Source organism: Paenibacillus whitsoniae (assembly GCF_003955665.1).
Classification (GTDB): Bacteria; Bacillota; Bacilli; order Paenibacillales; family NBRC-103111; genus Paenibacillus_E; species Paenibacillus_E whitsoniae.
In genome coordinates this window covers 1-57,671 of record NZ_RXHU01000088.1, presented here as the reverse complement: position 1 = coordinate 57,671, position 57,671 = coordinate 1, and the positions used below count along the sequence as shown (strand labels likewise).

Genomic DNA, 57,671 nt, shown 5'->3' with positions numbered 1-57,671 from the left:
CGAAGCCGATGTAATGAATATTGGGACTGACACCATCCCAGGAGGTGAAGCTTAGATTCACACTGTTTAAAGCCGGGTAAATCACAAACATCGTATATAAAATAAAGGAAGGCAGGATAAATAAAACGGAAAAGGAGAACCATGTTTTCTTCTTCTTCCCAACCTTTGCACCGGTGCTCACAGCTTGCAGCGATTCTACCTTATCCACATTCTCTCACTCCTTAACCAGCTTGAATTAAGGGAAACCCCTGCGATGAGCAGAGGTTTCCGCATCTCTCTGAGGTAACTGATTATTTCTTCGCCGCTGCGTTCGCCTTGATGTTAGCGTCCCACTCTACGTCGGCTTTCTTCAAGTAATCTGCGCTGAAATCACCTTTTACGAGCCAATCCTGTGCCAGCTTGTAGAACCAGTTGCGCCATTGCGGCGGCATTTGGTCATCGCCCCAGAAGGAGTTGATTTGCAGCGATTTGATCGTCTTCGGATCGTTCATCACTTCAATAACGCGCTGCATTTGCGGAGCGGCATCATACGTGATTTTCTCTTTCGTCGTCGGAATGCCGTTTACTTGCTTCATGAACTTCGTATATTGATCTTTCGCGAAGAAGAACTTGATAAATTCGGAAATGGCTGCTTTCTTGTCCGCATCCTGATTCGCCTTTGTCGAAATCGACCAGCCTTGCAGCGTATTCAGACCGTTAACCACAATTCTGCCTTTGCGGTCCGGCACCGGATACCAGCCGAATTCAAACTTCGGATCGGCTTGCGAGATTTGCGAGAACATCCAAGGGCCGGAGAACAGCTCCGCCGCTTTGCCTGTTACGAGCATGGAAGCGGTTTGGTTGTCCGCGGTGCTCAGGTAGCCTTTATCCACATAACCTTTGGTGAACAGTTCGGTAAAATCTTTCATTGCCTGTGTCGGCCCTGCGTCCGCGAAGCTTACTTGCCCTTTGGTCCGCTTGGAGTTCCAGTTCGGATCGTCCGCAAACACATCGTCCATCAGGAATTTGTTAATCCAGAAGCCCCAGTGGAAAATATCTTTGCCGCCGAACGTCAGCGGTGTAATGCCTTTTGCTTTCAGCTTCTCTTGGGCTGCAAGGAACTCATCATACGTCTTAGGCTCGGATGTGATGCCGGCGTCAGCGTATGCTTTTTTGCTGTAAATGATGCCTTGCGGAGCCGTACCCACAATCGGCGCCGTCCAGTTCTTGCCGTTCAGTTTCGGTGCATCCGCGAAAAGGGAGAGCCATTCTTGCGGCAGCTCGGCGATTTTGCCCGCTTCGGAGAACAGCTGCGTATCGCGCATCTCGACGAGATCCGGGAATTCGCCGACGGCATCCTTCGTTTTCAGCCAGTCGAGGTAGGCCTGAGAACCGCCCTCGGATAGGTCGGTAATTTTGATATTCGGGTTCGCTTTGCTGAACGCCGCTACCGCATCCGCCATCGCCTGCTTCGTCGCCGGGTCGCCGGTCGCGTAGCCGATCGTAAAGCTGACGTTCTTCTTAGGTGCTGTGCTTGCCGCAGCTCCCGCGGATGGCGATGCCGCAGGTGTCGAGCTGGAAGAATCGCTATTGCCGCATGCGCTTAAAAGGATCGATAATGCCATAACACTGGAAACGGTTACTGCGAAATGTTTTTTCATTGCTATGAACCTCCCTTGATGGTTTGAGCTTAAGTAGGGGGAACTGGTGTTTTTATTTTTTTGCACCGTTCCTGCTGTGGTTTAAGACTACCATAAGCCCAAAACGTTGAGTATGCGGTTTTTTAAGCGCGAAATGCAGGAATTTAAGCAGTTATGCTTAGAATACACATTTTGCCCTTTTACAAGCCAATTCCAGGGAAATGAACACAGCCTACGTGTTTCGCCTATACAAAAAAACGCCCGCTGCCTCCTAATCAGGAAGCAGCGGGCGTTTTTCTTAGCGCAAAGCTCTCTCGTACCAATATCCCGGCACCCCGCGGACAAGCCGCATCAGTGCCTCCATGTAAAAGTAATCGCCCCAGATGACGAAGTCATCCGGCGACATGCCGCCCCGCACATGGTACGAACCATGACGGAGCAAGCCCTCCGCATCGAGATCGTCAGTCGTCAAATAGTTCTCCGTGAGCGACTTCATGCAGCGGAATACCGCGTGCTCGAACCGCTCCCGATCCGGGTCGCTCTCCGGCAGGCACCCGACAAGCTCCAGCATGCCGCAGCAGGCGATCGCCGTTGCCGAACTGTCCCGCGGCGTCCCCTCGCCAATTGGCACGTCAAAATCCCAATACGTCACCTGATCCTCCGGCAGATGCGCAATAAAGTACGCGGCCATCCGGCGCGAGGCCTCCAGATACACCCGATTCTTCGTGTACTTATACGAGAGCATGAAGCCGTAAATGCCCCACGCCTGTCCGCGCGTCCACGTGGACCCATCATGGTAGCCCTGGTGAGTACCACCACCGACAGGCTCGCCGTTCTCCTGGTTAAAATAAAACGTGTGGTACGATGAATCATCCCCTCGCACGAGATAACGACGGCTCTTCTCCGCATGAGCCAGTGCCACTTCCAGGTACGACGGATCACCGGTCTGCTCATACGCCCAGTACAACAGCGGGAGGTTCAGCAAGCAGTCGATAATGATGCGGCCCCCGTTCTTCGGGTCGCCCGCCGGCCCCCACGCCTGAATGTAGCCGCCGGCGGGGCGCCATCTTTTCAGCAGCGTATCCGCCGCCGCCAGGCCCAGCTCCCTTGCCTCCTCCTCGCCTTCCAGCATCCACCAAGCGACAGCCGAAGGCAGATAGAGGAACCCGATGTCATGGTGATCAAGCACCTTGAACGTCTCTAACCGGCGCCGAAAACTGTGCACCGTGCGGACAGCCGCCTCCCGGAACACAGGATCGCCTGAAGCCTCATAGCTCAGCCATAGCAGGCCGGACCAGAAGCCCTCCGTCCAATCCTGATGGTCACTCCTTTTATAATCGCCGCCGTCAAGGCCGGTCCACGGGAAGAAGTCCCCGAATTTATTAATATTGCGCCGCGTTTTCTCCACGGCATGTTCCAACGCTTCTACCCACATCGGCAAATGCCCCTTTTCATTTGTTCACACACTTTCAAGCCACTACCCTTTCACAGCTCCGACCATCACACCTTTGATGAAAAAACGCTGAAGGAATGGGTACACGCACAGAATCGGCAGCGTCGCCACAACGATCGTGGCATACTTGATCGTTTCCCCGATCTGGAACATATCGCCGCCTGTCCCGGAGGACATGCTGTCGGTAGAATTCGAAATGAGAATTTCCCGCAAAATAATTTGCAGCGGAAACAGATCCCGGTCCTTCAGGAAAATCGAAGCATAGAACCAGCCGTTCCACTTATCGACCGCGTAGTACAAGGCGATAACGGCAAGCGTTGGCAGCGACAGCGGGATAATGATGCGGAACAGCAGCACAAAATGATTCGCCCCATCGATTTTCGCGGACTCCTCGAGCGCATCGGGAATGGATGCGAAGGCCGTCCGCATGATGATGAGATTGAACGTGCTCACCGCAAAAGGGATGATGACAGACCACAGCGAATCCAGCAGTCCGACGCCTTTGACAATCAGATACATCGGGATCAGTCCGCCGCTGAAAAACATCGTGAACAGAATGAAGAACATGATCCATTTGCTCCAGAACACGTTTTTGCGGGAAAGCACGAAAGCGCCAAGGGCTGTCAATAGCAGGTTAAAGGCAACGCCCACCACCACGATAAACAACGTATTGCCATAGCCGACGAGAATCGCCGAGTTCGAAAAAACAAGCTTATACGCTTCAATATTAAAGCCGAGCGGCCGCCACAAGACACCTTCGTGGGACACAATTCGGTTCGCGTCACTGAACGAAGCGAACAGCACATGAAGCAGCGGATAGATCGTTGCCGCCATTAGCAAGGTCAGCAGCGTGTAGATCACCGTATTAAAAATCCGCTCTTCCCATTTGGCATGGATAGACATTCGGGTACTCCCTTTCCTTTTAAAATCAACCTACCACAAGCTGTTATCTGTCATCTTCTTACTAAACCGGTTCGCCGCAATCAGCAAAATGAGATTCAGCACGGAGTTGAACAGACCAACCGCTGAACTGTAGCTCCAATTAAATTCCAGCAACCCTTTTCGGTAGACAAAGGAGGAAATGACGTCCGCCGTCTCGTAGACGACCGGATTGTAGAGCAGAATAATCTTCTCAAAGCCGACGTTGAGCAGGTTCCCCGATCGCAATATAAACATAATCACGATGACCGGCAGGATACCCGGCAGGGTGATGTTCCAAATTTGCTGCAGTCTGGAGGCGCCATCGATGCGCGCCGCTTCGTACTGCTCCTGATCAATGCTCGTGAGGGCAGCTATGTAGATGATGGACTCCCAGCCGATGCGCTGCCAAATGTCGGATATGACATACAGCGAGCGGAACAGTTCCGGTTTTTGCAGCATCGCCTGACCATCCGTCCCCATCACCGAGACGAAAAATGTATTAATAAAGCCGCCGCTGTTCGTGAAATCCTTAATCATCCCGCAGATCACGATCATCGAGATAAAATAAGGCATGTAGGTAATGGACTGCGCTGTCTTTTTGAAGGTTTTATTCTTCACTTCGTTCAGAAGCAGGGCAAGCAGAATCGGCATCGGAAATTCAAACAAGAGTGAATATAGGCTGATGAGAATCGTGTTTTTAAAAATACGCCAAAAATAATAGCTGCTGAAAAAGCTCTCAAAATGTGCCAAACCGACCCAGGGGCTTCCCATAATGCCCTTCATGGGGGAGTAATTTTTAAAGGCGATCAACGCGCCGTACATCGGTGCATAGTGAAACAAGACGTAGTACGCGAGCACAGGCAAAATCATGAGATACAAATATTTATTCGTGATAAAATCTTTCGCCACGGTTCTCCGTAACGAACCGGTACGGGTCGGAGCAGCAGGTGCAGCGGTTGTCTGCAAGTTCCGGTTCATGCTCAGCACTCCTCTATTTATAAGTGAGGAGAGGCTGCCGCCTCTCCTGGTCTAACTGATTAACGCTTGTTGTAACGATCGAGCGCAGCCTTCTCAATAGCTATCGCGCGGTCAATTTTGAGCGATTTGATTTTATCCACATACTTGTCGAACGAATCAATCGGCTCGGAGCCCAAAATAATTTTGAGCGACATTTCACCCACCAATGTATTCACGTCGTTCATGATGTTCGCAAACTCCGTGCTCTCATCCGGTGTAGGCGTGATCGGCGGCAGCAGGTATTTCTCTGCGTCCGTATTCGACCAGACGGTAATCCCGTCCTTTTGCTCCTGCATTGTCAAATACTGCTCGATATACCGTTTATCCTGAACGAACGGACCGTTGTAGCCGGAACGGGCATACATCGCGAGCGCCTGCGCAGGTGCGAGTTTGTCCGGGTTCTTCATGACGTAATCCGTATACTTCGGATAGCCGTTGTCCATCTTGTAGCTCACGCCTTCAACCCCGAAGTTGAAGAAGTTGTGGCCTTCTTCGCCATAGCCGTAGTCCAGCAGGCGCACCGCGGTCTCCACATTTTTCGAATTCGCGGTGATCGCCACGCCGCCTGTCGGGACAAATGCGAAGTCCTTTTGACCGAACTTCGGCTTGTCGCCGCTTTTCAGCACAGGATAAGGAGCTGGCGCAAATTTCGCCTTCGGCTCTTTCTCCTGCACAATCGGTTGCCATTTGCCGATACCCGCGCCGGAGTTCCAGACCGTTGCCGCGCTTTTGCCCGACGTCATATTGGAATCCATTGTCTTCGTATCGACGGTTGCGATGTTCTTGTCAATTAAACCTTCGGCATACCACTTCTGCATCGTCGCCAGGAATTGCTTATAACCCGGCTCCATCGGGCCGTACTTGATCGTGCCGCCTTCTTGGTAGAAGTTCTTGATCACCCCGAACGCCCCGATGAATGCGCCGCCATCCAGACCGAACAGTGCCGTCGGCATGCCCAGGAACGTCAGCGGGGCCGCTACACCTTTCTTTTCCTTAAACGCTTTCAGCACGTTGTACCATTCGTCGATCGTCTGCGGCATCGGCAAGCCTAGCTCATCCAGCCAGTCTTTGCGGATGATCGGACCTTGATATGTCTTCAAAAGATCATCGCCGCGAATGAACGGGAACGCGTAATAACTGCCGCTGTCGGTTTTGATTTGCTTATCCACTTCCGGGTGCTCTTTCAAATACTTCTTCAAATTAGGCGCATATTTATCAATTGCATCGTTCAATTTCAAAATGTAACCGTCGTTGATCGCCTTTTCCGGGCCTCCCGGGAAAGAGGAACTCCACGAGTACTCGATCATGTCAGGCAGCTCGCCGGACGCCAGCAGCACGTTAAGCGCTTCTTTCGCCTGGTTCGCAGGCGGCTGAATGAATTTCAGATTGACGCCTGTCCGCTTCTGCCACTCTTGAAAAAACGGTACTTCTTGGAACGTCGGTTTGACACTGCCAATGTTCCCGTTGAGCTCAGCCCAATAGGAGAGTGTCTTATCCGTTTTCATTGGATAGCTGAATGTGCCCGTTGCCGCTGCTGGGGACGTGCTTGCTCCCGCTCCGTCTTTCGGCGAGTCGGTTGGCGCTTCCTTCGAGCAGGCTGCGAGCATGGAGCCCGACAGCGCCAGCAAAGTAGCCATAGTTACGATTTTTTTCGTTGCTTTCATAAACCGCTTACCTCCCTTTTTCGTATGACCGCGTCTAGGCAACGCTTCGGTCTGTACAGCCTTCATATTGACGCTGACGAGCGACAAAAGATATAACGAAAAGCTCCAATTTCGTTGTTAAAATACGCCTCAGCATGCATAAAACCGCCAATTGCGTTGCATCCATTACGACAAACGGGCAGCCCCCCAGTGGCCGCCCCTCTATCCCTGCATCTCGCGAAACTTGCCGGGCGTGATGCCTTCGAACTTTTTAAACACCCGGATAAATGTCGCCGCTTCATTAAAACCAACCATCTTGCCGATGTCGACAATCGGCTGATCCGTAAAACCGAGCAGCGCTTTGGCCTGCTCAATCCGCACGCGGTTAATATAATCCAGCAGCCCTTCACCCGTTTGCTCTTTGTACAGCTTGGACAAATAGCTTGCTTTCATTTGAAACTGCTCGCCCAGCAGCCCCACATTCAAATCCATATCCTGATAATGGGTTTCCACATAAACATTCACCTTGTGAATCAGCTCACGCAGTGATTCCGCCCGGCTTTTGGAAATGTTCACGTCCAGCTTAGCCGCCGTGTAGGCACATACATCTTCCAGAAGCAGATTGAGCTGATCCACCATTTCCTTGACCGTATCACTGCTCGCCATCGTCTCCATCCAGTTCGGATGCTTCGCGAGAAAACTCTCCTCAACTTCGCCCAATTCATGAATCGTCTTCATCATCGTTGAAATCAAATTAAACATCAGACAGCGAACCAGCGTCACGGATGTCATCGACTTCCCGTAATTACGGTCGATCACCTCATCCAACACTTCTCTGGCACGCGCCAAATCGCCGATTTTGATAAAATTCATCAGACGCTGTTCAATCTGCAATGGGTAATAGTACCCGGTCATCGGCTCCTTATGCAGCTGCTCGTAGGCAATGATCTGCTGCTTGCCGAACACCAGCTTGTACTCCATCGCATCCAAGGCTTCCTGATACGCTTGCTCAATGCCGGCAATCGTCGAATGCGCTCGCGAAATCGACAGCGTGAGCTTCATCCGATACCGCTCCAGCAGGAACTGCTGCGCTTCTTCCGAGATCGAAACAAGCTGCTGCATGCGCTCATCAGCGTCACCTGAGGAGAAATTCACGATGCAAGCGAGCATATCGTCAATTTCGGCGACATAACCGCGATGTCCATGCATCCCTGCCAGTTCCTCCACCACATTGGTCAAAATAAACTGAGCCAAGCGGCTTTTCTCATGCACGCTAATCGACGAAATGCTGATACTGACCTCCTCCGGTGCCTCCATAAAGAAGAGAATGACAGCAAAATCGTCGGACAGCAGCTCAATCTGATGCGAACTCAGCGACTCCCTCAGCGGAATCGGTCCGTCCAGCCGCCCCTTCAGCAGACGCGCCAGCATGTTGGAGCGCAGCATATTGTGCTGCTGCTGGAGCTGCACCCGAATCGCTTCCTTCTCGCCAAGCGTATCGGAGACGGCACGGTGAATGAAGCTGAGCTCATTCCCTTCCTGACTGCCACGGTCGCGCGCGCCTTCCGCCCTGGCCAGCACTTGAACAAGCCGCTGAATCGGCGAGTAGTTTCTCCGCATAAAAAAGAGGGTCAAAATCGCCGCCCCGATCAGGGAGATCGCCACGCTAACATACATCACATTGCGGACGTACACCGCTTTTTGCCAGTACACTTTGCTTGGGATGACCGAGATGTACGTAAGCTTCGACACCTCGGAATTTAAATAGTAAATTTCCGACTGTTCATCGCTCGTTTTCGTATATATGACGCCGCTCTCCGCCCTGCCCAACTGATCCAGAATCGACGCCGGAAGCCCCTTGCTCGTATTCGACAGCAGCACTTTATGCGCCTCATCCAGCACATACACGTTACCGCCGCTAAAAGACTGCACCTTGGCAATCGCCTTATTAAAACGTTCCACATCCGCCATCACAACCACGGAGCCTGTCGGTTTGCTCCCCGATCCTGCCGGAAGCCGGGTTATGAGCGCAAGCGATTGCTTGGAATACGCGGAATCCTTGCGAGGCATGATCGTGAACGTCGTGCTCCTGTTCATCTTCACCAGCTTCAACCAATCGGCATAACTGATCATGCCCGTATCATGCATCGTTTCAAAACCAGCTTGATAATCCCGCGTACTGCCGGGCAGCAGGACGGTATTCTCCGCCTCCCACGTCACATAAAATTGATCGACATTGGCATAGGAGGTCTGATACATAAGAAACTCCTTCGCGATCAAATAGGCTGTATATTGCTCATCGCTGCTGGACATGCGGGTATAAATCAGGCTTTGAATTCTTGTATTCCAGGTCAACTCCATACTCAGACGCTGCATCATTTCGATCTGCGTATCGATCGTTTCTCGCACCTGCTGGAGCATTGTATCGTTGGCTCTATGAATTTCGCTTCGCAGCGTATTGCTGGATTCCCTGTATAGGATCAGACTCATCAGAATCGGAATAATAAATACGGCGCTGTAGGAAATCAGCCATGTAAAAATGACGCTTTTGCGCTTCTTCCACAAATTCATTTTGATCGGCATACACGCTCTCCTTTGGGGTGTCGTCTTGTTCGTACACTTGCCGTTCGTCCGCCCCATACCTCGTATTCTCACACATTGGCAAAAAGCCGTAAAGCGTAGATTCCTGGCAGTACGGCTTCCTCCATTATGACGACTTCCCCTTGCAATAGATATGCATAAATTGTCCAATCGCGTTGTTAAAAAAATGGCCGCAGCACGAAAAAGAGGGAGCATAACGCCCCCTCTCCAGCATTTAGTTCATAAATGCGATATAGGTCAAAAGCCGTTTCAACACGACCGCAGCTTCCGCTCTGGTTGAAGGGGCGGCAGGCGCGATGAGGCTCGCGGATCGTCCGTTCAGGATGCCAGCTTGGAGTGCCGCCGCTAGCGGCGCTTGCGCCCAGTCGCTTATTTGCGGCTGATCTTGGAATGGCTGCAGCCAGTCTTGGTTCGCACCGGGTGCCGGCTTGCCCGCAAGCTTCATCGCAGATGCAATCATGGCCGCCATCTGCTCGCGCGTGATCGGCAAGTTCGGACTGAACGTATCCGGTCCGGTGCCCTCGATCAGCTTCGCCTGCACGGCCGCTTCAACTGCTGCATAGTACCAATCTGTTGGCGCGACATCCTTAAAACTAGGTCGTTGAACCGGCTTCGCTTGATAACCGAGCGCACGCACGAGCATCGCTGCGAACTCCGCTCTTGTGACCTCCGCTTCCGGTGCGAAGCGGCCGTCCGCCTGACCTTGGACGATCAGCTTCGACGCCAGCAGTTCGACATCGGCTTTGCTCCAGTGTCCGGCAACATCTTCGAACGATTTGCTGCCCTGAATCACTGTGTAGATGCTTGCTCCATTTCGTTTCATGCGTACTTCCGTTAGTCCGTCAGGCCGGGTGACAAACACCGCCGGTACATAAGTCAGCTCGCCAGTCTCCGGATCGTACCGGACGGCTGCCACCTTGCTCGCATCGAAGCCTGCTGGAAGGAGCATCGTGCGAACCACATAGGTGCTGCCGAATTGCGTCACCGTGGCAACTTGATCGCCCTGCTCCAGGGTTACTTTGTAGTCCATGATCGGTCCTGCAACTGCAACGTGATAGTTGTTGGAGGCTGCCTTTACGCGTTCCTCCAAGTTCGAATCCGCTTGTTGCATCGTGACGGTTACGGTCGTGCTTGCCCCGGATGTCGCCGCACTTTCCGCAGCTCCGCCAGGAGCGAACAGAGACAACGGCAGCGTCATTTCGCCAAACGGGGACTGGAGAACAACGGTGCCCGTTGGCAACGTTGCAGCCGCATCCTTTAAAGCGGCTGCCGGAAGCTTCACGACCAAGGTGCTGCCATTACCCGGCGGCGCAATGACGACGGTCGAGGTATCCGCAGACCAAGCTTGCTTCAAATCCTGGGCAGCCACGACCACCGTCGTTACTTCTCTGCCTTGGCTGTCCTTGCTCGTTGTGACCGCGTCCTCCGGCAGCTTCAGCTGAAGAACGCTGTCTTTTGGAGCTGTCGCTGGCGGCGTCGACGGTGTTCCGGCACCAGTACCGGCACTTGAACCACTGCCAGAACCCGAGCCGCTGCCCGAATCGCCACCTGGCGACGACTCCACAGTGACGAAGCGCAGCGTCGTCACCTTCCCTGCCGGCGCGCCGCTCATCTCGTCCGCAGCAGCACGGATCTTAAGCTCATGCGGGCCGTTCAGGTTAACGCGCCCAAACGCTTCAGCTTCATACCGCACATAATCGCCGCCGTCCAAGCTGTATTCCAGCCCCGCGGCCATACCCGATACGGTATTCGCCGCATCGTCCGCCGTCACTTGCGGCGCTTTCGGCACCACATACACGGTTACCGCAGCTTGCAGCTCGGCATGAGCCGTCGTTGCCGTAATGACCGCCTTGCCCGGCTGCAACGCTTGCACCAAGCCGGTGCTGTCGACAGAAGCCGTCTGCTCATTGGAGGATAGCCATCCGATTGTCGTGTCATACACGTCCGAAGGCGTCATTTGAGCACCCAGCGATGCCGACGTCTGCTCGGCATCCTCCGCCGGTTCATCCAGATACAGCGCCTGTTCCGCCGTATTTAAGGCCAGCCCTTCGGGCTGCTTAGGCGCTTGATAAGTATACACCTTCACATTGTCGATCCATAATGGCGCGTCCACGGCGCCATAGGACGTATAGATCCGAATGTTGTCGATGGTGGACGACGCCTCATAGAAATTCAGGTTCGCCTTTTGCAGCACGCCGTTCAAATAAACATTGACCTTCTGATTCGCAATGTCGACCTCCAGACGGATGTGATGCCAGACGCCTGTCGGTACCGAACCGAGCGTATCGACCGTGCCGTCCTTGTACAGGTACCGCAGCGTTCCACTCGTTAATAGCCGAACGACGGTTTTCTCGCCCTGCCGCAGCTCATAGAACGGCGTTTTGCCGCTGTTCTTTTCCTTCAAATCCCACTCCGCGACTAATGATCCGCTTTGTACCGCAAAAGGCTGCAGCATTGAAGCGCTAAACTTATTGTCGTTGTCACCTAGCAGAACGCTTCGATTTGCCGCATTTGGATCGTCCACAATCTGGACAGGAGCCGTCGCGCTCTGCGCAACTTGCCATGCGCCGAAGGAACCGGCGTTAAACGTGCCGTATACTAGCGTCTGTTCGCCGAAACGATACACCGCGATGTCGTCTGCATACAGAATCGCGTCTTTTGCCTGGGCATCCGTTTTCATGCGAAATCCATCCAGCGCCGTAACTGGGTTAGCGAAGCTCGCCCCAGCCGCCGCCAGTTTGCCATCCACATAGACATCGTATTTGTTGTGCGTAAGGTCGATCGTCACCCGCAGCTTCGTCCACGTTGCCGCAGACACCCCTTGCACATAGTGCTCGGCGCCCTGAGCATCAAGCCAATAGAGGGCTCCCGCCCGCGTCACAAGACGAATGGCGGCTGCATCGCCGCTAAGCAGCGTAAATTCCTCGCCTTTCGGCCCGTATGGCTCGGCAAACGTCCATTCAGCCTCGGCCAAGCCGGAGACAGCAGGAAAGGTTCGCGAGGCAAACGCTGAGTCCTGAGCGCTCATATCCAACAATCGAAGGATATTGCTGGATTCCTCCGGCAGCCGTTCCAGCGTCACAAGTGTCTGTTGCGCATTGCTTACGCTCCAGCCGCTAGGGCCGCCGCCGACCGCTTCCAGCCCGTTGCCTTCGTTATCGAAGGCGGCGTACAGCGCAGCATTGCGGTCAAGCTCTTCCGCGCCGCTTCTAGGATTCACAATCGCCGGTATCGGCGGGCGATCCGAAGGTCTCGGCTTCGCAGGGTCCGTATCAAACGTCACATGGAACGTGCGTCCGACCGAACCTTTCACACTGACCACCAAGCGGATGGTCGGGTATAGCTGCGTCACCATGATCTGCGGATCCGCCTGCAGCACACCTGCAGCGGAACGATCCAGCTCAAGCTCGATAGCGCCTGTATTCTCTAGCGTAGGGTCGGAAACCGCGAGCTCCAATTGGTTGTTCACTTCCTTGATCATCACCGCCGCCTGCCTGGAGCTCGTCACCAGATCTGCCTTCACCTTCTGATCTTTCCAGAAGTTCACGGCAGTAAGACCCAATCCATTATGGCGAACCGCCTGCGCCCCTTCATTGTTGACCAGCACCTCGTAAGGCGGATGCTCGGCATACTGCTTTACCTGTTCCGCCGTTTTGTTCGGCAAAATCGCATAGCTGTACGTCTGGCCTTGAGGACTTTTTCCGTGGTCGAACCACAAGCTGAGGTAGTTCCGCGTCACGGGAGCAGACTGGGCAATACTTTGGTTCACATCGCTCCAACGGCCAGTGCGCTGCTCACGAAGCCCATTAATCGCCGGGAGATCCGGGAAATAATATCCGATATCCGACTGCGCGCCGTTGCCGCCGAAGTGCATCCACTGCACGCCTGTCATGCGTTCATTCCAGCCGAGTGCCGTGGACTTCGCCTGCCCGTTCACGGTCAGCGCATTGTCGCCGGCCGCATTCAGCTTCCGCTGCTCGACGATCGTCTCGATCGTCCGGTTGTCGCTGCTCGAGATGCCCGAGCCGAGCGCCACGATCTCGTCGCCGAACATAAACCACGATTTATTCGCCTGCAGCGTCGTGCCGATTTGCTTCAGCTGCATACCGGAGCTGCCGTACGGCCCCATTTCAACGCCGCCAGCCCACGCGTTTGTCGGCTTGCCTTCCCCGTCCCCGTTCTGGAAATCAGTGAAGGTGCGCGGTCTTGTATCCACCGTCGTACCTGGCAGGCGGTACCGGTTCGCTGTCGCCCAATAATCCTCCATATACTGCGCTTGATCACCATTATACAGGTACGTCATGCCGTCGCCTGTGTACCAGCCTTCTCCGTTTTCACCGTTGGTCAGCTCATAGGTTTGGATACGTTTTGAGCTTTTGCTAATCCCAAACGTATAGTCGTCGCGAACCTGCAAGCTTCTGGCCATCCCCGCAAACTCGTAGTAGCCCGAAGCCTCCCGATCCGGCACAATCGCTGCGTCGCTCATCCATCCCTTCACAGAACCGATCAGATTCATAGAAGACAAACTATTGTAATAGTTAAAATGCGTCTGATCCTCCGTCATCCATGCCTTCAGCATGCTTTTCAGCTTCTGCGCATCCGATGCCGGGGCGTCCAGCGCCAATCTGGCGAGTGCCGACATGATGCCCGCTGCGGTTACCTGGGAATTATTTGACCCGCGGGCAATCGAGCGACCGTTGACGAAATCCATCGTCATCCCTTTATAAATAACCGGAGCAACCCCATCATAAATCCACTTGTAAAAGAGATTCACGTTAGGATCGGTGACCGGCCAAGGGCTGCCGTTGAGCAAATACAGCAGTTGGCTGACGCCTTCCAGCATGACCGAACCGTAGCTGCCCGTGTAGGGAACGGACGCATGCATCACGAACGAGCCATCCTCGTAAAAACCGTCGCCTGCCGTCACATAAGCAAACAGCGGGGACATTTCCGTCGCCACGGCGCGGATGCGCGCATCCGATTGCAGCAGCAACCCGTCCACAAGCTTATACAGCAAAATATCGGAACGATTCGCCCCCGTATAGTAAGAGCTAGTATCGAACACATTGGACTGGATATCCGGCGTGTAATGGTCAATCGCGCCGATGTAGCGAGCAATCTGCTCTGGCGTCAGCGCATCGTACATCATCACCATCGTATCTGTCATTTTCCCGGGGATACCAATTTCAAAATTCCACCAGTTGCCGAACGCGGTACCCGTCTCGTTGTACTGCTTGGTATACACCCAATCCAGTGCCGAGACGATATCGTCGCGTAGCTGCAAATTGTGGTAAAGCGCCCCGCCTTTCGTCGAGTAGGCGTAAGCCATCTCGCGGATTCGCGAAATATTGTTATGAATCGCATCGGAATTCCCGCTGCTGACGACGCTGTCCGACCACAGCACTTGGCGGTCCGCTGCTTTTTGAAGCGTGGACCAGCGGGTTTGTCCGTTCGCCGTAAGCGTGGCCACCTTGGCCTGTACGTCCGCGTCTGACGTATCCAAATTGTCGCCGCCGTCGAGCCCTGCTTTGCGCTTCAAACGTAAACGCTCGAACTCGCCGGAGACCGCTGCTTGATCAATGACCTTAATCATGGTGCTCGCTGTTTTTCCTCCATCCACACTTGTTGCCGTCAACTGCGTCTCGCCTAGCTTCAGACCGGCAACCACGCCCGCCGCATCGACCGATGCAATCGTGGCATCGCCAATCGTCCACGTCACAAGCTGATTGCCTGCTTGTGCCGGTTGAAAAGTCGGCACCAACGTAACCGTATCCCCTTTGATCACCGTAACGGTGCTCGGCAAAGAAATGGACGCCACACTTGGCGGCTGCACATTCACTGTCGTCATCGCCGTATGGCTGCCGTCTTCACTCAACGCCGTAATCACTGCCTGACCAGTCGCCTGTGCGGTGACAAGCCCTTGCGCGTCCACCGTAGCAGCAGCGGGATTGCCGCTTGTCCATGTCACCTTCTTATTCGTCGCGTTTGCAGGTGTAAACACAGGCGTTAACTGCACCGTTCCCCCTGCCGCCACCGTTTGCTCAGCAGGCAACGTGATGCCGTCCAATGGCACGTTGGTCGTGACCGTAATCGTCGATGACGCTGTCTTGGCACCTTCCAACGTCGTCGCCGTAATGTGCGCCGTGCCGACGGCCATGCCGGTCGCAACGCCGTACGTATCGACCGTGACCGTTGCCGGCGCGTCCGAGCTCCACATCACGCGCTGATCGGCGGCATCTGCCGGGGCAACCTGCGCCGTGAGCGCCACTTGCTTGCCGACGCCGATCGTCGACGCACCCGGCGTCACGGAAACGCTTTCAACTGGTTCGTACGAATAGACACGAACATCGTCCAAATAAGCACTGCCCGGTACCGACGTGCCGGTCTGCGTAAATTTGATTGTGTTGATCGTATCCCAAGTTGCACCTAAAGCCCCTGCGGTCACCACTTGTACATCATTGAGCAGCACGTCCGCCTTTTGCCCGGTCTGATCAATGATTGCTTTCACCTTGTACCACGTATTGGGCGTATACGCCCCCAACGATTTGCCCAGAATCGACATTTGGCCTGTTTCCGTCAAGGTCAGAAAATTTTTCCACACACCGCTGTTGCTCTTCATATCCAGCAGCCGGATATGGCCGGCGTCTTCAGCGCGAACCGCTGCCTCTAATACGACTTTGCCGGCAATATTGAGAGAGAATTTCCCCGCGTACAGCTGTGTGCCGGACGTACCCGACATCAGCTTCAAGCTGAGATCGCTTCTGCCGGGAGCCGCTTCCCCAATTGTATAATCCGTACCAGCTTTTGCATTGTACAACCCCCAGTTGCCGCCAACCTCCGCAGCCGGCCCCGACGTCGAGGGCGAGGTGGGGTAACTGTTGAAACTGGCCGCCACATACGTGGTCGCTGCAGCCTGTGCCGTGATCGGCCCCGCCTTACCGTACGGCAGCAGCAAGTTGCCTGTCAGGGCGGCGATGAGAGCGAGCACATACCTCTTTTTACTCATGGACATCTCCCCTTCATGATTGGATGACTACACGCTCATTATAAGAGGAGAAGCAGCGCGGCCATATTTCCATTTCGTCCAATAGACTTAACAAATTGTTTTCCCCATGTACAAAATGTCCACGATCATTAACAATAACCATTAAAAAACCAAAACGCCCTATCCTTAAGCTGCAAATCCCTCCAAACCACAAGCGCCTCTCCCGCATAACCCACCGCCTCGTTTAACCCTCGATGACTTTGTTAATGATAGAAGGGAATACTTTCCGACTTCTTGAGGTGCGAAATGCCGAACTATGTGCCCTATCTGCTATTAGCATGCATAGCTATCCTAATCACTATCGTCACGGCAATTCGTAAGCAGGAGCCGTTCACCCTTTTTCTCCATCTATCCTTTGCAGGCATGATTTACGTCTTTGAAGTGTTTGTGCTTGTCGTATTCGAGGCCTACACGTACTACCCTAAATTTTTGAAAAACTCTTTCCTGGACAGCATGGTCGGGGCCACGTTTTCCGACTTTTTCATCGTCCCTTCCATTGGCGTGCTTCTGGCCTTCTATCAGCTGCGTTGGCCCTGGATCGGCTTCTTCGCCGCAGCAATGAGCGGATTGGATGTACTGTTCGTTCATTTGGGCCTATACAGCCATGAAGGATGGTCGTCGTGGTACACCTTTTTTGCCTTACTCTTCTTCTTCCCGATGTGCCGGATATGGATTCGGAAAATACAGGAAGGAAACCGCTCCTTCTGTTATTTGACGTATTTGATGTTTGCGTTCAGTACGACAGATTCGACCATGTTCATTCTGCTATTAAGCGGCTTGCGGCGTATGAAGATGGGGCTCTATCCCAATCCTTACCGGGATGATGTGATTTTGACCGTCTGCTCTGCCTTCGCCATTACGCTTTTGCTTGGCAGCGTAATCTACGCGACGAACAAGCGTCGCTATTGGGCAGCCGCCTGGGTCATCATCATTGCCGGACAATATATCCTTTACCGGACCGGTCACTTGATCCTTTTTGTCCAACCCTGGATCTATGCCATCGCTTTTCTTGCTTTCTTGGGAGCCGCCACCTGGATGGATATGATCGGGCTAAAGTGGCTGCGGGCTTATGTGGAAAAGAAAAAAAACTACATTTCTACATAGTTATGCCTCATTTCTCCATATACTTCTCTCACCTAGCATTCTATGATACGCCTATAGTTTCTTAGATCATGAGAAAGTTTGAGGTGCCTTTTCTCCATGTCCATTTATTTTGATGCCGAACAGCGCGTTTTTCATCTGCAGGCAGGTCATACAAGCTATGTGCTGCACATTTTTGAGGCAGGCTATCTCGCGCATGCCTACTGGGGAAAAACGGTGCGCAGCATCCAGCCGGAAAGACTCATCCGCACGGAGGAACGCGCCTTTTCACCGAATCCCGATCCGGCCAACCGCCGCTTTTCACTCGATACGCTGCCGCAGGAATATCCGGCTTACGGGAATACGGACTATCGCCAGCCGGCTTACCAGGTTCAACTGGACAATGGCTCTACGATCACGGATCTCCGCTATGTTTCTCATACGATTACGCCAGGCAAACCCGCGCTGACAGGCCTTCCTGCCACATATGCCGAATCGGAGCAAGAAGCGACGACGCTGGAAATCACGTTGGAAGACAAGCTCATCGGCCTTCAAGCCATCCTGAGCTACACCGCTTTCGAGCGGCAAGATGCGATTGCGCGCAGCGTACGGTTTATCAACACCGGAACCGCACCGCTCAAGCTGCTCCGCGCACTTAGCGTGAACGTCGATTTCAACCACGACCAGTTCGAGCTCCTGCACTTATCCGGCGCTTGGGCGCGAGAACGCTATGTGGAAAAAAGGAAGCTTGCGCCTGGCACGCAATCCATCGAAAGCCGCCGCGGAGCAAGCAGCCACCAGCAGAATCCGTTCGTCGCCCTGCTGGAGCGCGGTGCTACGGAAGACTACGGCAACGTGTACGGCTTCAGCCTCGTCTACAGCGGCAACTTCCTCGCCTCCGTCGAAGTCGACCAAATGCACACGTCGCGCCTTTCCATGGGCATCAATCCGTTCGATTTCTCTTGGCTCCTGGGGCCAGGGGAACAATTCCAAACGCCTGAAGCCGTTATGGTGTTCTCCAGCCAAGGGCTGACGGGCATGTCCCAGACGTATCATGAGCTGTACCGGACGAGACTGTGCCGCGGCGAGTTCCGTGATAAACCGCGCCCAGTGCTGATTAACAACTGGGAAGCGACGTACTTCAATTTTACTGCAGACAAAATTGAACAAATCGCCCAAGCAGGCCGCGAGCTTGGCATCGAGCTGTTCGTGCTCGACGACGGCTGGTTCGGCAAACGCAACGACGACACCACATCGCTCGGCGACTGGTTCGTTGACAAGAACAAACTCCCGGCAGGCCTCGAAGATCTCGCTCAACGTGTAACCAAGCTCGGGATGCAGTTCGGCCTCTGGTTCGAGCCGGAGATGATTTCCCGCGACAGCGAGCTGTACCGTGCACATCCGGACTGGTGCCTGCACGTGCCGGAACGCAACCGCTCTGAGGGCCGCGGCCAACTGACCCTCGACTTGTCGCGTCCCGAAGTGTGCGACTACATTGTCGACGCGGTCTCGAAGGTGCTCGCCAGCGCGCCGATTTCCTACGTCAAATGGGACATGAACCGCCATATGACCGAAATCGGCTCTGCCGCGCTGCCACCGGAGCGCCAGCGTGAGACCGCCCACCGCTACATGCTGGGCCTGTACAGCGTGATGGAGCGCATCACGACAGCGTTCCCGCACGTGCTGTTCGAAAGCTGCTCGGGCGGCGGCGGCCGCTTCGATCCCGGCATTCTGCACTATATGCCGCAGACGTGGACAAGCGACAACACCGATGCCGTCGCCCGCTTGAAAATCCAGTACGGCACGAGCCTCGTCTATCCGATCAGCGCGATGGGCGCGCACATCTCCGCCGTGCCGAACCATCAACTGCACCGCACCACCTCACTGAAAATGCGCGGTGACGTCGCGATGTCCGGCAACTTTGGCTACGAGCTCGATTTGACGACGTTCACACCGGAAGAACACGAGCTGGCCAAGGAGCAGGTCGCTCAGTACAAAGAACTGCGCGAGTTTGTGCAGTTCGGCCGGTTCTACCGCTTGCTCAGCCCGTTCGAGGGCCCCGAAGCCGCCTGGATGTTCGTCTCCGAAGACGGCCAGGATGTGCTGGCTTGCTACTTCAACATCCTGGCGGAGCCGCATGAGCCCCTCAAACGCCTGATGCTGAAAGGGCTCGACCCGAACGGCACTTACCGGAACACCGCAACCGACGAGGTGTACGGCGGCGATGAACTGATGCATGCCGGCCTTGCCCTGCCGAGACAGCATGGCGATTTTGAAAGCCATCTGTACCGCTTCCGGAAGGTGTAGACTCCCGCGCTTTGCGGCGTCTTGATGCCCGCATGAAATAGAAGCCTCATCCAACGCTTAACCTGTCGGTGGCGTTAGATGAGGCTTTGCGTTTTTTAACGGGAAATTTGTTAGGAGAAGGCTGAAAACTGCAATTACGCAGGAATTTTCCAGGAAAATGCCGTTTTCAGCCAAATGCCTGCGTTAAAGCAGTTTTTTGCCCCGGGTCTGCGCCAAAACAGGGTTCTCGCCCAAAATGCCTGCTCAATCGCAGGCATTTCACAGAATCCAGAGGGGGAGGAACGATATTCCTGCCTTTTTGCAGTTTTCGAGCCTAAGCCGCCTTCCCACAACTGCCATCGATTCGTCTGCATGAGCACGCGTCCACCGCCGTTTCGTTCTCTTTCCAAGCATGTATGCCGCTCCCCACAAGAAAGATGACGCTCGGCATCTCCCCCTCTGGGAAGAATTCTTCTGCATGGTTTTACTTCTAATGGGAAAGCTATGCGAAATGGGAAAGTCGTGGAAAAACTGCGGGGAGGTGGCGCCGAATGATCGATGAACTTCGCAACATGCTGAATCATCCATCGGATCTTTACTTTGACACCTTGGATAACGGATACATGCAGATGGAGATTTGCTATTTTCCTATCCTGTGCGATCAATCCTTATTGAAAAACGGTCTTCTGGTCCCCTTCTCTTATAACTTCGAGCCCGATGAATTCGAGCGGATGATTCACGCCAATCCGATGTTCACGCCTGCCGGTCCGCCGGATACATGGGCAGGCGATGTGCTGCGAGGTACCGTGCTGTTCATGCTCGAAGATCAAGTCTACCGCTTCAATATTCAGCGAAAATTTCACGACAAGCCGGGCATGGTCCAGCTCGAAATTGCGCTGCAAGGTTCGCAGGTGGCGCTTACGGAAGATTTGGATATGAACATATCCCTCGTTCGGCTTCGCTTCAATTCACCAACGCTCTGCGTGGAACAGCACACGATTGGCGCCATCTCCAGAACACGGATTACTGTCTTATACGATACAAATCTGGTGAACCGGGACGTTCTAAGCCTGCTGCATCAGCGGCTCGCAAACGTGCAAATCAAGCTGCTCCAGGCTTCAGGACAGCTTGTTCAAATGTTATCTGGAAGAAGGCACCGCTTTTTTCCAATTATTTTGCAGACGGAGCGGCCCGATCGGATCGCCGCCATGCTCGAGCGCGGTAAAGTCGTCCTGCTGCAGGACGGCAGCCGCTTCGGTCTGATTTTGCCCGTACGGATCTTTGATTTCATGCATGCCATGGATGACGACTTTGAATCGTACTGGATGAGTAAACTGCTGGTCGTCCTGCGGTACCTGGGCATGCTACTGACCATTACGCTGCCGGCCCTCTACATCGCCATTGTCTCGTACAACCCCGAGGTGCTGCGCGTGCAGTTGACGCTTTCCATCGCAGGAAGCAGGGTTGTCGTGCCATACCCTTCTTTTATCGAGGTCTTCATCATGCTGTTCATGATCGAAGCGTTGAACGAAGCGAGTCTCCGGCTTCCGCGCTTTATCGGATCTACGGCAACGACCGTGGGCGGGTTGATTCTCGGCCAAGCCATTCAACAAGCGGGACTCGTCAGTTCCATTATGATTATCGTGACCTCGGTCGTCGCGATTTCCAATTTCGTCATTCCGAATAACGGCTTCGGTTACTCGATTCGGTTCGTAAAATATATTTTTGTTCTGATTACGATCTATTTCGGCTTACTGGGCCTTGTCGTCGCCTTCTTCGCTCTGGTTGTGTACTGGTGCAATATTCGCAGCTTTGGTCAGCCGTACTTGGCTCTCTATATCCCTAAGCTGGAGGCCACAATGCATCATAAGAATAAGGAGGACACCTGATCGTGCCCCGATACATTTATTACCACGTGCTCTACGTCGCCATGATCAACATCATGATGTTTATCCCGACCATCTTGATCCGCAGCCGCTTCGACGGAGCCGTGTCAGGCATGCTGGTCGCCAGCATGATCGGCACGATCATCATGCTGGGGGTAATGGCCTGCTTCGAGAAATTCCCGGGGCTGGGCTTTCCCGAGCTTTGCGATCGGTATTTGCCAAGATGGCTGGGGCATAGTATCAACCTATTTATCGCTTTTTTTCTGTGGATGCCGGCAGGACTAATCGTAATTTATTCGTATGCCGAAACGGTGCGCATGTTCTTTTATCCGGATATGAACCGCTACTTGAACCTGCTGCTGATGGCCACCGCTGCCGTCTGGGCAAGCAGCCGCTCAACGCGATCCGTTCAGTTCATTCACGAAATTATGGTGCTGCTCAGCTCCCCTTTTATCATCTGGTTCCTGCTCAAGGCGATCTTTAATAAAAACATCAGTTGGGACGCCGTCCGCTATGTAATCGGCTACATCGATCAACCGCCCGATTTTATGGCGATCGCCGCGTCGACCTTCGTCTTCTCCGGCTATTTGAGTCTGACCATCTTTAATCGGCTGAACCCGGAAAATTTCAAATTTCGTCTGCGCTTCCTGGCGCCCCTATTCGTAATCGGCTTTCTCATTGTCACCTTCATCGTGCCTATCGGCATGCATGGCACCGTCGGCGTGGAACATTTCGTCTACTTGTGGAGCATGACCGCCGACTCCATCATCTCGGAATACGGATTCATTAACCGGATTCTGTTTATTTTTCTGCTGCTGTTTACCGCGCTGTCGCTGCTTTTCGTCATGAATACTTGGCATACGACGATTATGCTGATTCGTTATGCCCTCAATAAATGCGTAGCCGTTGAGGAAGATCCGCCCCCCGCCATTAACCTGTGGCTGGCCGGTGGGATCGGATTGACTTCGTTTGCTTTCATGTTCTATGTGAATCAGGAAAAAATCCAATGGATTACGGAATGCTGGCTAATTCTCAGATTCTCGGTTGAAATTACTGCGTTCGGACTCATGCTTTACTTTACCAAGAAAAGAAAGAAGGAATCCGCATGTCCTTCCGAATTTGGTGTACCGCGCTCCTCCTGACGGCACTCGGCCTCCTTCTCGGCGGCTGCGGCTTCAAAGACATTGACAAACGTTTCTTCGTTGTGGCGATGGGGATTGATTTGAGCGACAACAAAGACAAGCCTTACGACGTCACGCTGAGACTCGCCGTTCCCGCGTCCAAAGTCGGGGAAGGGCTGGCCGAAAGCCAGATTGAGCACCAGGAAGCGCAAAGCATTGCCGAAGCCGTTCGCAATCTGAAGGCACACGTCGACAAAGAAATCGATTTTGGCCACTGCCGCGTCTTTCTGTTCGGCGACAAGCTCGTCAAGACACACTTGCAAGAATCGCTCAACTGGCTCGCGCGCCGCAGGGATATTCAGCTCATTTCTTATGTAGCGGTCGCTGAACCGACTGCAGGCAAACTGCTCCATGGCAACCCGACAACGGAACGGCTTGCGGGCAATTCCTTTTTCCTTACCTTTGGCAAAGAAGGAACTGTTTCTCCTTTTACCGTCACATCTTTCTTGTTTGACTGCTTCCGCCGTTTTAAAGAGAAAGGCATGGATCCTGTCATTCCCATCGTTCGCTATGATGGCGATTCGTATGTCGTGGAAAAGCTGTCCCTGTTGGATAAATTTCATGAGAAACTCGTGCTCACGCCGGAAGAAACGCAGCTGTTTAACATGAGCGCCAATGAGTATAAAAAATCAGGCATTCCCATCGACTATCAAGGGCAGCGACTTGCTCTCTACGTCTCCAACATTTCAAGCAAAATTAATATCACACACGATACGATACCAACGGTCAAATTCTCGATGAACATTTCCGGCATGGTGGAACAAGGCGTGCTTCGTCTCGATCCTCAAGAGGTAGAACGCAAGCTCAGTCAGCATGTCAGCGAAAGTCTGGAAAAGCTGCTGGCTAAAATCCAGGACGCCGGGGTGGACCCTTACGGATTCGGCCTGCACTATTTAGCCCAATATTTCGGCAAAGAAAGCGATTGGAAGCATTGGCAAGAGGTGTACCCTGAAGTGAAATTCCAGGTGAACACAAGCGTGAAAATTACGAATACGGGGCTGATTTACTAGAAACCGACGCAGACGCCAGCTGCGCCTACTTTACAGGAATCTGCAGCTTCATCACGGTTCCCCGTCCCTACTAGGCAGCAAAAAAGCTGCCGCCACAATCCCCTCGCGATTGCGCAGTCTTGTCAGCTTTGTCAGCCATTTCAGCCTTGTCTGCACATGGCGTCCCCCTCTCTACAGATTAGATTGTCGCATCGCCAAATTAGAATTCGATTAGAACCATAAACAAACGGCTTCGTCGTCCTGTCTTGGACGGACGCGTTTACTGATGGCATCGAGCCGCTTCGAGGCAATACTTTCTGCATAGGCGGAAAAAAGGCAACCCCGGTCGACGATCGCGTCTCTCGGAATTGCCTTTCGCACCTGGCATGCGCAGATTAGTATTTGCAGATGCTGCGAGTGATGATGACGAGGAGAATGAATAGAACGAGGACACTGGCAGCTGTGTTGTTTTTGGGATAAACGGGAGCGACTGCAGCATGGTGAGTGTGAACCGGTTTAGGGAATACAACGGATGTTTGTTGGTACGAAGCGTGCAAGTGAATGTCGTTGTGTACTGGAGCTTGCATAGTCGGCATCGGCATCGTTGGCGCAGGCGCCGGGAGCGGAGTAGGCATCGGCATTGGCATTGGCATTGGTTGAACAGGGTAATTAGGAACTTTGATATGTTCCATAAGAGCACCTCCTTGAATTTGTCCCTGAGGGGAACGGCAACACTTGTAACTGGCTAAAGCCGGAGTGGTTGAACTGGTGGGTGAATAGCTTACAACATCAGTCTATGGGAAAGCACCTATCGCGAACACGGTAAACACCCAGATGTTATGAAAATGGTTGGGTATCATGGGCGAACGAGCCATGGGATTGGCGGAATTTGAGACAGCCCGGCGCAAAATGGCCGTTTGGCAGGGGGACAGGCGTGGAGCCTGCCTGGGCTGCGCCCACCAAACGCAAAAAAAGCCCCAAGAAATGTCATCCATTTCTCGGGGCTCCCGCTTCTATACGTAAGGATTGTTGTCGCGTTCAAAGCCAATCGTCGTCTTCGCGCCGTGTCCCGGATACACCACCACATCGTCGTCCAGCAGGAACAGCTTCTCCTGGATGGAATCGAGCAGTGTGTTGTGGTCGCCGCCTGGCAGGTCGGTGCGGCCGACCGACAATTTAAAAAGCACGTCGCCGCAGAACAGATGCTTGTCCCACAGGAAACTCACGCTGCCGGGCGAATGGCCCGGCGTGTGGAACACTTTCAGCTCGATGCCGAGGAATTTCAGCGTCTGCCCTTCGTCCAATGCATACTCAGCCGGTTCGCACACGATCGGTTCACCAAGCTCCGGCCAGCGGGCGGAACCGTTTTTCTTCGGGTTCATCAGCCAGTCGCTCTCGAGATCGTGCACATAGACCGGGCACTTCTTCAGCTTGCGGATCTCCTCCACACCGCCGATATGGTCAAAATGCGTATGCGTCAGTAAAATCGCCTCGATATCCAAATCCGCGATCTTGCGAATCAGCGATTTCGGCTGCATGCCGGGGTCGATGATGATGCCCTTTTTCGTCTCAGGATCGGACAGCAGGTACGCGTTCGTCCCGATCGGGCCTAGCTCAAAGGATTGAATCGTAATCATCGCAGCCTCACCTTAGAACGATTCGATCAAAGCGCGAAGTTCTTGCACGATGACCGCGTGATAGCCGTTGCCTTCGCCGTATTGGCGCATCATTTCAGCTCTCGCCACTTGAATTTTTTCGTTATAGTCCGCTGCATCGCGGTCTGGATTTTCTTTTTTGAACTGGTTCATGACCGCTTGGACATGCTTAGGACGAGGTCCCCATTGACCAAGCACGAAGCCGCCCGTATCCGCAAAAATCACAATCGGAATCGATCTGCCGCCATTAGTCAGGAACTGATCCATGACGTCCAGATTTTGCTCCATCACAAGCACTTCTGTCGGTACGCCGCTGTTCTCCAGCGCTTTGAACACGACCGGAATGTTGCGAACCACATCGCCGCACCAGTCGGACGCGAGAATCAGACAGCGCAGATCGTCACGGTTATTCAGCGAGTCAAAATATTCCTTGTCGTCCTCGCTCGCCCACTCGAAGCCGTTATAGTACTCGAGGAACTTCTCCTGATTTTTCTCCATGCTATCGATAAATTGCTGCGGTTTGAGGCCTGTACGAAATTTGCTTGCCAAATTAGTACTCATCGTTTCATCCTCCCAAGTTCGTCGTTCTTCCCTTTTATTGTAACAAAAGCTGACGATTGCGCCAAATCCGATTTGGTCTGCCGCCTTGCCTTCCGCCTACGCCCGCTTCGCTTTTCTTTTCAAGTAGAACTGGTACCCGACATAAGCCACCGTGAGAATAATCGCCGCAATGATCAGCGGTTTGATATAAGGCCCCGCATATTCCCCAATCGTCTCCCAATTGTCCTTCAGCTTCATTCCTAGATACACGTAGAGGAACGAGTAAGGAATCAGCGCGAGCGCTGTGTACGTGGTAAAACGAGCCAAAGGCATCTTGGCCATCCCGCCGGGCAAAGAAATCGCGTGCCGAACAATCGGAATGAATCTCGCAGTAAAAATCATCCCCGTACCGTACCGATTGAACCATTCCTCGGCCACGTCGATATGATGCTTTGAAATGAGCAAGTACTTCCCGTACTTTTCCAAAAAAGGCCTGCCGCCGTAGCGCCCGATCCAATATAAGACGATCTGGGCCAGCGTGCCGCCGACAACCGCGCATAGGATGGCGCCCACAAAATTTATTTGCCCTTTCGACACAAGATACCCGGCATATGCCAGCAGAAGCTCATTCGGAATGACCTCCAGCATCAGCCCCAGGAAAATGCCCCAGTACCCCAGCCCTTCCAAATAAACTAACACATTGTGAATCAACTCACCCATGCTTTGAACCCTCTCTTCTTTTCACTTTTCATACCTCCACATATTCTAGCATAGACCAGTGTCCCGCACTACTTTTGCTCATACTCCCCCACATACAAAAGAAGGCATTCATGACACGTTATGCACCTTTGTCCCAAATCATGCCCTTGTCCCACTCGCGGCCCTAACAAAAGCTGCGCATGCGCTGACAAGCCTACGCATAAGATGTACTAGAACTTGTACAGGGAGGCGAGGGGCGCATGTCCCGTGTGTGGATTGTGAAACGCAAGCATCTGTTGATCGCGGTGGTCGTACTTGGGCTGCTGGCGAGCGGGTGGCTATATGTAAGCCAAGGCAGCTTTTTGCCCGCACTGGCGGAGAACAGCACGCCTGCACGCACCATTCATATGGTTGTGGGAGAGTTTAAATCGACGACCGCCGACGGCAAAACCATCGAAGCCTACCGCTGGGATCCCGGCACCATTCTCGTAAAGCAGGGTGAGCATATCCGGCTGAGCATTTATGGCGTTAACGGGGAAAGCCATCCTTTTATTATTGAAGGGCTGAACATTTCCGGCGAGGTAAAAAAAGGGAAAGAAACCGTCGTCGATTTCACCGCCGACAAGGAAGGCATTTACCGCATTATCTGCCTGACTCACGCCGACATCGCGCACGGCGGGCCGATGATTGGGTATATAGTGGTGGATTGAGCGGCGCTGCGGGGAGAGGATGGACAAATCGGCAGATTAATTGTTAGAATATTCCTGTAATATTGATGCGTGAAGCACACGCCGTCTTTTCCTTTGGGAAGAGGCGGCTTTTTCCGTTTATATGTGGGGGAGGTAGAGAAGATGGAATTCGAGAAGGAGTATCACACGTTTCTCCAGTATCATATGGAGCAAAGTTCAGGTGAACGGCTGCGGCGGCTGCGCGAAGGACACGGGTATTTAGAGAAACAGTTTCTACAAAAAATATGGTGGCCCGCCGTTGGGCACTTCCGTTATTTGCATCCGGAGTATGAGGTAAAGGACTTCGTAGACGGAACCCGATTTCTTGATTTCGCCTATTTGCGGCCGCCCTATCGGATCAAATTCGGAGCGGATGGCTACGGCCCGCATCTGAAAAATACTGACCGCTGGCAGTTTGGCGACAACTTGATGCGGCAAAATCACCTGATCCTGGACGGTTGGAAAGTGTTCCGTTTTTCCTCGGATGACATCCTGAAAAAGGAGCGGCGCTGCCAGCAGTTTATTCTGCATTTGATCGGAAGATTGTACGGTAATGACAATGCCGACTTTGATGCCAGCTTGTTAAATCCGAAGGAGAAGGAAATTGTGCGATTCGTCGCCGCTGCCATGGAATCGGTGACCCCTGGCCTATTGGCCGATTTCCTTGGCATCCACCCGGAGAACGCCCGTCTTTGGCTGAATCGCCTGCACAAAAAGGGATTTCTGCAAGGAGCAAGCGGCCGCTCACGCATTCGCTCCTACGTGCTGAGTGCGGCAGGGAAACAGCTTTTTCTGTAACTTGTTCCTGCTTGTTGGGTTAGATAGCCAATGGTTCCATGGCTTAAATGGACCGAATCTGGCCTGGCCACTTAAATAGGCCATGTTATCACTGCCTATTACCGCGAATTACCACGATCATAGCATTATTCGCAGAATAGCCAATGGCATCATCGACTATTCTGGGTGTACCCGCCGCATTCATAGAATTAGCCAATGAAACCATTGGCTAATCCCCCGCTCTGCCGGCCAGCTATCCCCTAAGCACGGGTGAGCTGCGCTGCTCACACTAATTGCCCTTATCCCAAATCCCCCAAATAGCAGCACTTTACCACGCTGATTACTCACGCTTAGCTACTCTCCCTGCCTGCCACTTTATCCCGCCACACCTCAAGCATCCCTTCCTTCCACTTCTCCCGCCTCCACCCCAGTCGCTCTCCGCGCCTCTCCTGCATACACATATCATAGAGAGGAGCGTCGATACCCGCATGGTTCACCAAAAGCAAAGCGAAAAGCATAAACAAGTTTACCCCACCGCTCGCGGCATCCGCAGAGCGTGCAGCAAGGAGCTGTATCGCACAGCCAAGCGGCTCAAAGTGTACCTGACGCCGGAGCAAATTCAGCAAGCCGAGAAGCTGTACACGACCAAAGTCATGCTGAACCTCCCGTACATCGTCGAGAACGGCAGCAATCGCAAGCTGCTCTCCGACTGGTTCGACGAGAACGTCGGCCCGGAGATTGCGCCGATCTGGCAAGTCGAGCTCGCCGAGCTGAACCACGCGTTCCGCAATGCCTTCGGCGGCATGTAGGCGGATCGCCACTGCCGGCAGTGTCGGCAGGCTGCCCGGCGGCTCCGCGCCCCTAGGGCCAACACAAAAAGAAGGCCGCAGCCCCCACTCACGCGCAGGGCCGCAGCCTTCTTTATTATTTTAGCGGAATTCAGGAAGCCAGGAGCCGTGTGCCTCGATCAGTTCATCGCACATCGCCACAATATCGTCCATCGACAACTCCGCCGATGTATGAGGATCGAGCATCGCCGCATGGTAGATGTGCTCGCGCTTGCGCGTCATTGCCGCTTCGATCGTCAGCAGCTGCGTGTTAATATTCGTGCGGTTGAGCGCTGCCAGCTGAGGCGGCAGATCGCCGACATACGTAGGCGTTACGCCGTTGCGGTCGACCAGGCAAGGCACCTCGACGCAAGCTTCGCGAGGCAGGTTCGTGATCAGGCCAGTGTTCATGACGTTGCCGCCGATTTTGAAAGGATTGTTCGTTTCGATCGCTTCAAAAATATAGGAAGCATATTCATGCGAGCGCTCGTGCTGCAGGTTGGCATCGTTCACAAGCTCTTCGCGCATGGACTTCCAGCGCTCGATTTGATTGATGCAGCGGCGTGGATACTCGTCAAGCGGAATGTTGAAGCGGTCGATCAGTTCCGGATAGTTCCGTTTGATGAAATACGGATGGTACTCTGCGTTGTGCTCGGAAGACTCCGTCACGTAGTAGCCGAACTTCAGCATGAGCTCAAAGCGCACCATGTCGTCGTGCTTCTCTTTTTGCTTCTCGGCCGCCCGCTTCTTGATTTCGGGATACAAGTCCACGCCGTCCTTGGACACTTCGAGCAGCCAAGCCATATGGTTGATGCCGGCAATGCGAGCTTTGATGCCCTTGTCTTCGATGCCGAGGCTCTCGAACAAACGCGGCACGCACACCTGCACGCTATGGCAAAGGCCAACTGTTTGCACGCCGCCATACGTGTTCATCACATTCGTCAGCACGGCCATCGGGTTCGTGTAGTTCAGGAACAGCGCATCCGGGCACACCTCGCGAATATCCGCCGCAAAGTCGAGCATGACTGGAATCGTTCTCAAGTTGCGGAAAATGCCTCCAATTCCGATCGTATCAGCGATCGTTTGGCGCAGACCGTATTTTTTCGGAGTCTCAAAATCGGTAATTGTACATGGATCATAGCCGCCTACTTGAATGGCGTTGACGACATATTTTGCTCCACGCAGCGCTTCCTTGCGGTCCTTGTACATCCGGATGTCGCAGGTGCTGCCGCTCGTCTTTTTGAGGTTGTTCAGCATGTTGGCCGAGTCCTGCAGACGTACGTGGTCAATATCGAAGAGAGCGATCTCAAAGCCTTGCAGCGCGGGCGTTTGCAAGCAATCACCGAGCACGTTTTTCGCAAAAACGGTACTGCCTGCGCCTAGAAACGTAATTTTGGACATATCTTTGTTCTCCTCCAATGTGTAAGCGTTTTTCTTACTTACACTATACCTGAAGCGCAGCAAAGCGCATATGGATTGAAGGCGCGAAGATATGGACATTTGTAGTTTCCTGAAGTACGCTTAGAAGAAAACCATCGAGGCTACCATGACCTTATACCATTCGTATTTTGACCTTGCCCTGAATACCCACCATACCGATTCTGAGCTGTCCATCCTGTTCAGCGGGGAAGGCAAGCCGGATCCCGAGCATAAGCAAGGGCCTGTTGTACACGATTACTATCTGATCCATACCGTATTCGCCGGCGAAGGCGTATTTGAAATGCGGGGCCGAACCTACACGTGCAAAGCCGGAGATACGTTCATTATTTTTCCTGGAGAGCTGTTCACTTATATCGCCGACCGTGACAAGCCCTGGCACTATGCTTGGGTCGGTTTTACCGGGCGCAAGGCGGGAACTTTGTTGGAGAGTATCGGGGCATCCGCCCAGCAGGCCGTTATTTCCGGAGCACCACCGCGTTCCATTCGGCACTACTACCGACACATCCGTCGTTCTTTTCAACACTCCGCTTTTCCTCAGCTGGAGGACTTGGAAGCTGAAGGGTGGCTGCGACTGCTTTTACGGGAATTGGGACGCGCCAATGCCAGCCGGATTACTGAACGTGCCGAAGCAGCAACCGATATTGAGCGACAAGTCGCACAAGCGATTCGCTATTTGGAACTGCAATATACGCAGGCCGTCTCCATTGAGCAGCTCGCACGCAATCTGGGCTACCACCGGACCTACCTATGCAAAATGTTCAAGCAATCCACGGGCCTTTCGCCCATGCAGTATCTGTTCAACATTCGCATGGAGCGCGCCAAGCAACTGCTGCAGACGTCCATGACCATCGATCAGGTGGCCTCCTCCGTCGGCTTTAACGATGCGCTTTTTTTCTCCAAACAGTTTCGCAAATGGAGCGGAAAAGCCCCTTCCGCTTACCGGAAGGAGCTTTGAGCGGCCGTGCAACCGGCCCTGTATGGCGTTCAAGCGCTTGCGCGTGGCGGGCCACGCAAAGTTCTTAGCTTTCATTATGCCAGCGTCACGATGTGAACAAGCTTGCCCTCGGCGGCTGCCGCCAGATCTTCGCCCCGCAAAAAAATTTGCAGCCCCCGACGCCCGCCGCTGATGCTGACGAGCTCCATCCCTGTGACGGATTCATGCAGGTACAAAGGGTACTTCTTTTTCATTCCGAGCGGGGACACGCCCCCACGGATATAGCCGGTGAGCGACTGAATGTCCTTGACCGGCACCATCTCTACCTTTTTATTGCCGCTGACGGCAGCCAGACTCTTCAAATTCAACTCATGATCGCCGGGGATGCAAGCGGCCAGGACGCCGGTTTTGTCCCCTTTCAGAATCAGCGTCTTGAACAGTTGACCGGGCGCCAGCCCGACTTTCTCCGCGACTGTGCCGACATCCAATTGATCTTCGTCCCATCCATATTCATGCAAAGTATAGGGGATGCGAAGCCCGTCGAGGATGCGGCAGGCATTGGTTTTGGAAGACATGCCCATCACCTTCCCTAATCGTAAAAATTCATATGCGGTAGAGGAAAAAGGCAAGCAATTCGGTTCCCCGTTCACTCGCCTTTTGCTCACATCTTATTTAGACTTCAATGTCTACAATCAGGCTGTCTTCACGGCCAACTTCCCGAATGAACGCTGCGACCGCTTGGTGCTCAGGGTTCGGGCCATATGCCTCCAACGCCGCACGGTCTTCAAAACGTACGGACAACACAACCTGGTACCCTTTATTCTTTTCGGAGAAATTAATCCCCGCCTGAATATCGACAACCCCCGTCACATGCGCGCGCAGCGCTTTGTAACGGTCGCACACCTCTTGCATCTGCTCCTGTGTCGTCGAAGCTCCGAATTTCACAAGTACAATATGATCGATCATGCCTGTAACCCTACCTTCCATCTCTCTAGAATAGTGCCGAACTGTCTATCATCCTACCAGAAAGCGACCCGGATGAAAAGGTTGGAGGGCCGCTCGACCACCGCCTCACGCTCAGCTCCCCCTCCAGCCCTTCTCACCATGAATAAGTGTGGTCAGCCGCTCTTATTTTGCATGAATCCAGTCCTCCGATTAAAATAGTGGCCGCCAAACCCGGCTTTCCGGCAGCATATAAAGGGTTTACCCCCTCTATTTCGCCGCAAACATGCTTTCTCGCCAAAATAAAAGTGGTTGACCGCTCTTATCCGTCTCCCCGCCCCGCTTTATTGAAAAGCCCGCATCGATCGCTTATGCTTAAGGAATAAGCCGAAGAGAGGTCAATCATTCCTATGAAAATTCTTGTACTCACCGAAAAACCAAGCGTCGCCAAGGAGATCGCCCGCGTTCTCGGCTGCACGCAGAAGCAGAAGCATCACTACGAAGGTCCCAAATACGTCGTCACGTGGGCGCTCGGACACCTTGTCACCCTAGCGGAGCCGGAGGATTACGACACCAAGTTTAAAACGTGGAACCTGGAAGATCTGCCGATTATTCCTGACCGCATGAAGCTCAAGGTCATGAAAGAGACTTCGCATCAATTCCGCGGCATTGAGCAGCTTGCCAAGCGCGGGGACCTGGCGGAGCTGGTCATCGCAACTGACGCCGGGCGCGAGGGCGAGCTCGTCGCGCGTTGGATTATGGAGCTGATCCGCTGGAAAAAGCCGTTCAAACGGCTTTGGATCTCGTCGCAGACGGATCAGGCGATCCGCGAGGGCTTCGCACAGTTGAAGCCCGGCACCGACTACAACCGGCTGTATCAAGCAGCCGTATGCCGGTCCGAGGCCGATTGGCTCATCGGCCTCAACGTGACGCGCGCGCTGACCAGCAAGTTCGGCGCGTCGCTCTCCGCCGGGCGTGTGCAGACGCCCACGCTCGCGATGATGACGGACCGGGAGGCGGAAATCCGCCAGTTCCGGTCCGTGGAGTATTGGCTCATCGAAGCCGATCTGGGAACGTACCGCGCACAGTGGCGGGACCCCAAAACCGGCGATTCGCGCCTGTTTGACCGCGAGCGGGCCGACGCCCTGCAAGCGAAGCTGCAAGGACAGCAAGGCCGCGTCACGCAGGTCACGCGGACAGAGAAAACGATCCCGCACCCGCTGGCGTACGATCTCACCGAGCTGCAGCGCGACGCCAACAAGAAGTTCGGCTTCTCCGCGAAGCAAACATCCAACGTCCTGCAGCGCCTTTACGAGCAGTATAAGCTCGTGACGTATCCGCGAACGGACTCCCGCTACTTAACGTCGGACATGGTCCCGACGCTGCTCGGCCGCCTCAAAGGGGCGGCAATCGGTCCGTACGCGGCGCTGGCTGCGCCGTTCATTCGCCAGCCGCTCGCGATCACGAAGCGCATCGTCGACGACAGCAAGGTGAGCGATCACCATGCCATCATCCCGACGGGCGAAGCGATCTCGCTCGCGACGCTCAGCGCCGACGAACGCAGGCTTTACGATCTGATCGTCCGCCGCTTCATCGCGCTGTTCCGCGGCCCTTGCAAGTACGACGAGACGAAGCTCACCGTAGAGATTGCCGGTGAGAAGCTGTACGCTTCCGGCACCATGATGAAGGAAGCCGGCTGGAAGGACGTTTACGGAGCCAGCGATGTCAGCGACCCCGACAAAGACGACACCGGCTCCGAGGATGACATCACACAACTGCTGCCGCAGGTTAACCAAGGCGACGCCGTAACGGCGCGCAGCGTTCGCCAGCTTACACGCCAGACGAAGCCGCCAAGCCGCTACACCGAAGCTTCCCTCCTGTCCCAAATGGAAAAATGGGGACTCGGGACCCCGGCGACACGCGCGGACATCATCGAGAAGCTCGTCGCTTCCGATACGATCGAGCGCCAAGGCTCGCTTCTGCGCCCGACCGGTAAAGGCGCGCAGCTCATTGAGCTCGCCTCCGAAGAATTGCGCTCACCGGAGCTGACGGCCCGCTGGGAGCAGGAGCTTGAGCGCATCGCCAAAGGCAAAGGCAGCATGGAACAGTTTCTAAGCGGCATTCGCGCCAAGGCCGGGGAGCTTGTCTCCGAGGTCAAACGCAGCAACGCCGCGTACAAGCCGCATAACCTGACTGGCAGTAAGTGCCCGGAATGCGGCGAGTTCCTGCAGGAAGTCAAAGGCAAACGCGGACGCTACCTCCACTGCTCTAGCCGAGAGTGTTCCTATAAACGGGAAGTGGACGGCCAACTCACGAACCACCGCTGCCCGCAGTGCCATAAAAAGATGGAAATCCATACCGGAAAATCCGGGAAATACTTTCAGTGCCGCCCGTGCAACGTTGTCGAGAAAATTGACAAGGAAGCCCCTAGCGGCGGCCGCCGCGGCGCTGCCAAAGCGAACCGCCAACTGATCGAGCAATACTCCGACCAGACGCAGCTTGGCTCCTCGCTGGCCGACAAGCTAATGGCCGCATTGCAAAAGAAAGAGGAGTAGGCTTATTTGCCCGCTCCTCATCGTACTGCCCCCCGTTGCCAATGACGGGGGCTATTTCTAGTGCGCATCTAAGGCTGATATTTTGTAAAAATAGCCATTTTCACGAAAATACCTGCCTGTTTGTAGGCGTTCTCCATTTACTCCTGAAGAGCCTCCAACTCACTGAGCAACCGCGCCCTGACTTGTCACTCTTCCTTTAACCGCCATTTCCAACTGTTCCACGCTCGTAATGCCTAAATTTATTAACGCTTCCCCCGTCTCCATATGTACGCTGGCCAAAATATGCATACTGGACTGAGGAACGAGCGATTTGCGAAATTCGTGAAATACAACGGGGCTGTACGCTTTGAGCACGGTCATGAGCTCGACGGTCGGTGGAATAAAACCGCGAATCTCCGACGATTTCCAGAAGAAATCCCGCACGTACATAATATCGGATCCTGTTCGATTCAGTTTTCGAATCATCGCAAAAAACTCGTCCACCAGCACTTGCCGATCCGTCTTCATGAATCATCCTCCTTACAAATCCTAAACGTTATCCTACTTTAAGCATATCACATTTGGTACTTTTGATCTACATCCAACAACTGTGTCCCGTAAATAAAAACGCAAAAAGCCGCTTCAGATCCCATCTTTAGCAGCTTTATTCGCATTTACTTATAGGACAGCATGCTCATGAGCGTTCGCTGCAGCTCCTGCGGAGAGTGCACAAGATAGTCCGGCCTTCCGCTTAACAGTAAGCGAGGCGAATCGTAGCCCCAGGTGACGGCGATGATTGGGACGCCCAGCTTTTTGCACGCTTCGATGTCGCGCAGCTCGTCGCCGACATAGACCATGCGGGAAGGCGCCGTCCCCCATTCTTTCATGACTTTGCGGATGGCATGGTGCTTGCCGAAAATGGGCTTCGCGGAGATAACATCTTTAAAAGCGCCATCCAGTTTATGGTTTTTCAGAAATAACCGAATATTGGTTCCCGTATTGGAGGATAAAATGGAGCTGCGCACCCCTTGCGCGGAAAGGCGTGACACGACTTCCTTCATGCCCGGCACGAGCTGAAGCGCTCGGATGTGATCCTGATACAGCTGTCTCCCGGCGATCAGCAGCTTCGGAATTTGCAGGACCGGCACGCCGAGCCGTTCCACGCGCTCCGAGATGGTCAGCGACCGCAGCGCAGCAAGATCCTGCTGGCGAATCGGGCGAAAATGATGCTGCACCGCCATCTCATTATAAAGCTTTACCAAAAGCGCTCTGGAGTCTACAAGCGTGCCGTCAAAATCGAACAGGATATGTTTTACCATCCTGTACTATATAAGAACAGCGCCGGCCCTTCAGGCGGCACTTGGCGAACTTGATTTTGCTTGAATTCCTCCGCCGGATCAAGCGCAATATGTGGATTACTGACTGTGCGCAGGTCCTCCCACACGCACGAAATGCCTCGCCTGAAGCCCGTCGCTTCGCCTGCGAACATTTTGCACTCTTTACAAAATACCTCTCGCTGCTCTGCATCCAGCTTCACAATCTTATTCCGCAGGCAGCAGTAGATCTCATTCATCGTGTTGCAGACATTGACATGTGTCACTAGAGCCATCTCACGATCAACTCCTTAGGGAACAATTTGTGTGTAATAGTAAGTTTATCGCCCTACTATTAAGTGTATGCCAGATTTTTGTAAGAGGACGAACAAATTTGAATCTACCTTCTTGTATATGCCTTCACGCGCAGAACGGACACTTGCTTTCCCAAAATGGGTAGGTAACCAACATGTGCCAAAAACAGGCAATCGTCAGGTGACAAATGCAGGTAATTTGTTACAATAAGGAAATAACTTAGACCGTCTGGAGGCGTCCCCATGCAAGATGCAGCGCACTATATTCTTCCTCTTCTCTTTATTGCATTCTTTATTTACAGACGAATCAAACGGACTATCGGCTTTCAGCCGCTGCGCAGGCGCCGTCTCATCGGACGCTTAAGCCTTTTCAGCGTGTTTGGCGTGGTCATTCTTGCCCTCGGCTTCGTACATCCGATCCACTTTATCGGCTACGGACTCGGCCTCGCAGGCGGAACGCTGCTCGGTCTGACCGCCATACGGCATACGCGCTTTGAGCACCGTGCAGACGGATGGTATTATCGCACGCATCTGTGGGTTGAAATAACGGTGCTGGTTCTCTTCCTCGGCCGTATCGCCTACCGCTATGCGACGATAGCGGTATCGTCTTCGCCAGCCACCACGATGAATCCCACGGGCTTTGACCAGTTCTCCAAGGATCCGGTGACCGCCGGTGTGTTTTTTATCATCGTTTCCTTCTACGTCATCTTCTTTGGCTACCTGCTCCGCGAGGAGAAAAAACTCGATCCCCCCGCCCTGCATGCGGCAACGCCAACCTCCCCTACCGGGAATGCAACGATTGTGGAATAAGTTTCTCGCTTTTTCAAAGCCTGCGAAAAAGCAGGAATTTCCCTCGATCCGCTCCTGATGGGATCAAATGCCTGCGAATGTGCAGGCATTTTTGGCGTGAACCCTCTTTTTGAGCGCAATCTGAGAATAAAAACTGCATGATCGCAGGCATTTTGCTGAAAATGCCTTTTTCCCGAAAAATACCTGCCTTTTTGCAGGCATTTATCTGCCCCACCCCTTTCCACAATGTAGGGTGCCTGGGTAGTAACAAAAATAGCGGCTATTGGGCCGATTTGCTCCCAAAAGCCGCTGCTGAACCCGTTAGGGATGAGGCGCAGGATCTGTTAAACTCTGAGTGGCTATCTTGGTTAAATCCGCTCCCGCTTGCAGAACGCCACATAGCTCCGCCACGTCTTGAAGCCGAGCTTGCCGTAGAAATCGACATATGGCGTCGTATCGATCACCATATGCCGAATGCCCCGCGCGTGCAGGTAATGCACCGCTGCCTGGACAATCGCCAGCCCGTACCCATGCCCGCGGTACGTCTCGTCAATGCCGAGCGGCCCGATCCCGCCGAGCTCCCCCGGAAAAAGCGGCGCCCAGTACACGTTCTGGGCGAGCAGCGGAACTTGCGCATCATTGATCCGGCAAAAGCCGATGATTTCGCCGTCCTTCTCGGCGACGACAAATTCGCGGCCGCTGCCCCCTTGCTGCCAATACGCCAGCGTTTGGTACAGCCACTGCGGAAAGCAGCGCTGCATAAAGCGATTAAACGTACTCGCTTCCTCATCTTGCAGCATGCGGAACGACACACCCTCAACCTCCGGAAACGCTGCCAAATCCTCTTGAAAATACCTATACAAATCCACCACGTGGGATTCCCGCGTATACCCTCTCCGCTCCAGCCATGCCACGGTTTCGAGATCAGGCTCCGGAACGCCCGGAAAGACGCGGCGATGGAGGTCCTTCCCGAGCTGAATCTCCTTCACGCCTTGCTCCCGCAGCGCCTTCTCGGCCATCAGGAGCAGCCGGCTGCCAACGCCGCGTTCCCGATAGGCCGGTGCGACAAGCAGCATATGAATCCAGCCAAGCGAAGCGCTGTAGCTCACCTCGGCAACGTCATCCTGCCACATCTTGGCCGCGACATAACCGGCTAGCTGGCCTGTGGCTTCATCCCGTGCCGCCCAAGCGCCCGAGCGGAGCAGATTCGGATCCTCCAGCATATTTTGCTCCAGAATCCGCTCGCGCATCGGAAACCGATCTCCCCATACCTCGTTCCACATCATCTTGATTTCCCCGATATGCAAAGCCGTTAACGGTTCGTACCGCATGCCACCACTTCCTTCCCTCTAGTGCAAACGGCCGGCAGCGCCACATTCGCTGCCAGCCGCTTAGCGTCTGGATGACTTCTTATTTTTTCGAAGACCGGTCGTACGCTTTCTTATAAATATCCACGATTTTATCAACGCCGAGCGCTTTCATATCAGCTACGTATTTCGGCCAATCGTCCAGGCTGCGTTCACCGACAATGAACTTGGAGATGTTCTCGTCGCGCTTCTTCATAATCGTATCGCCCGTCAGCGACAGCACTTCCATCTCGCTGCTCGTGAACGCAGGCCGCGGCTGCTGCTTGCTGTCGTACTTCGGCGCCTCTTGATACGCCTTCTGCAGCTCGGGTGAAGACAAGGACAGATGCGCATCATAATCGATCCAGGCATAGGTACCGTCCGTGGACAAGCCGGTTTTCTTTCTCATATCCGCCACATCGGCGTATTTCTCGATAAATTGCTTCTTGCCGTTTTCGGTTTTATACGTGACGCCTTCTTTGCCCCAGCTGGACAGTGTTCGGCCTTCTTCACTGTAGAAGAAGTCCATAAACTTCATGATTTCCTTGATTTTCTTAGAGGATGTCGCCACCATAAAGCCTTCGTCCAGATACTGCGTATAGGCGTTCTTGGCAGGGCCGCCTGCGTAGCCGGCTGGAGCCCCCATGAACAACAAATTGAAGTCCGGTTTATCCTTGCGCAGCGCGGAGTTGAAGAAGTCGATCCGGCCGATGTAATCGATTGTGACGAACGCCCGATCCGTCGACATCAAATCCTGCCACAGCTTCGTGTCAGCCGAGAGGAAATCCGGCGGAATCAGCCCATCTTTATAAAATTTATTCAAGTATTCGATCATTTTCTTGTAGTTGTCCTCGACCGGACCGTAGCGCCATTCTTTTTTATCAAAATCATAATACACATCCGATCCCGTGCCGAAGGAAGGCGCAAAGTTCAGCAGCCGCTGCAAGCCGTTGCGGAACGACAGCGGATAGCTTTTCGGATACGCTTCCTTCACTTTCTTCAGCGCAGCATAGAGCTCATCCCACGTCTGCGGCTGGGCGATGCCCAGCTTCTTGAAGACGTCGTCGCGATACATCCAGATCATGCGGTTCGTTTCCCCGATGCCGGCGTTCGGAAACATATACATTTTGCCGTCCGATGAAATCGTATTTTGCGTGTCAAGCGGATATTTGTCCATCCACTTTTTCAAATTCGGCATGTCATTGATGTAATCCAGAATGTTAACCAGCGCGCCCTGCTGCCCATACTTATCCGCAAGCTTCTTATCCTGCGTCATCATCATATCCGGCAAATTGCCCGAGGCGATCGTCACGCTTAGCGCATCGTCCAGTTTGCCGGATGGCAGCTGTACATTGAAGGAAACGCCCGTTTTCTCCTCGATCATTTTCCAGACGATATTGTCTTTATTGTACGGCCAGCTTGGGTTGGAGTAGTTGAGCACGTTGAGCGTCATTTTCTGAATCTGGGCAGGAGCTGCACTCGCTGTGCCGGCAGAGGCGGTAGGCGCTGACGTCGATGCTTCCTGCTTGCTGGAGGAGCAGCCGGCGATGGCCGTCACCGCGAATCCGACCGCCAAACATAGCGTTAAACCTTTTCTCATTGATCTCATAGAACCCATCTCCCTTTTGTATGGTTCGAATATTCGTTGTGACAAATGTACGTTCAATCAGGACCGCTAGCCCTTCACCGAGCCGATCATCACCCCCTTGACAAAATACTTTTGCAGGAAGGGATACACAAGCAGAATCGGTACGGTTGAGACGAGAATCGTCGTAAATTTCAGCGCATCGTCCACGAGCAGCGTGTCGCCGCCGACAGCCGTGACGTTGGCCGAATTCACTTGGCCTTGCAGCACGATATTGCGCAGCACCACCTGCAAAGGAAACAGGTCCTGATTGCGCAGATACAGCAAAGCGGAGTAGAAGTTGTTCCAGATGCCGACGGCGTAGAACAACCCGATCGTCGCAAGCACGGCCTTGGAGAGCGGCAGCACGAGCCGGAAGAAGATGCCGATGTCGGTTAAGCCGTCGATTTTGCCGGATTCCTCCACCTCTTTGGGCATCGCCGCAAAAAATGTCCGCATCACGATCAAATTCCACGTGGAGACGGCGGTCGGCAGTACCATAGACCACAGCGAGTCGACGAGCCCGTAGCTTTTGACCACGAGGAAGGTCGGAATCATGCCCCCGCTGAAAAACATCGTAAATACGATGAGCAGCGTGAACAGCTTGTGATGCGGAAGCTCTTTCTTCGAAATGGCGAAGGCGCCGGCAGCCGTAATAATGAGCGAAACGAACGTGCCGACCAGCACATATTGAATCGTATTGAGATAGGCGTTAGAGATCCGTGGATCGTGTAACACTACTTTATACGTGTCCAGGTTAAATCCCTTTGGCCAAAGCGTCACATCACCTTTTAAAATATGGGTGCTGTCGCTCAGCGATACGGCCGCCATGTAGATGAACGGATACAGCGTAGCGGCCACGACGCCGAGCAGCACTAGCACGATGAGGACGTCTGGGAGTCCAATTCTCGTTTTCATCGAAATTCTCCTTTCTACCACAAGCTGGTTTCGCCGACTTTGCGGCTGACCCAATTGGCGGAATAAATGAAGATCAGGCTTACGATGCCTGTAAATAAGTCAATCGCCGTCGCGTAGCTGTAATTCCCTTGCCCGATCCCCGTTCGGTATACGTAGGTGGAAATAATGTCGGCCGTTTCGTAAATCGCCGGATTATAGAGAAGGAATACCTTCTCAAAGCCGATATCGAGGACGTGCCCGACGTTAAGGATGAAGACGATGACGATCGCCGGCGCAATGCCTGGCAGCGTAACGCTCATCATTTTATTCCACCGGCTAGCCCCGTCCATTTCCGCCGCCTCGTATAGCTGGGGATCGATGGAGGTCAGAGCCGCCAAATAAATAATCGTTTCCCAGCCGACATGCTGCCAAATTTCCGAAATAACATATACGGGACGGAACATCCCCGGCATGACCATAAAGTTGATTGGTTCGAAGCCCAGTAATGTGATGAGGTGATTGACGATCCCGCTGGAAGGTGAAAGGAACATAAGCACCATACTCGCCGCCACAACGTTCGAGATAAAGTGGGGCAAATAGCTGACCGTCTGCACGAATCGCTTGAACACCGCGTTCCTCGCCTCGTTGAGCAGCAGCGCCAGCACAATCGGCGCCAGGAAGCCGAAGATTAGCCGGTAAATCCCCAGCATGAACGTATTGTAAATCAGTTTGAAGAAATCGGGATTTTCCCAGAACAGCTTGTAATACTTGAACCCGACCCATTCGCTTGCCCAGATGCCTTTGAAGAGATTGTAGTTTTTGAAGGAAATGACCAACCCGAACATCGGAACGTACTTAAAAAGTAAATAAAACAACAGCGTAGGCAAAAAGAGCAGGAATAAATATTTGCCTCGCTTCCACATCTTGAAGTACGCAACCCGCTTCGTCCCCTTCGTCGCTTGCGAAATGGGCATGGGTTTGACTGCAGCCGGCGTGTTGGTTCGCAACCGTCATCTCTCCTTTTTTTCTGTAGTGTAGGTCTGCCCCCTCTGACGTTGTGAGGCGCTGCATCGACACGCCCATCGTAACCGATCCTCGAACGGGCTGGCTATCCGCTTCCTTATCCACTCATGGGCAATTTTTTATAAATCGAGAAAAATCATAAGAATCCCTAAAATTCATCGTCGTAAATTTCAAACTTTTCCTAACACGGCGAAAGGGTCCATGCTATAATTTTTCACATAATCCGGATAGGCGAAAGGAGACGGCGATGCAGAGCACCACTTATGTCCCACGGAAGAAGTATAGCGGCTCTCTGTTTTACCGATTGCTGCTGAGCTTTATCATCATCATTTTGCTGCTGGTATCCTTTAATGTCGCGTCCTTTACGTTCTTTCGCAGCAGCATTCGTGAAGAAATTATTAAGAACAGCTCCTCGAACCTGGAGACGACCGTAGCCAGCTATGAGAAAAATATCGCTCTGATCAAAAGCCTGCTGGTCAGCCTCTACTTCAATACACATACGGAAGCGCTCAAAAACAATCCGCAGCAATTCGATTTCTACATCCTGAGCCAAGTGCAGCGCGAACTGCAGAACGTGTTGGCCAGTAATCAGCTCTATCTGTACAATATCATTTATTTTTTTCCTAAACGGGACTTTGCCTTGGATAAGGACGGCTCCCGGGAGGCGCATATGATGTTCAGCAAATTTTATACGTCGTCCCTCTATCCTGATTCCTTCTGGCCCGCAGAAGTAGCCAAGCCTGCGCAGTCGTTCCGAGTGTATCCTTCAGCCGCTTTCCAGGAAGCGACGAGCTTCTCGAGCCGCACCATCGGCACGTTCAATCCCGTCATGTTCAAAAGCGCCGCTATGGACAGCTTTGCCATTTTCGCTTTGCTGGACAGTGCGCAGATGTTTGAGGCGTTCAGCCACTTCCAAAGGGATGCCGACTTCTATATTCTCGACGAGAACGGCAGCGAAACGTTTGCAGCGACGTCCCGTACAGAGCCATTGAAGCTAAAATCGACAACCACCAACAGCGGTTATTATTGGGAAGGGACGAATTATTATTTCTACAAAAAGGGCGCCGAAACCGGCAGCACCTACGTTCTGATCGTACCGCTGGCGACGATTACGGAACAATTTTTCAAGCTGAATGTGTTCATGATTACGCTTATCGTGCTGTCGATCATTATCGGAGTCGGCATTTCCATTCTTTTCGCCAAAAGGTTTAACAACCCGCTCTCCGCTATCATCGGCTCCATCCAGCAGATGGATCGCCACAGCACGCCTTATGTCACGCCGATTCGCGAATTCAATGTCATCAGCCAGAAGCTGCACGACTTGTTTCTAACGAACGAGACGATCAACCGGGATTTGATTACGAAAAATTCGCTGCTTAAGCACTACGCCTATCTCAATAAAGTCAAAATGATCCATACCGATATTGAGGGTGCGAAAATATCCATCGATTCCGACAGGCCTTACGTGATCGTCCTCTATCAGCTCATGTATATCGACAGCCAACTGGCCGCCATGGATATGGATCCGAACCGGGCGTCGTACTATATTAAGGAATTCGTCCACTCGCAGTTCATTCAGACCTTCAAAGACTCGCTTACCTTCCAGATTGAGAAGGATCAAATTCTGACGATTCTGTTCATCGACGATTCGGAACGGGAAGCCTTGGACGTTTTGCTCCTGGATATTAAGAAAATATTCGAGCTGGACGCCTCCTACTGCACCGTCACCATTGCGGTCAGCCCGGTGTATGACAATGCGTTCGCGTTCAACACGGCGTTCGAATACACCTTGCAGCTGGCGAGGCAGCGCAAGCTCGGCGAAGATGTGCAAATTATCCGGGAGAAAGAAAATTTGCCGCCCGACCTTTGGCTGACCCCGGCGAACATGAAAGAGTTTACCGCCAACTTGACGTCCGGCAACGCTGCGATTACGATCCCAATCATCACGAAAACGCTGGAGCTGGCCGTGAAACGAGGCGCCTCCTACGCGCAAATCGCGGAGCTGGCCAAAGAGATCGTCAATCTTATCATTAAAACGCTGTACGCCAGCCATAATCCGATGTCCTTGCTCGATGAGAAGCGCAGTCCGGCCGACAGCTTGAGAAATTGCCGGACGCTTGCGCAATTCCAGCAGTTTTTTGAGGAGCTGCTAACGCAATCCGCCGCCGGCATTCGCCAGAAGAAGGAAGCGACGGATTACATCACGAGCTTCGTCACCAGCTATGTCAACGATCATTTCGGCAGCGATCTGTCGCTGGACTTGCTGGCGGATAAGTTGAACATAACCGGCGCCTACCTCTCGACGTATTTTAAGGAAAAAACAGACACCAACTTCAGCGATTACGTCAACACCGTGCGCATGAACAAAGCGATGGAGCTGCTCAAGAAGACGGACCTCAAAATTCAAGACGTCGCTTCGCTCGTCGGCTATTATACGATCGCTTCCTTCAATCGCATGTTCAAAAAGCATACCGGTCTGACGCCGAGCGAATTCCGGCGCGCGCAGCTGTAATAGCAAAGGACGACCCGCACCGAAAAGGTTTCGGCGGGAATTGCAAAGGACGACCTGCACCGAAGGGTTTTCGGCAGGTCGTCCTTTGTTAATGTCGATAACGGCTTAGTTCGTCATCGCGGTATAATGCGCGGTCAGCTGCGCAGGCGGCAGCTCGTAGTCGTAGACCGCGACCTTCCCGATCGCGCCCTGGAAGAACGAAGCGAGATCCCGCGTCGCAATCCGCATTGGCGCCGTTCCGTTGCCAGGAACGATGCTGTAATCGGAGAGCTTGTCCTGATCCCGCAGCACGCCGTTCTTGAATAATTTCGTATATCCGGTTGTATAGGTAGCGCTCGTATTCACGGTATTAATAACCAAAGTGTAGTGAATCCACTGACCGGCGGTCACCGTGTCCTGGAAATAGGATCCAGCCCCCAGGCCGCCGCTTAAATTGAACGAGTAGCCGCTGATCCGGTTAGGGCGGTTCTCGGTGTTCGTCAGGCTGTACATACGCGCCACCCAGGAGTGCTGACCGGAGGTGCCTTTGCCCATCCAATGCACATAGCCGCTGCTTTCACTGTGCGTAAACTGCAGCACATCCGGGCGCATCCACGCCTCAATCGTCAAAATTCCGGTGCGCGTCACTTCCAGATAGTCGTCATCCGGGATCGTAAAATATTGCGTCGCACCGTCAAACACCGGCGCTGCGTCGCCGTTCGGCATCGTTGTATCCGTCGGGCTTCCGGTGAACGTGCCGTTCAACCCGTGCCCCGACTGGTCTGTCGTGACCGTCGACGACAGCGGCCAGTACCCGACGGGATTGTCGGCCAGCACCGCCGTGTCGTAGGCGGATGCGGCTTTCACGGCAGGCATCGCCGGAAAGCACGCGGTCAGCAAGAAAGCGGCCATCATCGTTACGGCAAGCTTGGACATCCGATTGGAACCTGTGTAACCCATTGTCAATCGTCTCCTCTCCATCATGGCAAATCATGTGCCTTGCTTGGCATTGCTCAGATCACCGACAGCGCTATCCTTTGCCTCCTTTCCCTTAGGATAGTTGTAGTGTAGGGGAAAGCGCCGGCCTGCAACAGAGTCTCATTTTGGGAAGCTGATGAATTCTTTTACCAGTCGAACAATTCGTTATAATCCATAAAAAGGAAAAGGGGAAGGCGCCGTCTAACGGACGATTGCGTCTGTTAGACCGTGTATGATCCGAAAAAGAGCCGCTAATGGATATTTGCTCGAGTGGTCGCCGAGACGAATTTCCATTCTTTGTGGTACCGCGCAGAGGCATTGAAGGCTACTCAGGTATCTATCAGATGGAAAACGGTGATTGTACGAGTTACTGCGAAAAGGCAGGAATTTTTCACAAAAGAGGCGTTTTTTACAAAATGCCTGCAAAAAAGCAGTTTTTTAGGCCAGACTCACCCCAAGTGGTGGTTCTCGCCAAAAATTCCTGCAAATTCGCAGGAATTTGATCAATCAGAGGGAGGATGGAGGGAAATTCCTGCTTTTTTGCAGCTTTGGAGGACCGATCTGGCTCGCGACCTCGCGAACTGTATGGCTTCGGTTCAGCCTCTTTCTTCACTCCGCATCTTGAATTGCTTCCATTCGGCAGGAACACCGCAAAAAGTCCCTCAATTGGGAAGACCTAAGCAGTTACTAACGGCGATATTCTATTTCAGCTTATGGATAGATTTTTGAGGTAGGCCCGCTCCCGCCCGGCGATAATAGCTGCGTGAACTAGCCAATGGTTTCATGGCTTAAATAAACCAAATCGCGCTCATTTTCTTCAATAAGGAATGTTACCATTGCCTATTTTGGGAAATCATCGCGATGACAGCGATCGTTCGCGAAATAACCAATGGCTCCATTGGCTATTTCGGGTACATCCGCTGCATACCCAGCTTTAGCCAATGCTTTCATTGGCTAATCTCCTCCATCTACTGGCCATGTACCGGCCAAAGTGCCAAGACCCACATAGCGCCACTCTGACAGCAGAGACAGCGAGGACATCTCAAAAAAGGCCGCCTCCCCCTTATCTGACCGGGGAAGCAGCCTCCATCTTCAGCCGCCCTCCACCTCGGCGGCCTTCTTGAACTGCGTGCTGTACAGCCTTGCGTACAGCCCTTCCTGCGCGAGCAGCTCGCTGTGCGTGCCCCGCTCCGCGACGCTGCCGGCCTCGATCACCAGAATGTGATCGGCGGCCAGCACCGTCGAGAGCCGGTGCGCGATCACCAGCGTCGTGCGCCCCCGCATCAGCTCCTCGAGTGCCGACTGCACATAGGACTCGGATTCCGAGTCCAAGTGCGACGTCGCCTCATCGAGGATGAGGATGCGCGGCCGCTTCAGGATCGCGCGGGCAATCGCGATCCTCTGGCGCTCGCCCCCGGAGAGCCGGTGCCCGCGCTCTCCGACCATCGTGTCGTACCCTTCGGGGAGCGACACGATATAATCGTGGATGTAGGCCTGGCGGCAGGCCTCCTCCATCTCCTCACGCGTCGCGTCTTCCCGCGCAAAGCGCAGGTTGTCCGCAATCGTCGCGTGGAACAGAAACGACTCTTGCGTGACGTACGCGATCTGCGCGCGGAGCGACGCCAGCTTCACGTCGCGGACGTCCACCCCGTCGACCTCGACGACACCGCTCGTCGGGTCGTACAGCCGCGCGATCATGCCGATCAGCGTCGATTTGCCTGCGCCGCTCGGCCCGACGAGCGCGACCATTTCCCCGGGCTGCGCCTCGAACGTGATGTCGCGCAGCGCGTACTGCCCCGGCTTATAAGCAAACGACACCTGCTTATAAGCCACACGCCCCGCGACCGGCCCCAGCGGCCGTGCGTCTTCCCGGTCCATGACATCGGGCACCATGTCCTGGTACTCGAAAATGCGCTGGAACACGCCCAGCGCCGTCGCCACCTCCACCTGCAGGTTCAGCAGCGTGCCGACCGGCATGTACAGGCGCCCGAGGTACGCGGCAAAAGCCACGATCGCGCCAAGCGACATACTGCCGTTGATGACGGAATACCCGCCGTACAAATAAATGATCGCGGTGCCCAGCGGCCCCAGCGTGCTCGTCGCCATACCGAACCAGCGACCCACCAGATTGAGCCGCAGCTCCAGATCCATGACCTTCTGGTTCATGGCCGTAAATTCCCGCTCCTGCTGCGTCTCCCTGCCAAAAATTCGCGTCAGCAGCGCTCCCGAAATGCCGAAGCTCTCGCTGAGCTGCGACGAAATGTCCGAGCGCACCTTCTGCGTCTCCAGCCGGAGCGCTTTGCGCATCTTGGATACCTTTTTCACCGGCATCATAAAAAGCGGCAAAATCAGCAGCGCAATGATCGCCAGCTTCCAATCGAGCGCAAACAAGATCCCCACCGTCGTCAGCACAATGACAATTTGGGTAATCGAGGAGACGACCAGCGACGTCACGACGCTCTGCACAGACTGCACATCGCCGGTGATGCGCTGTACGATTTCTCCAGATCGCGCATCGGTGAAAAACGCCATCGACTGCCGCTGCAAATTATGAAACAGCGACTGTCCCAAGTCGCGAATAACTCCCTGCGTCACCTTCGTATTGAGGTGGTTTTGCCACACCCCGAGTACTCCGCTCAACAGCGGAAGTACGATCATAAGCACCGCCATCACCGCCAGCAGCTTCATGTTGCCTTGCGGAATCGCCTTATCGATGATCTCCTTCATCACAAGCGGCGGAATCAGTCCGATCACTGCCGCAAGCAGCGCCAAACCGATAATGACGGCAAGCTGCCCCCAATAGCTTCGAAACAGCAGCAAAATCCGTTTCATCGACACATCCTTGAGCGTCGCCTTCGGGCGATTACGGTCGGAAAGCCTTCCTCCCATGCCTCCCGGGCCGCCGCCCATCCCACCTGGTCCCATCTCCATCGCTCCTCATTTATCCCTCTTGCAGCGGAAACGCATTCACAATCGCCCGCACGACATCTTCGGCCATCTGCATCACATGATACAGCGATGTGGTCTGCAGCACACTGTACTGCCTTGGTCCGTCGGCGTTCACAATCGCCGCAATCGTGTAATCGCCGACCTGCGGCAGTACCTTTCCGACGGATTTGCCCGGCGCAATCGGCTGATTCGACAGCTGATACATGCCAACGCTCAGTTTTTGCCCTAGACAAGCATCAACGGCAATGACCGTCATCCCAGCCGGAATCTCCGCAAGCCGCTGCGGCAAATTGCTGGCATCGCACGGCGCCTCCAGCGTCCCTACAACCGACTTGTAACCCAGCCCCGCAAGCCGGCTGCCGACCAAAGGTCCGAGCGCATCGCCGGTCGAGCGATCCGTCCCTATACAGACAAACGCCACTCGTTCGGCGATTAGCCCCTCGTCCGTCGCTATCGCTTTTAATTGCTCCGCAAGCTCATCCGCTTTGCATTTTTTCCAAAACTGCGCTTGCCCGTGAATCTTGTCGTCCTCCATTTCAGCCTCCCTTTCGTGCAGAGACATTTCCTCCAGCTTCTTCTGGATGTTATAATGCGGTCATCTTCTATTCTTTCACAGGGAGGCCCCCGATGTCCATTCTTAGCCTTACCGCGCTGGTCGGACTCCTCTACTGGCTGTATGTCACCCGCGAGGTATTCCAAAGCAAGCATCTGTTCGGGACACTTCCAAAAGCGGAGCGCTTGCCGGACAAGCCGCCGCTCGTCTCTGTCATTATCGCCGCCAAGGAAGAGGAAGGCAGCATCCAGGATACCGTCCGGTACCTGCTTTCCCAAAATTACCCCCGCCTGGAAATCATCGCAGTCAACGACCGATCGATGGACCGAACCGGCGTCAAGCTCGACGAGCTGCGCAAATGGTCTGAAGGCACTAGCGGCATAGCGACACCGCTGCGGATCATTCATATTACCCAGCTCCCGCAAGGGTGGCTTGGAAAAAATCACGCCCTCTACCAAGGCTATCTGCAAGCGAGAGGGCAGTATTTGCTGTTTACCGACGCGGATATTACGTTTGCCCCGGACACCATTGCCGACAGCATCGCTTATATGCAAAAAGAGGACGTCCAGCACCTCACGCTGACGCCTACGATGACGGCACGCGGGCCATTGCTCCGCGGCTTCGTGCACTTCTTCCTGTTCGCGTTCGCGCTCTTCGTTCGCCCCTGGCGGGCGAACCTCGAAAGCGCTCGGGAACCGGGCATTGGGATCGGCGCGTTTAACCTAGTTAAGCGCACCGCCTATGAAGCCGTCGGCACGCACCGGGCGATTGCGCTGCGCCCCGACGACGACCTCCAGCTCGGCATTGCACTCAAGCGCGCCGGCTTCCGTCAAAGGCTGCTCTCCGGCAAGCATCTCCTGCGCGTCGAATGGTATCCCAGTCTGCGTGAAGCGATCCGCGGCCTGGAGAAAAACCTTTTTTCCGGCTTCCGCTACAGCTATCTGATCGCGCTCGTCGCCTGCTTGGGCCAATTGGTCGGCTTTCTCCTCCCTTGGCTCGGCATGCTGCTGCTCTGGGATTGGCGCGGCGCCGTCTTCGCCGTGAACGTCATTCTGCAAATCTGGCTGTACCGCAGGCTGATGCAGCAGCTCATGAGCAGGCACGGCGACGAAGCGTACCTGCTGCCCGTCAGCGCGGCGCTCATGCTATACACCATGATCCGTTCGGTTTGGCTGACCTGGCGCCAGGGCGGCATCTACTGGCGAGGCACGTTCTACGCTCTGCACGACCTCAAGGAAGCACACGCCAAACGCACCAAATAAGCGTTACTCCTTCGAGCAAAGCTTATCGATCCGCACGCCCTCAGACGCGCATCGCGTTCGAGGGCTTTTCATTTTTTAATGCACGCGATTCATGCGCACAACCCGGTAATACAGCTGTTCCAGCATCTCCTGCTCCACTTCGAGATAACCCTCGACATGGACATAGTCTCCGAGTATGAAGGACGTCGCATCGACGGAATTCGCATGGGTGAGGAAGAGCAGCGCTCCCCTGTCATTGCCGATAACGAAAGCCGTCTGTTCCTTGACCTGAAACTTCTCCAACACTTTGCCATGATGAGACCGCGCGATATGATGAAACTGCCAAGCCTCGCCTTCCTTCACAAGAAAATACAGCACGCGGTTCCGCTGATGATTGCTGAATTCCCGGGTCACCCCGATCATGCAGACGCTCTCGCCGATCCTTATATATTCATCGACCACATGCGATTTCAGACGCAGACGGTGTACATTTTTTTGCTGAATGTAGGCCTCCATCTCATCAACCGAGCGATGATCCCTCGGGTCTTGCCTCGTCGCATAGAACACTTCTTTAATGAAGGTATCTGTTTGTAAGTGACGCGCCCCTTTGAAATGATTATACGTTTGAAAAAATTGCTGAATCACCCCGCGCACCTCTTCCGGAATGTCGGGAACCACATCAACGCTGTACAGGTTAACGGCCCGATTCGACGTCCGAGTGCGATTGCGATAAAACCAGCTTTTCCAGACACCTGCCTGCATGCTTCTTGCGTCACCTACTTTCTTGCAACCATTTCTCCATTATAGGCGAAAATTTGTAAAATTTCGATAAAAATCGCGCATTTTGCAACAAAAAGAACACTTGCCGCTCCGCTCTTCTATGAAAAGAAGAACGAGCAAACAAGTGTTCTCGATTTTCCAGCCGGTTTCTCCGTCTAGAAGACTCTCTTCGCGCCCACGTAGCGGGAGCTCCAATAGTTGCTGGAGAGACTGTCAACCGTCACGCCGCTGGATGTGGTGGAAGAAATAAATTGATTATTCCCTAAGTAAATCCCTACATGATTGACCTGCTTGGCAGCGAAAAACACAAGATCACCCGCTTGCAAATCCGTTACTCGCGTTCCGGCATTGTCATACATGTCGACCGATGTTCTCGGCAAATCGATGCCTTTTGCCAGAAACAGATAGCGAACGAATCCGGAGCAATCAAATCCGTTCGGCGTCGTGCCTCCCCATTTGTAGGGGGTCCCTTGGTAAGCGCTGGCTGCTTGAATGATCTGCTCGGACAGAGGTGGCGCTACTGCCGCTTTGACTTGGGCAACCGCCGGTTTCGGCGGAGGCGGAGGCGCAATATACGCCGGCTTATGCGGCTTGCCGTCCGCATCGACGATCGCAAGGTCGTTGGCCTCGCTCCATTCAATCTGCGAACCGAACGTCTCCGTGATGAACCGTAACGGCACGTATGTATTGCCTTGGTACAGCTTCGGCGAGCTTTCCAGCGAAATCCACTTGCTGTTCACAATCGCCTTCTCCTGATCGGTCGTGAGCTGTATGGCCTGATCGTTATTGACCAGTGTAACCATGACACCGTTCTCCTTGCGTTCCCAGCCGACTTGATACCCGAGTTTTTCGGACAGTACGCGCAGCGGTACTTGAAGGATGCCTTCTTCGTCGATAAAAGGCTGTACCTCCGGGAACTTCAGCAGCTCATCGTTAACCTGCACCTTCACCGGCGTCCCCGCTGGTGTTGGCGTATTCGCCTGTGCGGCTTGCGCCTGCGGTCCGGCAAGCAAAATAAACGCCGTACCTGCCGCCGCGCACGAACAAATAAAGCTTTTAGCAAAAAACTTCAAACCATTTCCTCCTTGACGCCTCCGAGGTTAGTTGACGGGTTCGGGAAGAGGTTTTCCCTAGTAAGACCGGCTAGCCGATCTGTGCATTCACCCCAAGTAAAGAAGTCCCCCGTACCGGAGCTTTTGCTGCTCCAGGATTCGGCATTTTTTGTCTATGTTAGACTAGCACAGGTCAAAACTGTCTGGCAACTTTTGCGAACTGGTAAATATTTCTGTTACTTTTTGTAAACTTCTGCATACAGTATGCGCTTGTAAGGAAGGAACTCCGCTTCCGTCAGAGGATGGGGATAACTCATAATGTTAAGCGCGATCTCCGGCTGGCCCGATCTAAGCGGCGGCTGCTTGTATGGAAAGTCATTCAGATGAAAACCGCAGCGCTCATAAAAATGAATTCTCCGCTCGGCCATCGCCTCGTACGGAGGCTCTACCTCCAGCACGATCGGCGAAGCTCCGCTGTGCATGTAATCCGTCAGCATCCGTTTGCCGATGCCGCCGCCCCGGATCGTAGCTCCCACGGCGATGTGTTCCACGAAGCGGAACGTTCCAAAATCCCAGCTTGCCAAGATGCCTGCGGCGTGCCCCGCCGCATCCCGCTCTATATGGAGACGGTAGTTCCGGTTTTCCAGCAGCGTTCGCTGGCCTTCATACGTCCGAATCTCCGTCACCGGAAAAGCTTCCTCCAACAGCTTGAATACCTCGTCAAACGGTATTTGTATCTCCATTCGCATTCATCTCCTATCTAATTAGAATGTCCATTAAAAGCAAAAAGCCCTACGAATGGCGCTCGTAAGGCTCTCTTGGGCAGGCGGCGGCTCTCCTAATGAGCGTGCAATATAACGCCGCTCTCCCCTAACGGTTATCCAGGCGCTTATTGAAGCAAACCGCTTATCTGCTCTAACGCAAACAACCACCCTAAGGTGGTTGTTAAACTTTCTAAGCGGGCGATGGGAATACTCCAAATCTTTATTAAACTTGCTTCCTACGGAAGCACCAGCGGAAATTTGGACGCGCGTCCTGCGGACGTTCGAACCCAGGGTTCGCTTCCCTGCCCTAACGCAAACAACCACCCGAAGGTGGTTGTTTGACTTTGTAAGCGGGCGATGGGAATCGAACCCACGCGATCAGCTTGGAAGGCTGAAGTTCTACCATTAAACTACGCCCGCGTAATATGAAATTGATGGTCGGGACGACACGATTTGAACATGCGACCCCCTGCTCCCAAAGCAGGTGCTCTACCAAGCTGAGCTACGTCCCGAAGTATCAATTTAGAAAAAATGGCGCGCCCTGAGAGATTCGAACTCCCGACCTTTTGATTCGTAGTCAAATACTCTATCCAGCTGAGCTAAGGGCGCATATCTTATGGAGCGGAAGACGGGGATCGAACCCGCGACCCTCGCCTTGGCAAGGCGATGCTCTACCGCTGAGCCACTTCCGCACGGTAATGTTTCTTTCGCCGCTCAAACCGTTTGTCCGAGGCGACAAGGAATAATATATCAGGAATCGCGGACAAATGCAACTGGTTTTTATTACTTTTTTTCATTTAATAAAAATCCCGCCAAAAGGCAGCACTTCCCGCGCAATTCGCCGCAGCAAACCGTCCGTCTGCATGTGCTCGTCGAGCTTACGGTCCGGCTTGCAAGGCTGCACAAGCACCTGCCCTTGCCCGGTCAGCTCCCACTGGTAATTCATATGCTGGCTTGCCAGCGTATTGCCGTATACGCACAGCCGCAGGTTCGCCTGCTTTGGGTAGGCAATGAGGCATTGCGCATCCACATATAGCGGCTTGTCCGGGCTCAGTGCCATGGGATGAACTGGCCCCGCCGTCAGGATGCCGATCGTACCGCTGCCGCTGAACTGCATTTTAATCAAATCCTGCGTAATAATCGTATTCTTCATGCTCTGCAAATGAGAGGTAAACGTAACCCCCTCCGTATAAAACAGCACATGCTTAAACTCGTACAACAAATCGTCGCCTTCCGCAATCGGAATGACGGTCATATTGTAGCCTTCCGGCAGCCCGATAAGCACCTCAGCCGGCCCGGTAATCCGGGATTGGATGAGCCTTTTTTTCCGGTACATGTTCGGCAGCTTCATTAGCCCATCTTCCCGCTGGTTCGCTTTTCCTTGAAACGCGACGATCTGGTTGGGGTGCAGTATATGGACGGCTTCGCCCGACTCCACATGTAAGGTGGCTACTTTCGTCTGTGCGCTGTTTTCGTGAAAATGAACGTCCATACCGCATCCCCCTCCCTTACTTCCTTATAGCCCGCCTCCGGTTCCGCCACAGTACAAATCGGATAACCCGGCCGATGACAAAATAGCCAATCACGAGCCCGACTACCGTCAGGATCATCGTCGTAATTTTACGGTTGCGCTTCTCTTTATTTTGCGCCAGCTCTTCCATCGCCTTGAGCCGCGCCTGCAGCTGCTCATTCTCCTGCTTCAGCGCATCGTTCTGGCTCAGCAGCTTCTCCTCCGTCTCTTTGGACTGCCTCATCGCTTCGGAGAGCTTCTCCTGCTGTTCGTCAATCTTGCCTTTCTGTTCTTCAAGCTGCTGCTTGGCGGCATCGTAATCTTTTTGAATCTGTTCCACATTGCTCGGAAGCTGATATATATCCTTAATCCGATCAAAAAAAGACGCCTGAGCCGAAGAGGCCGGACCGAATAGCCCCACAATGGCAGCCAGCGCACATACAGCCAGTCCCAAGTACCAACGTTGAAAAGCGCTCCTCATCCGCCTCTTCTCCCCTCACTGCCGTTTTCGACATTTTCTTTTATTTTACTTCAAAAGTCCCCCATTCTCCACTTCTGCTTTTTCCCTTCTCGTAACCGGATGCCGCAAAATCGTCTTCATCTTCGCAGGCTCCACCCGCCGCGAGTCGGACAAATAAATCTCATGATGCAGACCGGCATACGCCCAGCCCTCCGCATGGATAAAATCCTCCATCTGCCTCAACGTCTCCGGCTCAGTCGCGTAAGGTCCCACGTGCAGCATTTGCACGCACTGCCCTTCATGCAGCTCCTCGAAACGAACATCACCAAGCTCGACCAGCTCTTTCTTCTTCTTCATCGCCTGCTGCCGCGCTTCCTCCACCTGCTCAATCGTCACGTACGCCGGCATTCGAATCAACAGCTTCCACCGCCACTCGGCGCGCGGAACCTCCAGAGCTTGTCTAGGGTCCCCATCGACCCACCAGAGCCCCTCCAGCTTTGGAACCGTGAAATCCTGCTCCTTCCCCTTACATAGCCCCTTCACGCCATAAGAAACCGTATAGAGCGCTTCTGTCGCCCTTGCGAATGTCTCGCCATCCGGATCTCCTTGTCCCGTGATCGAGGCATAATGAGCGGTTTCAAATGCAATAAGCTGCGGCTTTGCCTTCGCCGTGTAGTATGATTTGTACAACTTTCCGAGATCGAGCTTCTCCATATCCATCACCATTCCCTTTCTTTTTATTTAAGTATATAAAATAAACCCTGACAACTGTCCGTCAGCAAATCCCCTGACGAATTGAAAAAGACCCACCGTCCCACGGACGGTAAGTCTTTTATCTGAATAAGCTATGTAATTATTCCGCTGCCGGCGGTGTAAATGTCCGCTGTGCAAACTCTGCATCCAGCATGAAAAACGCGTTGCTGTCTTTGTCGATTCGTTTCAGCTTATTGATAATGCTGTCGAACATGGCTTCCTCTTCCACCTGCTCGTCGATGAACCATTTCAGGAACTGCATCGTCGCATGCTCGCGGTCGTTCAGCGCCAGGTCGGACAAATGATAGATCCGGCGAGTCACTTCCTGCTCATGCAGATACGCATGCTCAAACGCATCCAAAATCGACTCATACTGATTAACCGGCGTCGGCATGCCTTCGAATTCCACTTTTTTGCCGCGATCGTTGATAAATTTAAAAATCTTCATCGCATGAAACTTCTCTTCCTCTGCTTGCACCATAAAAAAGTTCGAGAAACCGTCCAAGCTTTCTCCTGCGCAGTAACCGGCAATCGCCAGATAGACATGTGCAGAGTAAAATTCATAGTTCATTTGTTCATTCAGCGCTTCAACGAGTTTGTCATTTAGCATTTGTTGCACACACCTTTCTGTATGGCTATTGCTTATTCAAGCCCCATACATACAAGATTACCAGAACTGTGCATACAAATACAAACGGAAGTAACAATTTTAAAAGGTCCACGTTCATGCCATCACACGCTCCGCCCGTGACTCCGCTATTATCTGCTTAAGCTGCGCATAGAGCATATCCGGTGATTCCGCACAAAGAAGCTTCTTCTTGCCGACCATCGCGATGCATTCCTTGCGGCAGTGCCTGCAGTTGCCGAGGCAGTCCTTTTTCTTTTGCTTCAGCTCCGGGAACTCGTGCTTAATGGATTTATAGATTTGCTTCGATCCGAACTTTTCGTTTCTGCAGCAGTATTTGATCGTCTTCAAATGCGGTCGCCTCCCGCTTATAGCTAGCCACAACTTCTCTCTTCTTGATATTAGTGATAATAATAATCACTGTCAACTAATAATTTGGCGATCCCATAAGAAAAAGCTCCCTTCATCCTTTTGGGGATAAAGAGAGCTTTTCTTAGATGCGGTCGAGAGGACTCGAACCTCCACGGGGGGTTAGCCCACACGGACCTGAACCGTGCGCGTCTGCCAATTCCGCCACGACCGCGAAGTGAGTCATGTAGGATTCGAACCTACGACACCCTGATTAAAAGTCAGGTGCTCTACCAACTGAGCTAATGACTCATATTGTGTTAAAAATGGCGGAGCCGACGGGATTCGAACCCGCGGTCTCCTGCGTGACAGGCAGGCATGTTAGGCCTCTACACCACGGCTCCACACGATTAAAGTACCTCACTGTTTATGGGCCCCGAGAAAGTAATCGGTATACGCTACAGAGCTTACTTCACTTTCTTGGGTATAACAGGTTGGTTGCGGGGGCAGGATTTGAACCTGCGGCCTTCGGGTTATGAGCCCGACGAGCTACCGAGCTGCTCCACCCCGCGTCAATAAGAGAGAATCATTGGGCCCAGAAAAAGTAATCGGTGTTACTACGCTGCATTTCGTCACTTTTTTGGTTATTATGGTGGAGGCTGACGGGATCGAACCGCCGACCCTCTGCTTGTAAGGCAGATGCTCTCCCAGCTGAGCTAAGCCTCCATGGGAATATAAATGGAAGTGACCCGTAGGGGACTCGAACCCCTGTTACCTCCGTGAAAGGGAGGTGTCTTAACCACTTGACCAACGGGCCTCATAAATCAGCCATTCTAAAGCTGTGGAAAAAATTATGGCGGAGAGAGAGGGATTCGAACCCTCGAGACGCTTGTGACGCCTACACGATTTCCAATCGTGCTCCTTCGGCCAGCTCGGACACCTCTCCATGCTGAAAGCCTAGAATGAACTGTTATTATAAGATTGGGATCCCCAAAAAGCTAAGTCTTCACTCAAATGAGCTTGTCCTTCTCTTTTTGGGGATTGGACTCCCCGAACAGGACTCG

46 protein-coding genes, 11 tRNA genes and 1 riboswitch (1 of these 58 running past the window's edge) are annotated in these 57,671 nt (G+C 53.5%); of the genes, 13 read left to right on the top strand and 44 right to left on the bottom strand.

What is annotated here, in order from left to right:
• The 8 genes from EJQ19_RS26345 to EJQ19_RS26310 all read right to left on the bottom strand — a co-directional run.
• On the bottom strand, positions 1-208 hold the 5' end (the start) of the coding sequence (locus EJQ19_RS26345) for a carbohydrate ABC transporter permease (protein WP_126144207.1). It extends 725 nt beyond the left edge of the window; 208 of the gene's 933 nt are visible here — the first part of the coding sequence; its start codon is at positions 206-208; the stop codon falls past the left edge of the window.
• Positions 209-290: 82 nt separating this feature from the next.
• Positions 291-1,640, bottom strand: a complete 1,350-nt coding sequence (locus EJQ19_RS26340) for an ABC transporter substrate-binding protein (RefSeq protein WP_241243094.1) — start codon at positions 1,638-1,640, stop codon at positions 291-293.
• Between the two features lie 277 nt (positions 1,641-1,917).
• A complete protein-coding gene (locus EJQ19_RS26335) occupies positions 1,918-3,054 on the bottom strand; it encodes a glycoside hydrolase family 88 protein (protein WP_206438495.1) in 1,137 nt (378 codons plus the stop codon).
• 42 nt (positions 3,055-3,096) lie between these two features.
• Positions 3,097-3,975 (bottom strand): carbohydrate ABC transporter permease, encoded by an 879-nt coding sequence (locus EJQ19_RS26330; protein ID WP_126144205.1) that lies wholly within the window; start codon positions 3,973-3,975, stop codon positions 3,097-3,099.
• 30 nt (positions 3,976-4,005) lie between these two features.
• Positions 4,006-4,971, bottom strand: coding sequence for an ABC transporter permease (locus EJQ19_RS26325; RefSeq protein ID WP_126144204.1), 966 nt, complete (start codon positions 4,969-4,971; stop codon positions 4,006-4,008).
• A 59-nt stretch (positions 4,972-5,030) separates the two neighbouring features.
• Positions 5,031-6,674 carry a type 2 periplasmic-binding domain-containing protein gene (locus tag EJQ19_RS26320; protein WP_126144203.1) on the bottom strand — a complete coding sequence of 548 codons (1,644 nt, stop codon included), beginning with the start codon at positions 6,672-6,674 and terminating at the stop codon, positions 5,031-5,033.
• A 201-nt stretch (positions 6,675-6,875) separates the two neighbouring features.
• Positions 6,876-9,236 carry a helix-turn-helix domain-containing protein gene (locus EJQ19_RS26315; protein ID WP_126144202.1) on the bottom strand — a complete coding sequence of 787 codons (2,361 nt, stop codon included), beginning with the start codon at positions 9,234-9,236 and terminating at the stop codon, positions 6,876-6,878.
• A 232-nt stretch (positions 9,237-9,468) separates the two neighbouring features.
• Entirely contained in the window at positions 9,469-16,260 is a 6,792-nt protein-coding gene (locus EJQ19_RS26310; RefSeq protein ID WP_164716723.1) for a polysaccharide lyase family 8 super-sandwich domain-containing protein, read from the bottom strand.
• Between the two features lie 285 nt (positions 16,261-16,545).
• Here EJQ19_RS26310 and EJQ19_RS26305 point away from each other — a divergent pair, with 285 nt between their 5' ends.
• The 5 genes from EJQ19_RS26305 (at position 16,546) to EJQ19_RS26285 (ending at position 23,742) form a co-directional block, all read left to right on the top strand.
• Complete coding sequence (locus EJQ19_RS26305) at positions 16,546-17,403, top strand: hypothetical protein (protein ID WP_126144200.1); 858 nt, start codon at positions 16,546-16,548, stop codon at positions 17,401-17,403.
• Between the two features lie 96 nt (positions 17,404-17,499).
• Positions 17,500-19,686 carry an alpha-galactosidase gene (locus tag EJQ19_RS26300; protein ID WP_126144199.1) on the top strand — a complete coding sequence of 729 codons (2,187 nt, stop codon included), beginning with the start codon at positions 17,500-17,502 and terminating at the stop codon, positions 19,684-19,686.
• Between the two features lie 530 nt (positions 19,687-20,216).
• A complete protein-coding gene (locus EJQ19_RS26295) occupies positions 20,217-21,554 on the top strand; it encodes a spore germination protein (protein ID WP_126144198.1) in 1,338 nt (445 codons plus the stop codon).
• A 2-nt stretch (positions 21,555-21,556) separates the two neighbouring features.
• The gene (locus EJQ19_RS26290; protein WP_126144197.1) at positions 21,557-22,693 is read left to right on the top strand and encodes an SLC5/6 family protein; all 1,137 of its coding nucleotides are present in this window, start codon (positions 21,557-21,559) and stop codon (positions 22,691-22,693) included.
• Positions 22,657-23,742, top strand: coding sequence for a Ger(x)C family spore germination protein (locus EJQ19_RS26285; RefSeq protein WP_126144196.1), 1,086 nt, complete (start codon positions 22,657-22,659; stop codon positions 23,740-23,742). Before EJQ19_RS26290 ends, EJQ19_RS26285 begins: the two co-directional genes overlap by 37 nt.
• 374 nt (positions 23,743-24,116) lie before the next feature.
• On the opposite strand, the gene EJQ19_RS26280 is transcribed toward EJQ19_RS26285, so the two are convergent.
• From EJQ19_RS26280 to uptA, 4 genes are all read right to left on the bottom strand, one after another.
• On the bottom strand, positions 24,117-24,413 hold the full coding sequence (locus EJQ19_RS26280) for a hypothetical protein (protein ID WP_126144195.1): 297 nt from the start codon (positions 24,411-24,413) through the stop codon (positions 24,117-24,119).
• Between the two features lie 321 nt (positions 24,414-24,734).
• Positions 24,735-25,358, bottom strand: a complete 624-nt coding sequence (locus EJQ19_RS26275; protein WP_126144194.1) for an MBL fold metallo-hydrolase — start codon at positions 25,356-25,358, stop codon at positions 24,735-24,737.
• Between the two features lie 12 nt (positions 25,359-25,370).
• Entirely contained in the window at positions 25,371-25,937 is a 567-nt protein-coding gene (locus EJQ19_RS26270; RefSeq protein WP_126144193.1) for a thioredoxin family protein, read from the bottom strand.
• Positions 25,938-26,033: 96 nt separating this feature from the next.
• Complete coding sequence (uptA, locus tag EJQ19_RS26265; protein WP_126144192.1) at positions 26,034-26,636, bottom strand: undecaprenyl phosphate transporter UptA; 603 nt, start codon at positions 26,634-26,636, stop codon at positions 26,034-26,036.
• A 239-nt stretch (positions 26,637-26,875) separates the two neighbouring features.
• Here uptA and EJQ19_RS26260 point away from each other — a divergent pair, with 239 nt between their 5' ends.
• From EJQ19_RS26260 to EJQ19_RS26250, 3 genes are all read left to right on the top strand, one after another.
• Positions 26,876-27,325 (top strand): cupredoxin domain-containing protein, encoded by a 450-nt coding sequence (locus EJQ19_RS26260; protein WP_126144191.1) that lies wholly within the window; start codon positions 26,876-26,878, stop codon positions 27,323-27,325.
• Between the two features lie 141 nt (positions 27,326-27,466).
• Positions 27,467-28,141 (top strand): DNA-binding response regulator, encoded by a 675-nt coding sequence (locus EJQ19_RS26255; protein ID WP_126144190.1) that lies wholly within the window; start codon positions 27,467-27,469, stop codon positions 28,139-28,141.
• Between the two features lie 467 nt (positions 28,142-28,608).
• Entirely contained in the window at positions 28,609-28,929 is a 321-nt protein-coding gene (locus EJQ19_RS26250; protein WP_126144189.1) for a dehydrogenase, read from the top strand.
• Positions 28,930-29,049: 120 nt separating this feature from the next.
• Here EJQ19_RS26250 and melA read toward each other — a convergent pair whose 3' ends face one another.
• The gene (melA, locus tag EJQ19_RS26245; protein ID WP_126144188.1) at positions 29,050-30,348 is read right to left on the bottom strand and encodes an alpha-glucosidase/alpha-galactosidase; all 1,299 of its coding nucleotides are present in this window, start codon (positions 30,346-30,348) and stop codon (positions 29,050-29,052) included.
• Between the two features lie 145 nt (positions 30,349-30,493).
• Here melA and EJQ19_RS26240 point away from each other — a divergent pair, with 145 nt between their 5' ends.
• Entirely contained in the window at positions 30,494-31,342 is an 849-nt protein-coding gene (locus EJQ19_RS26240) for an AraC family transcriptional regulator (protein ID WP_126144187.1), read from the top strand.
• A 74-nt stretch (positions 31,343-31,416) separates the two neighbouring features.
• Here the strand turns inward: EJQ19_RS26240 and ybaK are convergent, their stop codons facing one another.
• Positions 31,417-31,896, bottom strand: a complete 480-nt coding sequence (ybaK, locus tag EJQ19_RS26235; RefSeq protein ID WP_126144186.1) for a Cys-tRNA(Pro) deacylase — start codon at positions 31,894-31,896, stop codon at positions 31,417-31,419.
• 97 nt (positions 31,897-31,993) lie between these two features.
• Positions 31,994-32,287: a Dabb family protein gene (locus EJQ19_RS26230; protein WP_126144185.1), complete on the bottom strand. Its 294-nt coding sequence runs from the start codon at positions 32,285-32,287 to the stop codon at positions 31,994-31,996.
• Between the two features lie 386 nt (positions 32,288-32,673).
• Here EJQ19_RS26230 and EJQ19_RS26225 point away from each other — a divergent pair, with 386 nt between their 5' ends.
• On the top strand, positions 32,674-34,818 hold the full coding sequence (locus EJQ19_RS26225; RefSeq protein ID WP_126144184.1) for a DNA topoisomerase III: 2,145 nt from the start codon (positions 32,674-32,676) through the stop codon (positions 34,816-34,818).
• A 159-nt stretch (positions 34,819-34,977) separates the two neighbouring features.
• Here the strand turns inward: EJQ19_RS26225 and EJQ19_RS26220 are convergent, their stop codons facing one another.
• From EJQ19_RS26220 to EJQ19_RS26210, 3 genes are all read right to left on the bottom strand, one after another.
• Entirely contained in the window at positions 34,978-35,325 is a 348-nt protein-coding gene (locus EJQ19_RS26220; RefSeq protein ID WP_126144183.1) for a hypothetical protein, read from the bottom strand.
• A gap of 146 nt (positions 35,326-35,471) precedes the next feature.
• A complete protein-coding gene (locus EJQ19_RS26215; protein ID WP_126144182.1) occupies positions 35,472-36,116 on the bottom strand; it encodes an HAD hydrolase-like protein in 645 nt (214 codons plus the stop codon).
• Positions 36,110-36,406, bottom strand: coding sequence for a hypothetical protein (locus EJQ19_RS26210; RefSeq protein WP_126144181.1), 297 nt, complete (start codon positions 36,404-36,406; stop codon positions 36,110-36,112). The genes EJQ19_RS26215 and EJQ19_RS26210 overlap by 7 nt, the downstream gene beginning before the upstream one ends.
• Before the next feature lie 261 nt (positions 36,407-36,667).
• Here EJQ19_RS26210 and EJQ19_RS26205 point away from each other — a divergent pair, with 261 nt between their 5' ends.
• Positions 36,668-37,234 (top strand): CcdC protein domain-containing protein, encoded by a 567-nt coding sequence (locus tag EJQ19_RS26205; protein ID WP_126144180.1) that lies wholly within the window; start codon positions 36,668-36,670, stop codon positions 37,232-37,234.
• 347 nt (positions 37,235-37,581) lie between these two features.
• On the opposite strand, the gene EJQ19_RS26200 is transcribed toward EJQ19_RS26205, so the two are convergent.
• The 4 genes from EJQ19_RS26200 to EJQ19_RS26185 all read right to left on the bottom strand — a co-directional run bounded on the left by EJQ19_RS26200 (position 37,582) and on the right by EJQ19_RS26185 (position 42,003).
• Positions 37,582-38,544 (bottom strand): GNAT family N-acetyltransferase, encoded by a 963-nt coding sequence (locus EJQ19_RS26200; RefSeq protein ID WP_126144179.1) that lies wholly within the window; start codon positions 38,542-38,544, stop codon positions 37,582-37,584.
• Between the two features lie 79 nt (positions 38,545-38,623).
• Positions 38,624-40,168 carry an extracellular solute-binding protein gene (locus EJQ19_RS26195; RefSeq protein WP_241243093.1) on the bottom strand — a complete coding sequence of 515 codons (1,545 nt, stop codon included), beginning with the start codon at positions 40,166-40,168 and terminating at the stop codon, positions 38,624-38,626.
• A 66-nt stretch (positions 40,169-40,234) separates the two neighbouring features.
• Positions 40,235-41,101 carry a carbohydrate ABC transporter permease gene (locus EJQ19_RS26190; RefSeq protein WP_126144178.1) on the bottom strand — a complete coding sequence of 289 codons (867 nt, stop codon included), beginning with the start codon at positions 41,099-41,101 and terminating at the stop codon, positions 40,235-40,237.
• Between the two features lie 14 nt (positions 41,102-41,115).
• The gene (locus tag EJQ19_RS26185; protein WP_241243095.1) at positions 41,116-42,003 is read right to left on the bottom strand and encodes an ABC transporter permease; all 888 of its coding nucleotides are present in this window, start codon (positions 42,001-42,003) and stop codon (positions 41,116-41,118) included.
• 347 nt (positions 42,004-42,350) lie between these two features.
• On the opposite strand from EJQ19_RS26185, the gene EJQ19_RS26180 reads away from it, so the two are divergent.
• Complete coding sequence (locus EJQ19_RS26180; protein ID WP_126144177.1) at positions 42,351-44,615, top strand: AraC family transcriptional regulator; 2,265 nt, start codon at positions 42,351-42,353, stop codon at positions 44,613-44,615.
• A gap of 105 nt (positions 44,616-44,720) precedes the next feature.
• Here EJQ19_RS26180 and EJQ19_RS26175 read toward each other — a convergent pair whose 3' ends face one another.
• The 3 genes from EJQ19_RS26175 to yyaC form a co-directional block, all read right to left on the bottom strand.
• Entirely contained in the window at positions 44,721-45,554 is an 834-nt protein-coding gene (locus EJQ19_RS26175; RefSeq protein ID WP_126144176.1) for a LamG-like jellyroll fold domain-containing protein, read from the bottom strand.
• A gap of 1,110 nt (positions 45,555-46,664) precedes the next feature.
• Positions 46,665-48,497, bottom strand: a complete 1,833-nt coding sequence (locus EJQ19_RS26170) for an ABC transporter ATP-binding protein (RefSeq protein ID WP_126144175.1) — start codon at positions 48,495-48,497, stop codon at positions 46,665-46,667.
• A 16-nt stretch (positions 48,498-48,513) separates the two neighbouring features.
• On the bottom strand, positions 48,514-49,056 hold the full coding sequence (gene yyaC / locus EJQ19_RS26165) for a spore protease YyaC (RefSeq protein ID WP_206438494.1): 543 nt from the start codon (positions 49,054-49,056) through the stop codon (positions 48,514-48,516).
• Positions 49,057-49,148: 92 nt separating this feature from the next.
• Between yyaC and EJQ19_RS26160 the strand changes: the two genes are divergently transcribed.
• Positions 49,149-50,336, top strand: coding sequence for a glycosyltransferase family 2 protein (locus tag EJQ19_RS26160; RefSeq protein WP_126144173.1), 1,188 nt, complete (start codon positions 49,149-49,151; stop codon positions 50,334-50,336).
• Positions 50,337-50,411: 75 nt separating this feature from the next.
• Here the strand turns inward: EJQ19_RS26160 and EJQ19_RS26155 are convergent, their stop codons facing one another.
• The 19 genes from EJQ19_RS26155 to EJQ19_RS26065 form a co-directional block, all read right to left on the bottom strand.
• Complete coding sequence (locus EJQ19_RS26155; protein ID WP_126144172.1) at positions 50,412-51,077, bottom strand: hypothetical protein; 666 nt, start codon at positions 51,075-51,077, stop codon at positions 50,412-50,414.
• A gap of 173 nt (positions 51,078-51,250) precedes the next feature.
• The gene (locus EJQ19_RS26150) at positions 51,251-52,168 is read right to left on the bottom strand and encodes a C40 family peptidase (protein ID WP_241243092.1); all 918 of its coding nucleotides are present in this window, start codon (positions 52,166-52,168) and stop codon (positions 51,251-51,253) included.
• A gap of 1 nt (position 52,169) precedes the next feature.
• A riboswitch (cyclic di-AMP (ydaO/yuaA leader) is annotated at positions 52,170-52,322 on the bottom strand.
• Between the two features lie 61 nt (positions 52,323-52,383).
• Entirely contained in the window at positions 52,384-52,890 is a 507-nt protein-coding gene (locus EJQ19_RS26145) for a GNAT family N-acetyltransferase (protein ID WP_126144171.1), read from the bottom strand.
• A gap of 370 nt (positions 52,891-53,260) precedes the next feature.
• Positions 53,261-53,331: transfer RNA gene (locus EJQ19_RS26140), tRNA-Gly, on the bottom strand.
• 15 nt (positions 53,332-53,346) lie between these two features.
• Positions 53,347-53,423 (bottom strand) — tRNA-Pro (locus tag EJQ19_RS26135).
• 20 nt (positions 53,424-53,443) lie between these two features.
• Positions 53,444-53,520, bottom strand: a tRNA-Arg gene (locus EJQ19_RS26130).
• Between the two features lie 8 nt (positions 53,521-53,528).
• Positions 53,529-53,603 (bottom strand) — tRNA-Gly (locus EJQ19_RS26125).
• Between the two features lie 101 nt (positions 53,604-53,704).
• On the bottom strand, positions 53,705-54,403 hold the full coding sequence (locus EJQ19_RS26120; RefSeq protein WP_126144170.1) for an AIM24 family protein: 699 nt from the start codon (positions 54,401-54,403) through the stop codon (positions 53,705-53,707).
• A 16-nt stretch (positions 54,404-54,419) separates the two neighbouring features.
• Entirely contained in the window at positions 54,420-54,902 is a 483-nt protein-coding gene (locus EJQ19_RS26115; RefSeq protein ID WP_126144169.1) for an SH3 domain-containing protein, read from the bottom strand.
• Between the two features lie 45 nt (positions 54,903-54,947).
• Complete coding sequence (locus tag EJQ19_RS26110) at positions 54,948-55,601, bottom strand: GyrI-like domain-containing protein (protein WP_241243091.1); 654 nt, start codon at positions 55,599-55,601, stop codon at positions 54,948-54,950.
• A gap of 133 nt (positions 55,602-55,734) precedes the next feature.
• Positions 55,735-56,244, bottom strand: coding sequence for a ferritin (locus EJQ19_RS26105; protein ID WP_126144168.1), 510 nt, complete (start codon positions 56,242-56,244; stop codon positions 55,735-55,737).
• A 114-nt stretch (positions 56,245-56,358) separates the two neighbouring features.
• Positions 56,359-56,610 carry a DUF1450 domain-containing protein gene (locus EJQ19_RS26100; protein WP_126144167.1) on the bottom strand — a complete coding sequence of 84 codons (252 nt, stop codon included), beginning with the start codon at positions 56,608-56,610 and terminating at the stop codon, positions 56,359-56,361.
• 147 nt (positions 56,611-56,757) lie between these two features.
• Positions 56,758-56,842 (bottom strand) — tRNA-Leu (locus tag EJQ19_RS26095).
• Positions 56,843-56,846: 4 nt separating this feature from the next.
• Positions 56,847-56,919: transfer RNA gene (locus EJQ19_RS26090), tRNA-Lys, on the bottom strand.
• 15 nt (positions 56,920-56,934) lie between these two features.
• Positions 56,935-57,011, bottom strand: a tRNA-Asp gene (locus tag EJQ19_RS26085).
• 91 nt (positions 57,012-57,102) lie between these two features.
• Positions 57,103-57,179: transfer RNA gene (locus EJQ19_RS26080), tRNA-Met, on the bottom strand.
• Positions 57,180-57,257: 78 nt separating this feature from the next.
• A tRNA-Val gene (locus EJQ19_RS26075) sits at positions 57,258-57,333 on the bottom strand.
• 19 nt (positions 57,334-57,352) lie between these two features.
• Positions 57,353-57,424 (bottom strand) — tRNA-Glu (locus EJQ19_RS26070).
• Positions 57,425-57,461: 37 nt separating this feature from the next.
• A tRNA-Ser gene (locus EJQ19_RS26065) sits at positions 57,462-57,553 on the bottom strand.
• Positions 57,554-57,671: the final 118 nt, after the last annotated feature.

What these genes read in the sequence shown, in the direction of transcription:
- yyaC (WP_206438494.1), bottom strand. Translation starts at nt 49,056, where the DNA reads ATGGAGGACGACAAGATTCACGGGCAAGCGCAGTTTTGGAAAAAATGC.
- EJQ19_RS26340 (WP_241243094.1), bottom strand. Translation starts at nt 1,640, where the DNA reads ATGAAAAAACATTTCGCAGTAACCGTTTCCAGTGTTATGGCATTATCG.
- EJQ19_RS26330 (WP_126144205.1), bottom strand. Translation starts at nt 3,975, where the DNA reads ATGTCTATCCATGCCAAATGGGAAGAGCGGATTTTTAATACGGTGATC.
- EJQ19_RS26160 (WP_126144173.1), top strand. Translation starts at nt 49,149, where the DNA reads ATGTCCATTCTTAGCCTTACCGCGCTGGTCGGACTCCTCTACTGGCTG.
- EJQ19_RS26325 (WP_126144204.1), bottom strand. Translation starts at nt 4,971, where the DNA reads ATGAACCGGAACTTGCAGACAACCGCTGCACCTGCTGCTCCGACCCGT.
- ybaK (WP_126144186.1), bottom strand. Translation starts at nt 31,896, where the DNA reads ATGTCTTCCAAAACCAATGCCTGCCGCATCCTCGACGGGCTTCGCATC.
- EJQ19_RS26280 (WP_126144195.1), bottom strand. Translation starts at nt 24,413, where the DNA reads ATGGAACATATCAAAGTTCCTAATTACCCTGTTCAACCAATGCCAATG.
- EJQ19_RS26275 (WP_126144194.1), bottom strand. Translation starts at nt 25,358, where the DNA reads ATGATTACGATTCAATCCTTTGAGCTAGGCCCGATCGGGACGAACGCG.
- EJQ19_RS26115 (WP_126144169.1), bottom strand. Translation starts at nt 54,902, where the DNA reads ATGAGGAGCGCTTTTCAACGTTGGTACTTGGGACTGGCTGTATGTGCG.
- EJQ19_RS26170 (WP_126144175.1), bottom strand. Translation starts at nt 48,497, where the DNA reads ATGGGACCAGGTGGGATGGGCGGCGGCCCGGGAGGCATGGGAGGAAGG.
- EJQ19_RS26295 (WP_126144198.1), top strand. Translation starts at nt 20,217, where the DNA reads ATGATCGATGAACTTCGCAACATGCTGAATCATCCATCGGATCTTTAC.
- EJQ19_RS26255 (WP_126144190.1), top strand. Translation starts at nt 27,467, where the DNA reads ATGGAATTCGAGAAGGAGTATCACACGTTTCTCCAGTATCATATGGAG.
- EJQ19_RS26105 (WP_126144168.1), bottom strand. Translation starts at nt 56,244, where the DNA reads ATGCTAAATGACAAACTCGTTGAAGCGCTGAATGAACAAATGAACTAT.
- EJQ19_RS26310 (WP_164716723.1), bottom strand. Translation starts at nt 16,260, where the DNA reads ATGAGTAAAAAGAGGTATGTGCTCGCTCTCATCGCCGCCCTGACAGGC.
- EJQ19_RS26225 (WP_126144184.1), top strand. Translation starts at nt 32,674, where the DNA reads ATGAAAATTCTTGTACTCACCGAAAAACCAAGCGTCGCCAAGGAGATC.
- EJQ19_RS26220 (WP_126144183.1), bottom strand. Translation starts at nt 35,325, where the DNA reads ATGAAGACGGATCGGCAAGTGCTGGTGGACGAGTTTTTTGCGATGATT.
- EJQ19_RS26200 (WP_126144179.1), bottom strand. Translation starts at nt 38,544, where the DNA reads ATGCGGTACGAACCGTTAACGGCTTTGCATATCGGGGAAATCAAGATG.
- melA (WP_126144188.1), bottom strand. Translation starts at nt 30,348, where the DNA reads ATGTCCAAAATTACGTTTCTAGGCGCAGGCAGTACCGTTTTTGCGAAA.
- EJQ19_RS26210 (WP_126144181.1), bottom strand. Translation starts at nt 36,406, where the DNA reads ATGGCTCTAGTGACACATGTCAATGTCTGCAACACGATGAATGAGATC.
- EJQ19_RS26285 (WP_126144196.1), top strand. Translation starts at nt 22,657, where the DNA reads ATGTCCTTCCGAATTTGGTGTACCGCGCTCCTCCTGACGGCACTCGGC.
- EJQ19_RS26145 (WP_126144171.1), bottom strand. Translation starts at nt 52,890, where the DNA reads ATGGAGATACAAATACCGTTTGACGAGGTATTCAAGCTGTTGGAGGAA.
- EJQ19_RS26335 (WP_206438495.1), bottom strand. Translation starts at nt 3,054, where the DNA reads ATGTGGGTAGAAGCGTTGGAACATGCCGTGGAGAAAACGCGGCGCAAT.
- EJQ19_RS26300 (WP_126144199.1), top strand. Translation starts at nt 17,500, where the DNA reads ATGTCCATTTATTTTGATGCCGAACAGCGCGTTTTTCATCTGCAGGCA.
- EJQ19_RS26215 (WP_126144182.1), bottom strand. Translation starts at nt 36,116, where the DNA reads ATGGTAAAACATATCCTGTTCGATTTTGACGGCACGCTTGTAGACTCC.
- EJQ19_RS26190 (WP_126144178.1), bottom strand. Translation starts at nt 41,101, where the DNA reads ATGAAAACGAGAATTGGACTCCCAGACGTCCTCATCGTGCTAGTGCTG.
- EJQ19_RS26305 (WP_126144200.1), top strand. Translation starts at nt 16,546, where the DNA reads ATGCCGAACTATGTGCCCTATCTGCTATTAGCATGCATAGCTATCCTA.
- EJQ19_RS26110 (WP_241243091.1), bottom strand. Translation starts at nt 55,601, where the DNA reads ATGGATATGGAGAAGCTCGATCTCGGAAAGTTGTACAAATCATACTAC.
- EJQ19_RS26250 (WP_126144189.1), top strand. Translation starts at nt 28,609, where the DNA reads ATGGTTCACCAAAAGCAAAGCGAAAAGCATAAACAAGTTTACCCCACC.
- EJQ19_RS26120 (WP_126144170.1), bottom strand. Translation starts at nt 54,403, where the DNA reads ATGGACGTTCATTTTCACGAAAACAGCGCACAGACGAAAGTAGCCACC.
- EJQ19_RS26205 (WP_126144180.1), top strand. Translation starts at nt 36,668, where the DNA reads ATGCAAGATGCAGCGCACTATATTCTTCCTCTTCTCTTTATTGCATTC.
- EJQ19_RS26315 (WP_126144202.1), bottom strand. Translation starts at nt 9,236, where the DNA reads ATGCCGATCAAAATGAATTTGTGGAAGAAGCGCAAAAGCGTCATTTTT.
- EJQ19_RS26240 (WP_126144187.1), top strand. Translation starts at nt 30,494, where the DNA reads ATGACCTTATACCATTCGTATTTTGACCTTGCCCTGAATACCCACCAT.
- EJQ19_RS26180 (WP_126144177.1), top strand. Translation starts at nt 42,351, where the DNA reads ATGCAGAGCACCACTTATGTCCCACGGAAGAAGTATAGCGGCTCTCTG.
- EJQ19_RS26260 (WP_126144191.1), top strand. Translation starts at nt 26,876, where the DNA reads ATGTCCCGTGTGTGGATTGTGAAACGCAAGCATCTGTTGATCGCGGTG.
- EJQ19_RS26320 (WP_126144203.1), bottom strand. Translation starts at nt 6,674, where the DNA reads ATGAAAGCAACGAAAAAAATCGTAACTATGGCTACTTTGCTGGCGCTG.
- uptA (WP_126144192.1), bottom strand. Translation starts at nt 26,636, where the DNA reads ATGGGTGAGTTGATTCACAATGTGTTAGTTTATTTGGAAGGGCTGGGG.
- EJQ19_RS26155 (WP_126144172.1), bottom strand. Translation starts at nt 51,077, where the DNA reads ATGCAGGCAGGTGTCTGGAAAAGCTGGTTTTATCGCAATCGCACTCGG.
- EJQ19_RS26175 (WP_126144176.1), bottom strand. Translation starts at nt 45,554, where the DNA reads ATGGGTTACACAGGTTCCAATCGGATGTCCAAGCTTGCCGTAACGATG.
- EJQ19_RS26185 (WP_241243095.1), bottom strand. Translation starts at nt 42,003, where the DNA reads ATGTGGAAGCGAGGCAAATATTTATTCCTGCTCTTTTTGCCTACGCTG.
- EJQ19_RS26230 (WP_126144185.1), bottom strand. Translation starts at nt 32,287, where the DNA reads ATGATCGATCATATTGTACTTGTGAAATTCGGAGCTTCGACGACACAG.
- EJQ19_RS26195 (WP_241243093.1), bottom strand. Translation starts at nt 40,168, where the DNA reads ATGAGATCAATGAGAAAAGGTTTAACGCTATGTTTGGCGGTCGGATTC.
- EJQ19_RS26270 (WP_126144193.1), bottom strand. Translation starts at nt 25,937, where the DNA reads ATGAGTACTAATTTGGCAAGCAAATTTCGTACAGGCCTCAAACCGCAG.